The organism is Lientehia hominis, from assembly GCF_021044755.1.
Classification (GTDB): Bacteria; Bacillota; Clostridia; order Lachnospirales; family Lachnospiraceae; genus Lientehia; species Lientehia hominis.
On sequence record NZ_JAJNOR010000004.1, the window covers coordinates 288,358 to 343,396 of the forward strand.

General features: G+C 48.3%; 71 protein-coding genes and 1 riboswitch (2 of these 72 running past the window's edge). Of the genes, 60 read left to right on the top strand and 11 right to left on the bottom strand.

Going from position 1 to position 55,039, the window contains the following annotated elements; genetic code table 11:
- On the top strand, positions 1–668 hold the 3' portion of the coding sequence (dhaK, locus tag LQE92_RS08065) for a dihydroxyacetone kinase subunit DhaK (protein WP_231062467.1). Its footprint begins 331 nt before the window's first position; 668 of the gene's 999 nt are visible here — the last part of the coding sequence; the start codon falls outside the window, past its left edge; its stop codon occupies positions 666–668.
- Positions 669–698: 30 nt separating this feature from the next.
- Positions 699–1,343, top strand: coding sequence for a dihydroxyacetone kinase subunit DhaL (gene dhaL / locus LQE92_RS08070; protein WP_231062468.1), 645 nt, complete (start codon positions 699–701; stop codon positions 1,341–1,343).
- A 99-nt stretch (positions 1,344–1,442) separates the two neighbouring features.
- Here dhaL and LQE92_RS08075 read toward each other — a convergent pair whose 3' ends face one another.
- Positions 1,443–2,180 carry a hypothetical protein gene (locus tag LQE92_RS08075; RefSeq protein WP_231062469.1) on the bottom strand — a complete coding sequence of 246 codons (738 nt, stop codon included), beginning with the start codon at positions 2,178–2,180 and terminating at the stop codon, positions 1,443–1,445.
- A gap of 202 nt (positions 2,181–2,382) precedes the next feature.
- On the opposite strand from LQE92_RS08075, the gene rlmH reads away from it, so the two are divergent.
- The 3 genes from rlmH (at position 2,383) to LQE92_RS08090 (ending at position 4,277) form a co-directional block, all read left to right on the top strand.
- Positions 2,383–2,862 carry a 23S rRNA (pseudouridine(1915)-N(3))-methyltransferase RlmH gene (gene rlmH / locus LQE92_RS08080; RefSeq protein ID WP_231062470.1) on the top strand — a complete coding sequence of 160 codons (480 nt, stop codon included), beginning with the start codon at positions 2,383–2,385 and terminating at the stop codon, positions 2,860–2,862.
- A gap of 127 nt (positions 2,863–2,989) precedes the next feature.
- Complete coding sequence (locus LQE92_RS08085) at positions 2,990–3,493, top strand: RNA polymerase sigma factor (RefSeq protein WP_231062471.1); 504 nt, start codon at positions 2,990–2,992, stop codon at positions 3,491–3,493.
- Positions 3,483–4,277, top strand: a complete 795-nt coding sequence (locus LQE92_RS08090; protein ID WP_231062472.1) for a zf-HC2 domain-containing protein — start codon at positions 3,483–3,485, stop codon at positions 4,275–4,277. The genes LQE92_RS08085 and LQE92_RS08090 overlap by 11 nt, the downstream gene beginning before the upstream one ends.
- 31 nt (positions 4,278–4,308) lie before the next feature.
- Here LQE92_RS08090 and LQE92_RS08095 read toward each other — a convergent pair whose 3' ends face one another.
- The 9 genes from LQE92_RS08095 to LQE92_RS08135 form a co-directional block, all read right to left on the bottom strand.
- Positions 4,309–5,073 carry a nucleoside phosphorylase gene (locus tag LQE92_RS08095; protein WP_231062473.1) on the bottom strand — a complete coding sequence of 255 codons (765 nt, stop codon included), beginning with the start codon at positions 5,071–5,073 and terminating at the stop codon, positions 4,309–4,311.
- A gap of 34 nt (positions 5,074–5,107) precedes the next feature.
- Positions 5,108–6,115 carry a Gfo/Idh/MocA family protein gene (locus LQE92_RS08100; RefSeq protein WP_231062474.1) on the bottom strand — a complete coding sequence of 336 codons (1,008 nt, stop codon included), beginning with the start codon at positions 6,113–6,115 and terminating at the stop codon, positions 5,108–5,110.
- Between the two features lie 23 nt (positions 6,116–6,138).
- Positions 6,139–6,585 carry a hypothetical protein gene (locus tag LQE92_RS08105; RefSeq protein ID WP_231062475.1) on the bottom strand — a complete coding sequence of 149 codons (447 nt, stop codon included), beginning with the start codon at positions 6,583–6,585 and terminating at the stop codon, positions 6,139–6,141.
- Positions 6,582–7,142, bottom strand: a complete 561-nt coding sequence (locus LQE92_RS08110; protein ID WP_231062476.1) for a hypothetical protein — start codon at positions 7,140–7,142, stop codon at positions 6,582–6,584. Before LQE92_RS08110 ends, LQE92_RS08105 begins: the two co-directional genes overlap by 4 nt.
- A riboswitch (molybdenum cofactor riboswitch) is annotated at positions 7,135–7,253 on the bottom strand. Its footprint overlaps the gene before it by 8 nt.
- A gap of 6 nt (positions 7,254–7,259) precedes the next feature.
- Positions 7,260–9,212, bottom strand: coding sequence for an aldehyde ferredoxin oxidoreductase family protein (locus tag LQE92_RS08115; RefSeq protein WP_231062477.1), 1,953 nt, complete (start codon positions 9,210–9,212; stop codon positions 7,260–7,262).
- The gene (locus LQE92_RS08120) at positions 9,209–9,487 is read right to left on the bottom strand and encodes a 4Fe-4S dicluster domain-containing protein (RefSeq protein ID WP_231062478.1); all 279 of its coding nucleotides are present in this window, start codon (positions 9,485–9,487) and stop codon (positions 9,209–9,211) included. Before LQE92_RS08120 ends, LQE92_RS08115 begins: the two co-directional genes overlap by 4 nt.
- Positions 9,480–10,349 (bottom strand): sugar phosphate isomerase family, encoded by an 870-nt coding sequence (locus LQE92_RS08125; protein ID WP_231062479.1) that lies wholly within the window; start codon positions 10,347–10,349, stop codon positions 9,480–9,482. Before LQE92_RS08125 ends, LQE92_RS08120 begins: the two co-directional genes overlap by 8 nt.
- A 21-nt stretch (positions 10,350–10,370) precedes the next feature.
- Positions 10,371–11,147: an SDR family oxidoreductase gene (locus LQE92_RS08130; RefSeq protein WP_231062480.1), complete on the bottom strand. Its 777-nt coding sequence runs from the start codon at positions 11,145–11,147 to the stop codon at positions 10,371–10,373.
- A 316-nt stretch (positions 11,148–11,463) separates the two neighbouring features.
- Positions 11,464–11,814 (bottom strand): sporulation initiation factor Spo0A C-terminal domain-containing protein, encoded by a 351-nt coding sequence (locus LQE92_RS08135; protein WP_231062481.1) that lies wholly within the window; start codon positions 11,812–11,814, stop codon positions 11,464–11,466.
- A 341-nt stretch (positions 11,815–12,155) separates the two neighbouring features.
- Here LQE92_RS08135 and LQE92_RS08140 point away from each other — a divergent pair, with 341 nt between their 5' ends.
- From LQE92_RS08140 to LQE92_RS08345, 42 genes are all read left to right on the top strand, one after another.
- A complete protein-coding gene (locus LQE92_RS08140) occupies positions 12,156–12,515 on the top strand; it encodes a DUF2089 domain-containing protein (protein ID WP_231062482.1) in 360 nt (119 codons plus the stop codon).
- Between the two features lie 20 nt (positions 12,516–12,535).
- Positions 12,536–12,922 (top strand): SHOCT-like domain-containing protein, encoded by a 387-nt coding sequence (locus LQE92_RS08145; protein WP_231062483.1) that lies wholly within the window; start codon positions 12,536–12,538, stop codon positions 12,920–12,922.
- A gap of 9 nt (positions 12,923–12,931) precedes the next feature.
- Positions 12,932–13,195 carry a hypothetical protein gene (locus LQE92_RS08150; RefSeq protein WP_231062484.1) on the top strand — a complete coding sequence of 88 codons (264 nt, stop codon included), beginning with the start codon at positions 12,932–12,934 and terminating at the stop codon, positions 13,193–13,195.
- A gap of 86 nt (positions 13,196–13,281) precedes the next feature.
- The gene (gene rfbD / locus LQE92_RS08155) at positions 13,282–14,130 is read left to right on the top strand and encodes a dTDP-4-dehydrorhamnose reductase (protein WP_231062485.1); all 849 of its coding nucleotides are present in this window, start codon (positions 13,282–13,284) and stop codon (positions 14,128–14,130) included.
- Positions 14,131–14,146: 16 nt separating this feature from the next.
- Positions 14,147–14,938, top strand: a complete 792-nt coding sequence (locus LQE92_RS08160) for a nitroreductase family protein (RefSeq protein ID WP_231062486.1) — start codon at positions 14,147–14,149, stop codon at positions 14,936–14,938.
- Between the two features lie 48 nt (positions 14,939–14,986).
- Positions 14,987–16,036, top strand: a complete 1,050-nt coding sequence (rsmH, locus tag LQE92_RS08165) for a 16S rRNA (cytosine(1402)-N(4))-methyltransferase RsmH (RefSeq protein WP_231062487.1) — start codon at positions 14,987–14,989, stop codon at positions 16,034–16,036.
- A gap of 95 nt (positions 16,037–16,131) precedes the next feature.
- Positions 16,132–17,241 carry a radical SAM/SPASM domain-containing protein gene (locus LQE92_RS08170; RefSeq protein WP_231062488.1) on the top strand — a complete coding sequence of 370 codons (1,110 nt, stop codon included), beginning with the start codon at positions 16,132–16,134 and terminating at the stop codon, positions 17,239–17,241.
- Positions 17,238–17,867, top strand: coding sequence for a TetR/AcrR family transcriptional regulator (locus LQE92_RS08175; protein WP_231062489.1), 630 nt, complete (start codon positions 17,238–17,240; stop codon positions 17,865–17,867). The genes LQE92_RS08170 and LQE92_RS08175 overlap by 4 nt, the downstream gene beginning before the upstream one ends.
- 6 nt (positions 17,868–17,873) lie before the next feature.
- Entirely contained in the window at positions 17,874–18,752 is an 879-nt protein-coding gene (locus tag LQE92_RS08180) for an AAA family ATPase (protein ID WP_269141893.1), read from the top strand.
- Positions 18,749–19,399, top strand: coding sequence for a pentapeptide repeat-containing protein (locus LQE92_RS08185; protein WP_231062490.1), 651 nt, complete (start codon positions 18,749–18,751; stop codon positions 19,397–19,399). The genes LQE92_RS08180 and LQE92_RS08185 overlap by 4 nt, the downstream gene beginning before the upstream one ends.
- 111 nt (positions 19,400–19,510) lie before the next feature.
- Positions 19,511–20,554, top strand: coding sequence for a helix-turn-helix domain-containing protein (locus LQE92_RS08190; protein ID WP_231062491.1), 1,044 nt, complete (start codon positions 19,511–19,513; stop codon positions 20,552–20,554).
- Between the two features lie 184 nt (positions 20,555–20,738).
- Positions 20,739–21,122 (top strand): VOC family protein, encoded by a 384-nt coding sequence (locus LQE92_RS08195; protein ID WP_231062492.1) that lies wholly within the window; start codon positions 20,739–20,741, stop codon positions 21,120–21,122.
- A gap of 45 nt (positions 21,123–21,167) precedes the next feature.
- Positions 21,168–21,761 carry a DUF2284 domain-containing protein gene (locus tag LQE92_RS08200; RefSeq protein ID WP_231062493.1) on the top strand — a complete coding sequence of 198 codons (594 nt, stop codon included), beginning with the start codon at positions 21,168–21,170 and terminating at the stop codon, positions 21,759–21,761.
- A 185-nt stretch (positions 21,762–21,946) separates the two neighbouring features.
- Positions 21,947–22,381 (top strand): hypothetical protein, encoded by a 435-nt coding sequence (locus tag LQE92_RS08205; RefSeq protein WP_231062494.1) that lies wholly within the window; start codon positions 21,947–21,949, stop codon positions 22,379–22,381.
- Between the two features lie 151 nt (positions 22,382–22,532).
- Positions 22,533–23,528, top strand: coding sequence for a stage III sporulation protein AA (gene spoIIIAA, locus LQE92_RS08210; protein ID WP_231062495.1), 996 nt, complete (start codon positions 22,533–22,535; stop codon positions 23,526–23,528).
- 36 nt (positions 23,529–23,564) lie between these two features.
- Positions 23,565–24,086 (top strand): stage III sporulation protein AB, encoded by a 522-nt coding sequence (locus LQE92_RS08215; RefSeq protein ID WP_231062496.1) that lies wholly within the window; start codon positions 23,565–23,567, stop codon positions 24,084–24,086.
- Between the two features lie 31 nt (positions 24,087–24,117).
- The gene (spoIIIAC, locus tag LQE92_RS08220; protein ID WP_147596493.1) at positions 24,118–24,312 is read left to right on the top strand and encodes a stage III sporulation protein AC; all 195 of its coding nucleotides are present in this window, start codon (positions 24,118–24,120) and stop codon (positions 24,310–24,312) included.
- 35 nt (positions 24,313–24,347) lie between these two features.
- On the top strand, positions 24,348–24,728 hold the full coding sequence (gene spoIIIAD, locus LQE92_RS08225) for a stage III sporulation protein AD (RefSeq protein WP_231062497.1): 381 nt from the start codon (positions 24,348–24,350) through the stop codon (positions 24,726–24,728).
- The gene (locus tag LQE92_RS08230; RefSeq protein WP_231062498.1) at positions 24,725–25,867 is read left to right on the top strand and encodes a stage III sporulation protein AE; all 1,143 of its coding nucleotides are present in this window, start codon (positions 24,725–24,727) and stop codon (positions 25,865–25,867) included. The genes spoIIIAD and LQE92_RS08230 overlap by 4 nt, the downstream gene beginning before the upstream one ends.
- 26 nt (positions 25,868–25,893) lie before the next feature.
- The gene (locus LQE92_RS08235) at positions 25,894–26,574 is read left to right on the top strand and encodes a stage III sporulation protein AF (RefSeq protein WP_231062499.1); all 681 of its coding nucleotides are present in this window, start codon (positions 25,894–25,896) and stop codon (positions 26,572–26,574) included.
- Between the two features lie 48 nt (positions 26,575–26,622).
- Complete coding sequence (locus LQE92_RS08240) at positions 26,623–27,219, top strand: stage III sporulation protein AG (protein ID WP_231062500.1); 597 nt, start codon at positions 26,623–26,625, stop codon at positions 27,217–27,219.
- 14 nt (positions 27,220–27,233) lie between these two features.
- On the top strand, positions 27,234–27,989 hold the full coding sequence (locus LQE92_RS08245) for a SpoIIIAH-like family protein (protein ID WP_231062501.1): 756 nt from the start codon (positions 27,234–27,236) through the stop codon (positions 27,987–27,989).
- Between the two features lie 87 nt (positions 27,990–28,076).
- Entirely contained in the window at positions 28,077–28,463 is a 387-nt protein-coding gene (locus tag LQE92_RS08250) for an Asp23/Gls24 family envelope stress response protein (protein WP_231062502.1), read from the top strand.
- A gap of 116 nt (positions 28,464–28,579) precedes the next feature.
- Positions 28,580–28,987 (top strand): transcription antitermination factor NusB, encoded by a 408-nt coding sequence (gene nusB / locus LQE92_RS08255; protein WP_231062503.1) that lies wholly within the window; start codon positions 28,580–28,582, stop codon positions 28,985–28,987.
- A gap of 4 nt (positions 28,988–28,991) precedes the next feature.
- Positions 28,992–30,200 (top strand): exodeoxyribonuclease VII large subunit, encoded by a 1,209-nt coding sequence (gene xseA / locus LQE92_RS08260; RefSeq protein WP_231062504.1) that lies wholly within the window; start codon positions 28,992–28,994, stop codon positions 30,198–30,200.
- Entirely contained in the window at positions 30,193–30,420 is a 228-nt protein-coding gene (xseB, locus tag LQE92_RS08265; RefSeq protein ID WP_231062505.1) for an exodeoxyribonuclease VII small subunit, read from the top strand. Before xseA ends, xseB begins: the two co-directional genes overlap by 8 nt.
- The gene (locus LQE92_RS08270) at positions 30,410–31,297 is read left to right on the top strand and encodes a polyprenyl synthetase family protein (RefSeq protein WP_231062506.1); all 888 of its coding nucleotides are present in this window, start codon (positions 30,410–30,412) and stop codon (positions 31,295–31,297) included. Before xseB ends, LQE92_RS08270 begins: the two co-directional genes overlap by 11 nt.
- A 9-nt stretch (positions 31,298–31,306) precedes the next feature.
- Positions 31,307–33,178, top strand: a complete 1,872-nt coding sequence (gene dxs, locus LQE92_RS08275) for a 1-deoxy-D-xylulose-5-phosphate synthase (protein WP_231062606.1) — start codon at positions 31,307–31,309, stop codon at positions 33,176–33,178.
- Between the two features lies 1 nt (position 33,179).
- Positions 33,180–33,974 carry a TlyA family RNA methyltransferase gene (locus LQE92_RS08280; RefSeq protein ID WP_231062507.1) on the top strand — a complete coding sequence of 265 codons (795 nt, stop codon included), beginning with the start codon at positions 33,180–33,182 and terminating at the stop codon, positions 33,972–33,974.
- Complete coding sequence (locus tag LQE92_RS08285) at positions 33,971–34,795, top strand: NAD(+)/NADH kinase (protein WP_231062508.1); 825 nt, start codon at positions 33,971–33,973, stop codon at positions 34,793–34,795. Before LQE92_RS08280 ends, LQE92_RS08285 begins: the two co-directional genes overlap by 4 nt.
- Before the next feature lie 19 nt (positions 34,796–34,814).
- Positions 34,815–35,270 (top strand): arginine repressor, encoded by a 456-nt coding sequence (gene argR, locus LQE92_RS08290; RefSeq protein ID WP_147596480.1) that lies wholly within the window; start codon positions 34,815–34,817, stop codon positions 35,268–35,270.
- Between the two features lie 13 nt (positions 35,271–35,283).
- Positions 35,284–36,960 (top strand): DNA repair protein RecN, encoded by a 1,677-nt coding sequence (gene recN / locus LQE92_RS08295; RefSeq protein WP_231062509.1) that lies wholly within the window; start codon positions 35,284–35,286, stop codon positions 36,958–36,960.
- Between the two features lie 176 nt (positions 36,961–37,136).
- Complete coding sequence (gene spoIVB, locus LQE92_RS08300; protein WP_231062510.1) at positions 37,137–38,429, top strand: SpoIVB peptidase; 1,293 nt, start codon at positions 37,137–37,139, stop codon at positions 38,427–38,429.
- Between the two features lie 210 nt (positions 38,430–38,639).
- The gene (spo0A, locus tag LQE92_RS08305) at positions 38,640–39,434 is read left to right on the top strand and encodes a sporulation transcription factor Spo0A (RefSeq protein WP_231062511.1); all 795 of its coding nucleotides are present in this window, start codon (positions 38,640–38,642) and stop codon (positions 39,432–39,434) included.
- Between the two features lie 150 nt (positions 39,435–39,584).
- The gene (gene glgA, locus LQE92_RS08310) at positions 39,585–41,021 is read left to right on the top strand and encodes a glycogen synthase GlgA (protein WP_231062512.1); all 1,437 of its coding nucleotides are present in this window, start codon (positions 39,585–39,587) and stop codon (positions 41,019–41,021) included.
- A 118-nt stretch (positions 41,022–41,139) separates the two neighbouring features.
- Positions 41,140–41,580 carry an HD domain-containing protein gene (locus tag LQE92_RS08315; RefSeq protein ID WP_231062607.1) on the top strand — a complete coding sequence of 147 codons (441 nt, stop codon included), beginning with the start codon at positions 41,140–41,142 and terminating at the stop codon, positions 41,578–41,580.
- Positions 41,581–41,740: 160 nt separating this feature from the next.
- The gene (locus tag LQE92_RS08320; protein WP_231062513.1) at positions 41,741–42,259 is read left to right on the top strand and encodes a CarD family transcriptional regulator; all 519 of its coding nucleotides are present in this window, start codon (positions 41,741–41,743) and stop codon (positions 42,257–42,259) included.
- A gap of 157 nt (positions 42,260–42,416) precedes the next feature.
- Positions 42,417–42,614: a sulfur carrier protein ThiS gene (thiS, locus tag LQE92_RS08325; protein ID WP_231062514.1), complete on the top strand. Its 198-nt coding sequence runs from the start codon at positions 42,417–42,419 to the stop codon at positions 42,612–42,614.
- A 5-nt stretch (positions 42,615–42,619) separates the two neighbouring features.
- Positions 42,620–43,267: a sulfur carrier protein ThiS adenylyltransferase ThiF gene (gene thiF / locus LQE92_RS08330; protein WP_231062515.1), complete on the top strand. Its 648-nt coding sequence runs from the start codon at positions 42,620–42,622 to the stop codon at positions 43,265–43,267.
- Between the two features lie 43 nt (positions 43,268–43,310).
- The gene (locus LQE92_RS08335) at positions 43,311–44,078 is read left to right on the top strand and encodes a thiazole synthase (RefSeq protein WP_231062516.1); all 768 of its coding nucleotides are present in this window, start codon (positions 43,311–43,313) and stop codon (positions 44,076–44,078) included.
- Between the two features lie 118 nt (positions 44,079–44,196).
- Positions 44,197–45,348 carry a 2-iminoacetate synthase ThiH gene (gene thiH / locus LQE92_RS08340; RefSeq protein WP_231062608.1) on the top strand — a complete coding sequence of 384 codons (1,152 nt, stop codon included), beginning with the start codon at positions 44,197–44,199 and terminating at the stop codon, positions 45,346–45,348.
- A gap of 28 nt (positions 45,349–45,376) precedes the next feature.
- Complete coding sequence (locus tag LQE92_RS08345) at positions 45,377–45,973, top strand: thiamine phosphate synthase (protein ID WP_231062517.1); 597 nt, start codon at positions 45,377–45,379, stop codon at positions 45,971–45,973.
- Between the two features lie 121 nt (positions 45,974–46,094).
- Here the strand turns inward: LQE92_RS08345 and LQE92_RS08350 are convergent, their stop codons facing one another.
- Entirely contained in the window at positions 46,095–46,343 is a 249-nt protein-coding gene (locus tag LQE92_RS08350; RefSeq protein WP_231062518.1) for a helix-turn-helix domain-containing protein, read from the bottom strand.
- A 248-nt stretch (positions 46,344–46,591) separates the two neighbouring features.
- Here LQE92_RS08350 and LQE92_RS08355 point away from each other — a divergent pair, with 248 nt between their 5' ends.
- From LQE92_RS08355 to lepB (LQE92_RS08415), 13 genes are all read left to right on the top strand, one after another.
- Complete coding sequence (locus tag LQE92_RS08355; RefSeq protein ID WP_231062519.1) at positions 46,592–46,978, top strand: BlaI/MecI/CopY family transcriptional regulator; 387 nt, start codon at positions 46,592–46,594, stop codon at positions 46,976–46,978.
- The gene (locus LQE92_RS08360) at positions 46,956–48,323 is read left to right on the top strand and encodes a M56 family metallopeptidase (RefSeq protein WP_231062520.1); all 1,368 of its coding nucleotides are present in this window, start codon (positions 46,956–46,958) and stop codon (positions 48,321–48,323) included. The genes LQE92_RS08355 and LQE92_RS08360 overlap by 23 nt, the downstream gene beginning before the upstream one ends.
- Before the next feature lie 164 nt (positions 48,324–48,487).
- A complete protein-coding gene (locus tag LQE92_RS08365) occupies positions 48,488–48,808 on the top strand; it encodes a sporulation initiation factor Spo0A C-terminal domain-containing protein (protein WP_231062521.1) in 321 nt (106 codons plus the stop codon).
- 266 nt (positions 48,809–49,074) lie between these two features.
- Positions 49,075–49,416 (top strand): YlxM family DNA-binding protein, encoded by a 342-nt coding sequence (ylxM, locus tag LQE92_RS08370; protein ID WP_231062522.1) that lies wholly within the window; start codon positions 49,075–49,077, stop codon positions 49,414–49,416.
- A gap of 42 nt (positions 49,417–49,458) precedes the next feature.
- Positions 49,459–50,796: a signal recognition particle protein gene (ffh, locus tag LQE92_RS08375; protein ID WP_231062523.1), complete on the top strand. Its 1,338-nt coding sequence runs from the start codon at positions 49,459–49,461 to the stop codon at positions 50,794–50,796.
- A 33-nt stretch (positions 50,797–50,829) separates the two neighbouring features.
- A complete protein-coding gene (rpsP, locus tag LQE92_RS08380) occupies positions 50,830–51,075 on the top strand; it encodes a 30S ribosomal protein S16 (protein WP_147596455.1) in 246 nt (81 codons plus the stop codon).
- 20 nt (positions 51,076–51,095) lie between these two features.
- Positions 51,096–51,323, top strand: coding sequence for a KH domain-containing protein (locus LQE92_RS08385; protein WP_231062524.1), 228 nt, complete (start codon positions 51,096–51,098; stop codon positions 51,321–51,323).
- A gap of 108 nt (positions 51,324–51,431) precedes the next feature.
- Positions 51,432–51,944 carry a ribosome maturation factor RimM gene (gene rimM / locus LQE92_RS08390; protein ID WP_231062525.1) on the top strand — a complete coding sequence of 171 codons (513 nt, stop codon included), beginning with the start codon at positions 51,432–51,434 and terminating at the stop codon, positions 51,942–51,944.
- Positions 51,945–51,973: 29 nt separating this feature from the next.
- The gene (gene trmD / locus LQE92_RS08395; protein ID WP_231062526.1) at positions 51,974–52,714 is read left to right on the top strand and encodes a tRNA (guanosine(37)-N1)-methyltransferase TrmD; all 741 of its coding nucleotides are present in this window, start codon (positions 51,974–51,976) and stop codon (positions 52,712–52,714) included.
- A gap of 87 nt (positions 52,715–52,801) precedes the next feature.
- Entirely contained in the window at positions 52,802–53,149 is a 348-nt protein-coding gene (gene rplS, locus LQE92_RS08400; RefSeq protein WP_147596450.1) for a 50S ribosomal protein L19, read from the top strand.
- Positions 53,150–53,276: 127 nt separating this feature from the next.
- Positions 53,277–53,837 carry a signal peptidase I gene (gene lepB / locus LQE92_RS08405; protein ID WP_231062527.1) on the top strand — a complete coding sequence of 187 codons (561 nt, stop codon included), beginning with the start codon at positions 53,277–53,279 and terminating at the stop codon, positions 53,835–53,837.
- 52 nt (positions 53,838–53,889) lie between these two features.
- Positions 53,890–54,741, top strand: coding sequence for a ribosome biogenesis GTPase YlqF (gene ylqF, locus LQE92_RS08410; protein WP_231062528.1), 852 nt, complete (start codon positions 53,890–53,892; stop codon positions 54,739–54,741).
- Between the two features lie 13 nt (positions 54,742–54,754).
- On the top strand, positions 54,755–55,039 hold the 5' portion of the coding sequence (gene lepB, locus LQE92_RS08415; protein ID WP_147596447.1) for a signal peptidase I. The gene runs 357 nt beyond the window's last position; only the first 285 of its 642 coding nucleotides appear in the window; it begins with the start codon at positions 54,755–54,757; its stop codon lies off the right edge, out of view.

Here is a 55,039-nt window from a genome sequence, read left to right on the forward strand (position 1 = left end):
TTACGATGGCGGCGGATCTTGCAGAAATGGACGATATTGAGGTGGACTATGTCATGGTAAAGGATGATGTGGCTGTGGAAGACAGTACATATTCCACTGGGCGCAGGGGAATAGCCGGTACAGTCTTCGTCCATAAGATCGCCGGTGCGAAGGCAGAAGCGGGAGCCTCCCTTCCAGAGGTAAAAGCGGCCGCGGAAAAGGCCATCAAATATTTGAGAAGTATGGGAATGTCCATGAGTGCGTGTACGATTCCTGCAGTGGGGAAGCCGGGATTTACCTTAAATGAAAATGAAATAGAAGTGGGAATGGGGATTCATGGGGAACCGGGCATCAGCAAAGAAGAAATGAAGGAATCCGGAGAGATCGCAAAGATTCTGCTGGATAAGATTCTGGATGATTATGAAGCGTCGGGGATTGAGATGAAAGGAACAGAAGTCGCTCTTATGGTGAATGGACTGGGAGCAACACCGCTCATGGAGCTTTATATATTGAACGGAGACGTACAGGCATATCTTGAAGAAAAGGGAATCAAAGTATACAGGACATTTGTGGGAAATTATATGACAGCCCTCGAAATGGCCGGCTGTTCCCTGACACTGATGAGGCTGGATGACGAATTAAAGGAACTGTTGGATGCGCCGAGTGAAGCGCCTGCGTTTCGGATATAAAGGAAGCTGTGGAACAGGAGGGAAATGGCCATGGGTTTTCAGCTGACAAGCAAAGATTATATGGAATATATAAAGCTGGTATATAAAAAAATTCATGAAAACAGAGAATACATCACAGATTTGGATGCTGCGACAGGGGACGGTGACCATTGGGCAAATATTGACAGTGGATTTGGAAAATTGAATGAGATTTCAGAATCTCTGGAATGCCTGTCTCTTTTTGAGCAGTTTAAGCAGATCGGAAAGACGATGATGTCTGTCATAGGAGGCTCTTCGGGAGTCCTCTACGGAAGCGCTTATCTGGCGGCGGCGAAGGTATTGAAGGGAAAAGAAGCAATCGGGAATGAAGAGCTGTGCGGCGTGCTCACAGCCATGCTGGATGCGATCATGTCCAGGGGAAACGCGCAGCCGGGCTGGAAGACTATGATCGACAGCCTTCACCCGGCGGTAGAATGTTATAAAGCCTGTCTGGCAGAAAATGTGCCGGAAGAGGAAATCTTGACCAGAGTAAAACAGGCAGCCTTGGATGGGGCTGAAAATACCAGAGGAATGGAGGCTGTGAGAGGACGTGCCACTTATCAGGCGGACAAAGGTGTGGGACATCTGGACCCCGGGGCAGTGACAATGTCTTATCAAATAGAGATTTTAATGGATTATATCCGGTCAAAATCATAAAAGACACCGGAAGAAGACGAAACTGAATAAGAAAGAGTATGAAGAAGACCGCTGCCTTTTGAATCGTCAAAAGGCAGCGGTCTGAAGCTGTTGTATGGTTCAGGATTCATATATTTTCTGATAGATGGTCTCTCCCAGGCTGTCGGCATGGTTTTCTTCCAGGGAAGGATTTTCCCTCAGCAGATAATCCCGAATCAGGGCCAGTCGTTTCAGGCAGAGGATCTCTTCTTTTGGTATCGAGCCTTCTTCTGCTTCAATGGTATGGTCCAGCTGTGCGCCGGTGTAAGTATCCAGAAACCATTTGATGATGTCGGCCTCCATGGTAGTCTCTTCATTCATTTTGGCTTTGTAGACGTTTGCTTTTTTAAAGGAGACTGTCCCGATGATCAGGAAAGCGACGGAAATGCAGCAGAGCACCAGAAACATGATAGGCTGTTCACCCCAGGTAATAGGGAGAGGCAGGATATCCAGTGCTGCCAGAACGAGGGCAGCGGCCACCAACGCGCCTACGACCAGGAACGACATGGCGGAAGAGGAGTTTTCTTTATATTTTTCTTCACTGCCTACAAAGGTACGAATGGTCTGATCTGCGGTTTCTTCCTCCGGCAGTTTTTCTTCCGGTTCCTGTTCCATATAAATCCTCAGCAGAGACACGGCTTTTCTGTACTGGCTGTCAGGAACTTCCAGCTGAAAAATATCGGATTCCTCATCGAAGATACTTTTGGCATCAATTCCTGAATATGTCAAAAATTCGAGAATTCTGGAGATTCGCTCTGATTCGTCAGAGATGAGGACGCTCATCGCTTCCTCCGTATGATCTGTTTGCATAGAAGTCATGGAGTTTCGTTCCTTTTCTATTTATTGATGTGGCAGTTGACTCTTTCTTTTTATTATAGTATAAGTGCCTGGCGCTGGCAACCGATTACTTAAAAAAGAAACGGATTCCGTTAATTCCTGTTGGAAAAAGACCGTAACAGAGAAAGAATATGGTATGATGATAAACGGAATAGACAGTTTCTGATACAGAAAGGATTTCCTTATGAAGATAACAATACTTGCGGTGGGGAAGGTGAAGGAAAAGTTTTATTCACAGGCGGCCGCCGAATATATCAAACGTTTGAGCAGATACTGCAGACTGGACGTAATAGAAGTGGCAGATGAGAAAACACCGGACGGAGCCAGTGATACCGTTAATCGGAAGATCAAAGATAAAGAAGGAGAACGGCTTTTATCCCACATAAAGGACGGGATGTATGTCATTGCCCTGGCTATAGAGGGAAGACAGAGGAGCTCAGAGGAGCTGGCGGACAGGCTGGCGGAGCTGGGTCTCCGGGGTGACAGCAGCTTGGTTTTTGTCATCGGAGGCTCTCTGGGACTTTCTGAATCGGTAATGGCGAGGGCCGACGAGTCCCTCAGCTTTTCCAGGATGACTTTTCCTCATCAGCTGATGAGAGTAATACTGCTGGAACAGGTTTACAGGGGATTTCGCATCATGCATGGAGAGCCGTATCATAAATAACCGTCATTTTATAGCTGAAAATTTCCCCCGCGCCCTGCTAAGGCAGTTTGGATTTGTTTTTTTATTATTGTAACTTTTCATCATCAAATGTTACTAATGTTTAAAAGGGCAGGAAAGGCAGAAGACTGTGGATGCATTTGAAGAAATCTATATCGCATATAAAGATGATATCTATCGGTTTATCTATAAATTGACAGGCTATGATTCTGCCTTATCGGAGGAGCTTCTATCTGAGACCTTTTTTCGGGCTTTTGTATCGTTTGGTAATTTTAAGGGGCTGTGTGAAATAAAAACCTGGCTTTGTCAGATTGCCAAAAATACTTATACAGGATATGTTCGGGCGGAGATAAGAAAAAGACGTCTATTCAGCAGGCTTGAAAAGGCGAAAGAGACTGAAGATTTTTCAAAGGATATTGAAAATAAGGAACTGCTATTTTGTATACAGTCTATTTTAAACGGATGTGACAGAAGAGCGAGGGACATCGTTCAGTACCGGATGTTTGCCGGACTTAAATTTAAAGAGATCGCCAGAATACTAGATATTAAAGAAACGACAGCGAAAGTGATTTTTTACAGGACAAGGGCGGCTGTTCAAATTCAGTTAAAGGAGAAATTTGGCTATGAAATATAAATGCGATATCATCCGGGACCTGATGCCTTTGTGTGCAGATGATTCTGCATCGGAGGACAGCAAAAAAGCAGTTTCTGAGCATATGGCGGAATGTGGGGACTGTGAAAGATATTATGAGGAACTGATTCATGGCGTGGACCTTTGCGGAGATCAGGCGGATACCTTACCTTCAGGATACGCGGCTTTGGCGAAGAGAATCCGGAAACGGAATAGGATACGCAGGGGCGGAGCATGTTTGATCGTCGGCATTGCATTTTTGTTACTGGCAAACTATGCTTTGGGATATCGGTTTTCTGCAGAGACTGCGGCAGCTCAGTCCGGAAAGCTCAATCCCACGTCTGAATTGCTTGGCACATATGACTGGGGGAAAGTCCGGTTTTTCTTTTACGAAAGCGCCGCCAGTTATGATACAGTCGTATCATACAGACACTGGAACGGCTGGAGATCGGACGACAATTATTTTGTCTGGCCTAAATATCCCGGTGATAAAGGAAAGGTCCTTGTGACGAGCGGGATATATTTCTGGGATTATGAGAAAGGTATCCTCATATTTCCGGTGCTTTCCGATGACCCGGATATTGTAAAGATAACCATCACAGCCTTTGGAGAGACAAAATCGGCGGATATTTCTTCTGGCCTGCTGTCTGTTCTGGCCTTTGAAAATGATGACCCCTCTTTCTCGGACCATACGGCCGGTTATGCATATGACGAAATGGGAAGGGTGAAGTATGAGCTTAAATACGACGAGTCCATGGTCCGATGGAGCTGGGAAAGTACCGGCTGAAAATAAAAAGTCAGCCGGCTTCTGTACACTTTTAAAGTGCCAGTCCACATTCCAGTGCCAACGCCAGGTATTTTTCCGAATGATGCAGCCCATATTCCGTCAGATCCCGCGGCTGCCATTCTTCGCTGTCCAGATTGTCTGCGCCGTAAAAGAACTGGGCAAACCGGACACGACGGTATTTAGAAACTGCCAGCAGCGCGGAATACTCCATGTCGACGCCCAAACATCCCAAATTTTTGTAGGTTTGGATCGCATCCGGCGTTTCCCTGTAAATGGCATCGGTAGTCCATATTTTTCCGGTAACATAAGGGTATCCGCATTTTTTCAGGCAATCTTCCAAAATCCGGATTGTTTCTGGGTCGGATTTGATTTCATCACTTGGAGGCAGATAGTGGTAGCTGGTCCCTTCTTCTCTTATGGCGGCGGAAGGAATGATGAGGCGGTCATTGACGGCGCTGTCGTCCAAAATCCCGCAGCATCCGAAAAATACAAATTTCCGGGCGCCCAGGGCGATCACTTCTTCCAGGCCGCAGACACTGGCCGGCGCTCCCACCAAAGAAAGATAGAAGGCGATCTCTTTTCCGCCATATGTGATTTTGTAGATTGGATTTTTGCCGTTGGCGGTATACAGATGTGCGATAATCTTTACTCCATCCAGACCGGCAAATTTATCAATGATCTGTTTGGAAAATGTGGATATGCAGATTTCCGGAAAATCTTCCGCCGGTTCTGTGAGATCCGTCGGGTTTATAAAAGCTGTGGGAGACGGCTGTTCCTTGTAAAACACAGTGTTCATCTTATATCCTCCTTTTTGGGAAACATTAAACCAGTCAGGACTTTTGGAAAAGTCCGTTGGACGTATGATATCCGGCAGCTTCAAGAAGTCTGTCCATGGTCCGTGCCAGCTTCAATGTAAACTCATTGGACACATAAGGAACCTCTCCCTCTGTGATGCAGCGTCCCAGCTGCGCCACCTCCAGACTGTAGTTTTGAGGTGCGAAGACCTCTTTTGTCACTTCTTTTCCATCTGTGCAGATGGTATAGTTTAACTTCCCCTGCTGATTGAATTCGGCCTCTGAGCGGATATGGCCTTTTGTACCATGGATCTGCAGGCGGTCGATCCGCTTATCTGCTTCCGTTTCCAGCAGCATTCCACAAGTAAAAGCAGCCCTTGCGCCGTTTCCAAAGGTCATGATGCCTGAAGTACATACATCAACTCCCTGTTCGGAATAATCACTGACAGCCATGACCTTCTCAGGTTCCCCGTCCAGCATCCAGAGGATCTGGCTGGTGTTATAGCATCCAAGGTCATATAAGGCTCCGCCGTTTGTTTCTTTCCGCATGCGGATATTGCTGAGTTCATAATCAGATGTGATAAAGGCCGTTTCCATATAAAGGATCTTGCCGATGGATCCGCGGTCCACCTCTGACTTTAAAGCCTGCACAATAGGGCTGTGAAGATACGCAAACGCCTCCATCAGAAACACACCGTTCTTTTCGGCTGCTTCGATCATTTCCCTTGCTTCTGCTTCACAGGGGGCCAGAGGCTTTTCACAAAGTACGTGCTTTTTTGCTTCCAGTGCTTTTATGGTCCATTCTTTGTGCAGGGTATTGGGGAGAGGAATATAAACAGCTTCCACCTGCTCATCCGCTAAGAGCTCTTCATAGCTCCCATAAGCCTTTTCAAATCCAAACTCCTTTTTGAAATTCTCTGCTTTTTCCAGATTTCTTCCGGCGACTGCATAGAGCTCGCAATTTTCTGCCAGCCGCATTCCGGGGATGGTTTGTCCTTTTGCGATTCCTGCCGTTCCGAGTACGCCCCATTTTACTTTTCTCATATCAAGACTCCTTTCACTATGCTTTATTCCACTGTAATCTGCACCACATTGGATACGCTTCTCTTGCTGTCAGCATCTCCAAATACGATCAGCCGGAGCTCATCATCCTCGTACATCAGATATACCTTTCCGTTTTCTTCTGCTTCATCGGCGGAAACCTCCGCAGAATAGGAATCATCAGAAGAAACAATCACATTTCGGTAATGATCAATGTTAAGCTGTTCCAGAACCGTACTTAGTTCAATACCGTTGCCCTCCACTGAAATTTCATCGCCTTTTCCATTGATCCGAATTCCGGATACCGGCTCATATTGCCACTTATTATAATCCAGTACAAAATTCTCTCCTTTATGAGATACCTTTACATTACCCTGAGCAGATGTATCCCGCGTTTTTAAATGGATCGCTGACAAGATTCCGGCTAATGCCAAAAGGGAAAGAATAAAAAACATTACACGTTTATTTTTCATGATCCGTTCCCTCCCGATTTATCCGAATACCAAAGAAACGCCGTATTAAGGCGTCCTGCGATCCAGGAACCTAAAAGTCCGTAGACAGATCCGCTAGCAGCAGACACACAAAGATACAGCCAGAGAACAGCTCCCTTCAGTCTAAAAACGAGGACATTGGCTGTGACAGAAGCCATGAGCGCAGCCAGTGCATTGGCAAAAACCATCCGTTCCTGTCTGGGAAACCTTCCTTTTTTCATAAGGCCGAAGACTAGATCTGTGGTGATTCCGGGAATGAGATACCCAATGGGCATGAAGATTCCCATGCTGCCCACCCGTCCAAGGGCCAGCGCCAAAAGTCCCTGCACGCAGCCCATCAGGCTTCCGCCGCCGCGCATTCCGGCGGCCTCCAGCGCGATCACAAGAAACATAATGGAAAATCCCGTACTGATCCCGCCGGGAATGTGCAGTGCTTCTGTGATCACATTAGCCATGGGATTTATGAGCTTTTTGGTAAACAATCCCAACACACAGCATAATGCCATAAAATTAAGCATTACTAATTTTGATCTTTTCATAATAAGAACTCCTTCTCAACATGGAAAGCATATCCGTTTCCAGATATACTCCGGCCGTCCGGCATGCGCATCATGCGTTTAGCCAAAGACGGCTCGGAATTCAATTTCAATGTACTTTTAATCTTCTCCCGGAACGGGCTCTTCCTGACAATAAGCCCGTCCGGGAGCCTGTGCCGGCCTTCCGAGATCGGGTATCAGTTCGGCAAGTCCACAGTTTGCAAGGGTCTCTGCAGTGGGGAGTCCGGTCTCTTTGTCCCATCCATGGATCTCATAATAATGATCCATCATCTTTTCCCACTTTTCCCGGTCAAGAGCAAGTCCCTTTGCCGGTCCTGATCTCACCGGTTCTCTGAAAAGCCTTTCTCTCGGTCTGTCATCTTTCCTGGTATAGCCTGCGTGGCAGTAATTGAACATTTTTTCCAGATTTAAAATTGCCTGCATCCGAACCTTAAATTCCTCGGGTGTCAGTTCCACGCCTGCCGCCAGCCTCAGGAAATCGCTGAAGTCTTCCATATCCATCATCTGGATCTGCTGCCAGTCGCTGACCATCAGGCAAAGGCCGAGACATCCGCAGGCTCTGGAAATATCTTCGTAGTACATGACGATCTCCGGCTTTCCCTCATAAGCGACAGGATCATTAAAGGTATGTACTTTAAACTTCCGAAGCGCAGCTTCCTTCTCTGTCTCACTGAAAATTCCTGCCTCACAGACAGGTGAACCAAGAACATGGCTTCCTCCGCGGGTGGATGTCAGCGCTCCGAGACCGTAGCCAATCAGAGGACGCACAAGCTCAAACAGCTCATTTCCCTTCACATGTATACCGTAATAGGATGTTTTGCTGGAAAATACCGTGCTGGCTCTTGCCACGCCTTCCGCAAGGATGGATCCGACACCATCCCGGCCTGCGATCTTTTCGATCAGCTTTAGTGCAGCTTCCTGATTGCCGAAATGAAGCTCTAATCCATCAAGCTGATCTGATGTGATCAGACCCTTTTCATAACATTCCATAACCCATCCGAGGATTTCTGCAATCACATCCATATCCATGCCCAGATTGTTGCACAGCCATGTGGCCTGAATGCAGAAGCCGTAATCGGCGATATCCAGCTTTGTCCCAAAATTTAAGATGGAATTAAAGGGTGCCCCTTCCATTTCCAGACCCGCATAAGGTCCGTCCGGGATTCTGTGCCTGTTCTGGCACCCCACAAGGCAGCCGCGGCAGGAGGTCTGCCTCAACGTATATTTTCCGCAGATCATTGCAGGGTCATATGTATCCAGCATGTCCTCGGAAATATGAAGATTCTGACCATGGCGATAGCTGAACCCTCCGACCCTGTATTTGCTGGGTACACAGCAGAGGGTACCGTAGCTCATCAGATTTTTATATGCTTCATTTCCGTCAAATCGTCCGTATATCTCATCCACCTTTCGTTTAAAGCCCATGACATCGTCCACAGACACCGAGCCCTCCGAACCGTCCGCAACGACGGCCTTTAGGTTTTTGGAACCCATGACCGCGCCAAAACCGCATTTACCGATGATTCGGTACCTGTCGACAGTCACACAGGCAAAACGGACCACCTGTTCTCCTGCCGTTCCGATACACATGGTACTGATTTCTGTTCCATGCGTCTCCTCCAGCCAGTCCACAGCTTTATCCACGGTATATCCGGTGATGGCGTACGCGCTTTTGATTTCTGCATTTCCGTCTTTGATATATAAATATACCGGTTTTGCAGAGCGGCCTTCCACCACGATATATTCAAATCCGGCATAACGCAGATTGGCGCCGAACGAGCCGCCGGCATTTCCGGAAGCGATACCCATCGTTACAGGGGATTTTGTAACGGTCACGATACGGCCCGTTCCAGGACAGAAGGTTCCGCTTAAAGCTCCCGTACAAACGATAAGACGGTTGGCCGGGTCATAAGGCGTTACCCAGGGCTTCACCTCATCATACAGAATCTTTTCAGCCACGCCGAGACCGCCGATCCATTCCCGATACAGATCTGCGCTTTCTGTTGTTATGAGGCCGGTACTTAAATTTACTCTTAAGATCGTTCCCATCATACAGCTGATTCTCCCCTTCCCTGAGCGGCAATAAATATCCGGAGTGCATCCTTCGCGCGATAACAGTATTTTACACACTGAAAATTATTTTCTCCTTCACCTTCGCAAGTGTCACAGGTGAAGGGCTCCTTGAAACAGACACCTACGCCGTCTCCTGCAAATCCGATGGAGATACTGGAATATTTATAGCCGAATTTTCCTGTGTGATGCAGACTGCACGCCATTTCGCACGCTCTGCAGTTGACACACCCATCCAATTTTACCTTCTCAGGCATTTGATTCTCCTTTCCCTGCTCTCATCCATTCCGGAAGCTCGTCCTCTTTTCTTCCGCAATATCTGCAGGATTTATATCTGCAAAGTTCGCAAATCCCTCTGTTTCCTTCGATTGGCGGTTCTCCCTTTACTTCCTGTTCCAAAAATTCCACCATGACCGGAATCTGTTCTTTTGTTCCGTCGACCGCCAATACGACTGCCCCTTCATTTCCTCCGACGCCGCCGCTGGCAACTAATGCCGCCTCTGCGCCAAACAGAAGGCGTATCGCTTCAATTTCGGTGATCACTATAGTATTGGTCAGACAGAACATTCCTCCGTCCGCGCCCATGGAAATATCAATCTTACCGGCTCCTCCCAGCGCCTTCACAGCCGCCGGTACGGACGGCACCAGCTTCTCCAGCCCTACGGGAGTAATCATTGTGATTCCCTTGGAGGTCACAGGTCCTATGATTTTCGGAATCGTCCCACCGTCAAATCCGGTCATTATAATGCCGGCAAATCCATTGGAGTCCACTGCATTCGCCCCTTTGATCACGACCGTATCTTTATGATAGTCCGAAAGCGCTTCTGCAAAAGAGCGGCCGCTCTTCACTTCTCCTTTGTAAAGCACACTGGGAAACGGATGCCTTGTGGCGGGTCTCGTCACACAGAGCAGGCCGTCGGTGCAAAGGCCGACCGCGCTGTTCGAAGGTGAAATGCTCTTGTCCTGCAAAAGCTCCTGAGCAATCAATGCGTTCGTTGTTCCGTCCGAAAGCAGGATATAAGCATCTTTCCAGGCTTTTTTGACTTCCGGCATACTGACGACTGCCTTTGCGATCAGCCGTTTAGACTCGCTGGGCGTAAGGGTCACAACTGCTCTCATAGGTCTCCTCCCTTTGCCTGCCTAAAAACAGGTAAATGCTCCGTCAATGATGAAATCCGAACCTGTAGTGAAACTGCTGGTATCACCTGCCAGATATACGCAGATGGATTCCAGCTCTTCCGGCTTTCCCATCCGCCCGAGAGGAGCCATCTGATTCCATTGACCGATTAACGGGATCAGTGCAGGCGAATTCAAGGTCAGTTCTGTGCCGATATATCCAGGACTGATGGAATTTACCCGCACGCCTCTTTTTGCCCATTCAACGGCAAGAGATTTCGTCAGCTGGATCACAGCGGCTTTTGATGCATTGTAAGCGCACTGGGGCTGCGGCACGTTTACAATATGCGCCGACATGGAAGCCGTATTTATGATGGAGCCGCCGCCATGCTCCAGCATATATTTTCCTGCTGCGATATCCGTCAGGAATACGCCGTTCAAATTTACATTGATGACTTTATACCACTGTTCATATGTCATTTCCTCTGCCGGTGCATTGATACAGATGCCGGCATTGCTGTGACAGAAATGGAGGCCGCCGAGCTTTTCCACGACTTCTTCGATCATCGAGTCGACATCTTCTTTTATGGTACAATCGGTTTTTATGGCAATGACTTTTCTTCCTGTCTGCTCAGAAAGTTCCTTTGCCGTCTTTTTAGCTTCATCAAGGTCGATATCCGCGATCGCCACATCTGCGCCCGCCTCAGCAAAGGCTCTTGCTGTGCATTTTCCTATTCCTCTGGCGCCGCCTGTCACAAAACCCTTTTTTCCATCCAGTCTCATTTTTTCCAAAATCCCCATAGCTGCCTCCTTTTTTGCTCTTATTTATCAAAATTATAATCGCTCCGGACAATATTCGTCAAGCAATTATAATAAAGAATACGGTAAAAACAGGCAATAGACAAAAGGATAGAGTGACAGAGTCTGCTTTAAACTTTCCTTCTCCTAAATTTTTGGCAGACTTCCGTCTTTGTGCGCCGTTTTCCTGTGAAAATGTCGGTCAGAAGATTCTGTTATCTTCGTATTTTTTCGTTCTCCAATATCATAAAACAGGATTCAGTAAGGATGCTTTGATAAAAATAAGGAAGACGTACTTAAAAAAAGAAAGCCGGGGATTTTATTCCCTGGCTTTCTTTGTTGAACTATTTTGCAGGACGTATTCGGCAAACGCTTCTATGATCTCTCTGGGGTAAGGAGCCTTGAGACTGTACGGTTCACCCGGAGCGAGCTTTTTAAGAAATGGCTTATTGTCCCGTACGATGACATCACGGATGGTACGGATATCCCGTTCTACGTTTTGTATATTCTCCTTATACCGTATGGCGATGGGAAGATATACTTCTTTCCGGATATTGGACAATTTCGTTTCATCTTCTGACACCATTTTGACTGCGGCTACAAAATACTGGTATCCCCGATAGGAGCGGGATATCCCGGCAGACCGCATTAACTTGTAAATCTCTTTCATAGTCCAGCCTCCAACTTAACGTTGTAATATACAAAAATATTATACTGCCCATTCAACGCAGAGTCTACTGATATGACAAAGGTCGACATGTTAAGGTACACCTTTTTGGATAGTGATAAATATCATTGGATGAGTATAAGATATCTATTGAAAAATACATGGATGTTTTGTATATGCGTCTGCCTGCTTTGATATGACTTGGAACTCTTATTAAATTGGTTTAACTAAATTGAGATTAAATATTTGAATTATATAATTAATAATATTAATATATATATTGACATTTATAAGGCTATATATTATATTGATTATATCAAAACCAAAAAGGAAGGAAGGATGGTATGAAGAAAGTCATCAGCCGCTGTCCGGTATGCAGCAGCGAACTTACGGTGGTAAGGCTTAAGTGCGATTCCTGCGACACGGTGATCGAAAACAGTTTTCGGCTCAGTAAATTTGATTATTTTTCCGACGAGGAATTGTATTTTACTGAGACCTTTATCCGGTGCCGGGGAAATATCAAAGAGGTAGAGAAAGAGCTGGGGATATCTTATCCGACGGTCCGGTCAAAACTGGACGCTGTGATCAAGAAGCTTGGCTATGAGACAGGAGGAGAGGCGCAGGCGGCCAAGAAAGAGGAAATCCTGAAAGCCTTGGAAAACGGAGAGATAACGGCGGAGCAGGCCATCGCGCAGCTGAAATAATAGGAAAAAGGAGAATGATTATGGATGAGACATTGAGGATTTTGAAAATGATTGAAGAAGGAACGATAACAGCGGAACAGGGAGCAGAGCTTTTGTCTGCTATGAACGCAGATATGCCGCTGCAGCAGACTCAGATCATAAAGAGCGGCTATGACAAAAAAATGTTCCGGGTGATTGTAGACAGTACTTCTGGGGACAAAGTGAGGGTGCAGTTTCCGGTAGGCGCCGTCAAAAAGATCCTGAAAGTGACGGGGAAGCTCCCCATACCGGAAAAAGATCTGCAGGGTGTCGACCTGTCCAGTATGATGGACGCAATTTCGGAGTGTCTGGACGATGAGATCGAAGGTGATTTTGTCAACGTGGAAGCGGCAGACGGAACAACGGTGAGGGTATTTGTCGATAAGTAGGGGAAAATTATGAGAGTGAAGATCAGGACGAAGGATATGCGTTTTTTTCTGCCGGTGCCTGTTTCCATGATCGGGCTTGTCATAAGGATGATTCCCTCCAAAGTGTTTGAGGAAATGAGGATGAATACACCAGAGCCTTATGACAGCCTGCTCACAAAAGAGAATATCGTCATGATATCGCGGGAATGCCTGGACATCATGAAGGAGAACAAAAGGCTGGAGATCATCCATGTGGAGGCAGCAGACGGTACGTTTGTATCCATAAAATTATAGCTTTCTGGCTCTGTTGCGTTATAATAGGGATAAAGGGACGAAATGTGTTCCGGAAGTCTTATGATTATAGCGCAAGGAGACATCATATGAAAATTCTGGTTACTGGGGCTACCGGCCAATTGGGCCATGATATCATGAAGGAACTGAAAAGACAGAAGATTGAGGCAAAGGGAATAGGATCGGCGGACTGTGACATAACAGTTCTGGAAGAAGTTGAAGAGACGGTTCGGGCTGAGAAGCCGGACGCCATTATACATTGTGCCGGCTACACGGCAGTTGATAAAGCGGAAACGGAGACGGACAGGTGCAACACCATAAATGTGGATGGAACGAGGAATATTGTATCAGTCTGTAAAAAAGAGAATCTTAAGCTGTTATATGTAAGCACCGATTACGTTTTTAACGGAGGCGGTACTTCTCCCTGGAAAACAGATGATGAACGGTGCCCGGTCAGTGTCTATGGAAGAAGCAAATATCTGGGTGAGCTGGAAGTGGAGAAGGCTCTTTCCAGGTATTTTATCGTGAGGATATCCTGGATATACGGTATAAACGGGAGGAATTTCATCAAAGCAATATTAAAGCTGGCGGAAACAAATTCTGAGATCAGGGTTGTCTCGGATCAGATAGGAACGCCCACATATACAGTGGATATAGCCAAGAGCATGGCTGAAATCATACAGACGGAAAAGTATGGAACGTATCATGTGGCGAATGAAGGATATTGCTCCTGGTATGAATTTGCGTGTGAAGTGTTTAAACAGCTGGAAAAGAAAATAAAGGTCATCCCTGTCACCAGTGAAGAATATGGAGCAAAGGCAAAAAGACCTTTAAACAGCAGGCTGGATAAAAGCAAACTGTCAGAAAACGGTTTTGAGAGGCTGCCCAGCTGGGAAGATGCACTTAAGAGATTCTTGAAGGAATACGAAGAGGCTTGATAAAGGGAGAACGCATATGGTTGAGATAAAGAAGGAAATTTGTATCGGCTGCGGGGCATGTGTCAGGGATTGTCCGGGAAGCGCGCTGAGGCTGACGGACGAAAGAGCGGAGGTCATCCGGCCCTGTATCCAGTGCGGTCATTGCGTGGCCATTTGTCCGGTGAATGCGGTGGCGATACCTGAGTACGATATGGCAGAAGTAGAAGCGTATGAAAGAGGTACTTTTGCCGTAGATCCTGTGCAGTACCTTCACGCAGTGAAATTCCGGAGGAGCATCCGGAATTATAAAGACATTCCGCTGGAAAAGGACAAGGTTCAGAGAATCCTGGATGCCGGACGCTATACGGCTACGGCGAAGAACCAGCAGGCCTGCCGTTTTGTGTTCGTTCAGGACCGTCTGCCGGAGTTTAAAGAGCTTGTGTGGAAGGAAATGCCGGATGTCATTGGGAAACTCAAAGAAACTGCTCCCGATTATGCCCGGGCGTTTGAGCTGTTCTGCAGGAAGTACCAAAGGAATCCAGCTGAGGATACCTTCTTTTTTAATGCAACCTCTTTTCTTGCCATTGCTTCCCCCAATCCTCTGGACGGCGGATTGGCTGCCGCGAATATTGAAAACATGGCTGCTGCGGAAGGGGCAGGGGCGCTGTACAGTGGCTATATGATGCGCGTGCTGGAAGAGGGAGAAGCTTTAAAGGCCTGGCTCGGCATTGAAGGAATGACAGTGGCCTGCTGTATGCTGCTTGGATATCCCGATGTCCGGTACAGGAGGACCGCTCCGAGAAGAAAAGCAGATATTCTCTGGAAATAGATGTAATGGCGTATACTAAAGACATGCTAAAATGAAAGGTAAAAAAGTATGGAAGAGCAGGCGGGAAAACACATAAGGCGCCCTAGGTATCGAGGGACCCATCCCAGAACCTATAAAGAGAAATATAAAGAGCTTCAGCCGGAAAAATACGCAGATACAGTAGCGAAGGTGATTCAAAAAGGAAGTACGCCGGCCGGCATGCACATTTCCATATGCGTTAAGGAGATATTGGAATTCCTGCAGATCAGGCCGGGACAGACCGGACTGGACGCTACGCTGGGGTACGGAGGACATGCACAGGAGATGTTAAAATGCCTGGAGAAGGAAGGTCATCTGTTTGCTCTGGATATAGATAAGGGCGAATCGGAAAAGACCAGGAAACGTCTGGAACGCCTGGGCTACGGACCAGATATCCTGACCATTCGGAATATGAATTTTGCCAGGCTGGATGAAATTGCCGCTGAGTCGGGGCCTTTTGATTTTATATTGGCCGATCTGGGAGTTTCTTCCATGCAGATAGACAACCCGGACAGAGGGTTTTCTTATAAATATGAAGGCCCGCTGGATTTGAGATTGAATCCGGAAAAGGGCGTTACTGCCGCGGAGAGACTGAGGAAGATTTCCCAAGAGGAACTGGAAGGCATGCTGATTGAAAATGCGGACGAGCCCTACGCGGAGGAAATAGCGAAAGCGGTTTGGGGAAAGAGAAGGAATGGATTGGAAATTTCCACGACCACGGAGCTTCGCCAGATCATTGAAGAGACGCTGGCATTCATACCAGCGGATAAAAGAAAGGAAGCCGTAAAAAAATCCTGCCAGAGGACCTTTCAGGCCCTTCGGATCGACGTGAACCATGAATATGAAGTGCTGTATGAATTTCTGGAAAAGCTGCCGGATGCGCTGGCGCCAGGCGGACGAGCCGCTATATTGACCTTTCATTCAGGAGAGGACCGTCTTGTGAAAAAATCCTTTAAAGCTTTTCAGAAGAAGGGGATTTACTGTGAAGTCTCCGATGAAGTCATCCGGCCGTCGGCGGAGGAATGCCTTAGAAACAGCAGGGCTCATTCAACGAAAATGAGATGGGCGGTTAAGGCATGAACAAAAACTGCTTGACAGGCTAACGAATACTAGCTATACTTCAATCAAAGCGGCTAGTGAATACTAGCTAAACGGCTTTGACGGAGGAGACTGACATGCAGGAATTCAGATTAGAACGATATTTGACCAGTGGAGTGGAGCGCCTGGTAAAAGAGATCACAGAAGCGTCTGACCGTTTTTCCCCGGAGCGGATTTTTATGGTGAAATATGCCTTAGCCGTGAAAAAAGCGGGAAAACGCAGGGAAAAGGCGGAGAAGATGGGAGAGCATATCCCTCCTTTTTTGATCGCCAGTATTACAGAAAGGTGTAATCTTCACTGCAGGGGGTGCTATGCAAGGGCCAATCACGCCTGCGGCGGGCAGGAAGACGGCGGAGAAATGCTGCGGGAGCTGACAAAAAAACAGTGGGGAAACATTTTCAGCCAGGCAGTGGACCTGGGTGTCAGCTTTATCCTTCTGGCAGGCGGAGAGCCTTTGGTGAGAAGGGATGTGCTGGAGGAAGCGGCCCGCCATGAGTCCATCATGTTTCCTGTGTTTACCAATGGGACGCTGCTGGATACGGAATGCGGGGAGGCCTTTGCGTCGGGAAAGAATCTGATTCCAATCCTCAGCATGGAGGGAGGACAGGAGACCACCGATCTCAGAAGAGGCACAGGGATTTATTCTCATTTGGTGCAGCTGATGGAGGGGCTAAAGGAGCAGAAAAAGATATTTGGGGTTTCTGTGACCGTTACCTGTCGTAATCTGGAAGAAGTGATGTCGAATGCTTTTATTCAAGACATAAAAGAAAGGGGATGCAGAGCGGTCATATTTGTGGAATACGTGCCTGTGGAAAAAGGGACGTCTGAGCTGGCGCCGGGAGAAGAGGAACGCTGCAGGATGGATGAGACGGTGCAGCGTCTTAGGAAGAAATATGAAGATATGATCTTTATATCTTTTCCCGGAGATGAGAAGGCATCAGGGGGCTGTCTGGCAGCCGGCCGAGGATTTTTTCATATCAATGCCAGAGGCGGTGCGGAACCATGCCCATTTGCTCCATATTCGGATACGGATCTGCTACATACCAGCCTGCGGGACGCACTTGGGTCGCCGCTGTTTCAGAGGCTGCGGACAGAAGGCATTCTGGAAAAAGACCACAAAGGCGGCTGCGTCCTGTTCGGACAGGAACAGAGCGTGAAAAATATATGGGAGAATAAGAGGAGATGACGACAAAGGAGCGTATAATAGAAGAAGCGCTGACCCTGTTTTCAGTCAAAGGCTATCATGGGACCAGTGTGAAAAACATAGCAGATGCTGTGGGGATAAAAGACAGCTCCCTGTATAAGCATTTTAAGAGCAAGAAGGAGATCTTTGACACCATTGTCCTCGAGATGTCGGACAGAATGGAGCTGATGTCAAAGGAATACGGATTGCCGGATGATGCAGAGCTTGAGCAGGGGGCGGCCATATACGCAGCTCTTACGATGGAATCCCTGCTTTCTCTGAGCCGCAAGATATTCCTGTTCTACCTGACGGACAGCTTTGCATCCAGATTCAGGAGGATGCTGACAGCAGAGCAGTACCGGGACCGGGAAATTTATCAAGTATACCGCCATACCTTTATGGATTCCGCGGTCGTGTATCAGACCGCGCTGTTTGGAGAAATGATACGTCAGGGGATCTTCCATGGGGAGGACCCGGAAGCGATGGCCGTGAACTTTTATGCGCCCATATTTTTTCTGCTGAATAAATATGACCAGGAGCCGGACAAAATAGAGGAATCTCTGATGGCGCTGGAACGGCAGGTGAAGGAGTTTGACAGGATATACCGAAAAGATCAGAGAAGAGGATGATATGATATGAGCATCACCTATTTAAAATCTTTCCAATTTCCCAATGAAAGCATGGAATGGGGGTTTTTCATGGGCATTAGGAGAACCTGTCACGATTCCTTTTATCCGTTTCAGGTTTTGTCACAGCGCGGCTTGGAAAAAATAGAATTTGAACCGGTCACGATCCTGTATGGAGGAAACGGTTCCGGAAAATCTACGGCTCTTAATATTATCGCGGACAAAGTGGGGGCAGTACGGGAAGCAGCTTATAATAAATCAAATTTTTATCCGGATTACATAAAATTATGTGAAATGGAACGGATCTCAGAACCGCCGGAAAACAGCAGGATAATTACCAGCGACGACGTGTTTGATTATATGCTGAATATCAGGAATCTGAATGAAGGGATTCACCAAAAGCGGGAGGACTTATTTAAAGAGTATCTGGAATCAAAATATGCGGATTTTCAGTTCCATTCACTGGAGGATTATGAAAAGCTGAGAAAAGTGAATCTGTCAAGGAGCAGATCTCAGTCGGTATTTGTCCGAAGACAGCTGATGGACAATGTCCGGGAATATTCCAATGGGGAAAGTGCCTTTCTGTATTTCACGGAGAAGATAGAGAAAGACGGACTTTATATTCTGGATGAGCCGGAAAACAGCCTTTCCCCAGAGAGGCAGATGGAGCTGATGGCATTTTTGGAGGACTCTGCGCGTTTTTTTCAGTGCCAGTTCATCTTGTCCACTCATTCTCCGTTTTTATTGTCCATGCGCGGGGCAAAAATATATGATCTGGATGAAAAACCAGTAAAAGTAAAGCGGTGGACAGAACTTAAGAATGTAATGGCTTATTATGAGTTTTTTGAAGCACACCGGAACGAGTTCAGGAAGGAAAGAAATATATGAAGCAGATAGAACCGGTCATGCCAGAGGAACTTGACGTCGTACTGGACGGCGCAGAATTTCTTTCAAAAGCGGGGACAGAGGAAGAACGGATTCAGGATAAAATGATCAGGGATGCGTCAGCAGACGGTGGAATGTTTCTTCATCTTCGGGTTTCTGCGGTGAAATTTGAGAACTGCCGTTTCTGGGAGAGCTCCTTTGAAAGGGGAGGATTCACGGACGTCATATTTCAGTCCTGCGATTTTTCTGGATGCGACTGGAGCGGAGGATATTTTGAACGTGTTCATTTCATTGCCTGCAAAGGAGTCGGTGCGAAATTTTCCAGTGTTACGATGAAAAATGTTACGGTAAAAGAGTGCAATATGGACTATGTGAATTTTGACGCGGCGCGGCTGGAAAAAATCGTGATCGAGGATACCAGGCTTAACAGCAGCAATTTGACGCAGTGTAAATGCAGACAAGTGACATGGAAACGGGCGGAGCTGGTCAACGCTAGTTTTTTCAAGACATCGTTGAGGGGAATGGATTTTACGGACAGTATCATAAACGGCCTCGTGCTGTCAGAAGATAATTCAGAGCTGCACGGAGCCATAGTGGATGTTTTCCAGGCTGCCGAGCTGGCAAAGCGAATGGGACTGATTATCAAATAAGTCTGTAAATACGGGCTGGCTTGACAGTCGAGCGGGGATTTCCTCCGGATTTGTTGACAATCCGACAAGGAATGAGTATAACTGCTTTAACACTTTGAGGAGGAACCGTTCATGGAAGAAAAAATAACATTTGGAAAATTTGTGATGAGGAAGCGGAAGGAAAAAAACCTGACGCAGAAGGAGCTGGCAGAAAGGCTGTTCGTGACAGAATCGGCTGTATCGAAATGGGAAAGGGGAATTTCCTATCCGGACATTTCCTTGGTATCTTCCTTATGCGAAGTTCTGGAGATCACGGAGCATGAACTGATCACATCCAGTGAAGATACCGGACGAAAGGAAATGGAACGCCAGGCAAAAAATTTCAGGAGACTGATAAAGACTTATTCTATTGTGTTTTATGTACTGTACGGGGCGGGCCTGATAAGCTGCTTTATTGTGAACCTTGCAGTGAACCACGCTCTGACCTGGTTTTTCATTGTACTGGCGGCAGAGCTTCTGGCATTTTCACTGACTGTTCTGCCGGTCCTTTTAAAAAAGCAGAACCGGGGTGTTCTGACTTTTGCGGCCTTTTTCCTGTCTCTGAACCTGCTGCTTTTAGTGTGCTGTATTTATACGGGAGGAAATTGGTTTGGAATCACCTTTATTTCTCTGCTTTTTGGCGCTGTGGTGGTATTCCTTCCGTTTTTCATCCGGGATCTCCCGCTTCCGGAAAAGGCCTATGGACATAAGGTGCTAATCTGCTTTGCTTTGGATACGCTCCTGCTGATCTTACTGGTCGCGTCGGCTCTTGCTTATACGGGAAGCCGCAGCCTGTTTTTCCAGGAAGGCCTGCCGGCTATATTCTTCGGCGTGGCTCCGTTTTGGATCATGATGCTTGTGATACGGTATACAAAGATTAACGGTTTGTTCAAAACATCGATCTGCTTGATTCTCATGGGGGTGTATGAATTCTTTCTCAACAGCGTCATGGAAGTGGTGCTTGATCATAAGGCGTTTTCCCTGCCGCCGATCAAGCTTTCCGATTGGAGCTTTGAGTATCAGAGCGGAAACATAAATCTTGTCATTATCCTGGCATTCTCCGGCATGGCAGTGGTGTTCGCCGTCGGAGGCATCGTTTTGAGTATACGAAAGCAGGAGAGAAAAGAGATTGGTTGAGAGTGCGTTACGCGGCGCTGAGATGATGAAAAAAGAGATAGGGCCTTTTGGCTCTATTTCTTTTTAATTCTATAATGCCACAAAACCGCCCTTATTGGAGATATGCCGCTTGAATGGAGATAAAAGGTGTAGTAAACTGAACAAAGGACAGATCTAGGAGCATAAAAAGGAGGGAGCCCAAGAGATGAGAATCGATCATATGGCGGTATACGTGAAAGACTTGGAAAAAATGAAGGAATTTTATCAGAAATATTTCGGCGGAGTGTCTGGTGAGCGGTACCATAATGAAAAAACTGGTCTGATGACCTATTTTTTATCCTGGGACGGGGAATCCAGACTGGAACTGATGACACGGCCTGGGCTGAAAGGAAAAGACACAGAACCATTGATATGCGGATATGCCCATCTGGCCTTTTGTGTGGAGAGCAGAAAACAGGTGGATGTACGGACTGCGGAGCTTGCAGAGGCAGGATATCATATTGTCAGCGGGCCAAGAGTGACCGGAGACGGATATTATGAAAGCTGTGTGCTGGATCCGGAGGGAAATCAGATAGAAATCGTGGGGTAAGACGGTTTTGTTTGAACAAGAAGCAGGACCTTTAGGAGCGGAGAGATGAAAGGAATAGAGGAAAAAAAAACGGACAGAGAGAAGAGCGCGCCTGAACAGGAAGCTGCCATGCGGGACAGGATAGAGACTCGCCTGGCAAAGCTTCCAGTCATGCAGTACGCGTTTATAGATATTCAGGATTTGGAATTTGAGGACAGAGTACGCTATATATGCGAAACAGAATGCCCTCAGTATGGAAGGTCCTGGGCCTGCCCGCCGGCGGTCGGGACAGTGGAGGAATGTAAAAGAAGATGCTTTCAATACCGTGAGGGATTTGTATTTACGACGCTGTCTGAAGTGCCGGATATCCAGGACATCGAACAGACACTGGCGGCGAGGGGAAGCCATGAGCAGATAACCAGGATGATCTGCGGATTTTTTAAGGACGAGGGAGAAGACGTCTTGGCTCTTTCCACGGAATCTTGTGCCATCTGCGAAACCTGTACGTATCCGAACGGCCCCTGCCGGCATCCGGAAAAGATGTTCCCCTGTGTGGAGAGCTATGGAATCCTGGTGACAGCGCTCGCAGAAAAATACGGGATAGAGTTTATGAACGGAGTAAATATAGTGACTTGGTTCAGCTTGATTCTTTTGAGATGAAAAAAATGTTACAAAAGTTAGAAACTTTGCTGTATTTATTACGAAGATAGTAAGATTGTAATAGGATTCTGTAAATTGTATTGCCTGATTGCATGGGATGTGCTAAATTGAAATCAATAGTGAAGGAGAACGGATATTATCTGATATCGCTGGATGGGGGTCCTGCGATTTAATGGAGAGGTGTTGTGGGGCAGATGAAATATGAGATTTGGATTCTGATCATTTCTTTTGCGCTTCTGGTACCGACCGTGCTGCTGATCTTTCAAAGGCGCATGTCTCCGGCTGTGGGAAAGGGCACGGGAACGGCAAATGAGGATGGAAACCGGATCTTCTGGCCGGATTTCATAAAGTACAATGGTTCCTATTACCTGTATGAAGAAAAAGAGTGCCGGAAGATGGACGTGGCGGAGGAACTGGGAGAGATACGGGAGAAATCCCCGCAGGGCAGGCGGGAAGCATGCAATTTTGAAGCGTCGAGGCTGGAGACAGGGACGGAGCTTTATCGGATCCGGGGAGTAATGGATGACAGCCAGCTGGCTGCTAAAAGAGAAGAGACCTATAAAGTATATGAAATGGTCTCTGATGAGGAGTTTTATAAGAATTTGTCTGAAAGTGAATAGCAGATACGCAGAGAAGACCTGCGGCCGATTGAGAGATCAGGGCCGTGGGTCTTTTCGTTTCATAGAAAAATACGTCCAAGGTACCTGTCCGAAGTTTGGAATATTCGATGGACAGGTTTCATAGATTAGGGTAAGAAGGCAGGTGACAGATATGGAAGGCGGAGAAGAAATACTTAAAGTAATGGCCGGAGGACTCAGACGGCTGCTGGAACAGGCGGCCCTGAAATTTGAGTATCTGCAGGAGCTGAGGCTGCGGGCAGGACTCCCGTTCTTCTGCCAGTACGACGGGAAAGAATATGGGTTCCTGGAAAGCGGGCGTATGGTTCCGGCGTCATCACTTCAGGCTGGACATGCAGGAGGTGGGTCCCCCCATATCGTGAGCAGGAAGGAAGTCAAAGAGACCCTTGAGTATTTAAGCAGTTATTCTCTTTATGCCTATGAAGAAGAGTTGCGGCAGGGATTTTTGACCATTCGCGGCGGCCACCGAATAGGACTGGCCGGGAAAGCGGTCCTGGAGAACGGAAATATCCGTACTGTCCGTCACATATCCTTTTTAAATATCCGGCTTGCCCATCAGATACCTGGCTGTGCCAGACGTCTGCTTCCTTATCTCTACGAAGAGGACAATGTCTGTAATACGCTTTTGATCTCTCCTCCTGGCTGCGGAAAGACCACTCTTTTACGGGATATGGTCCGTCTGATCTCCAACGGAGAAAACGGACATGCCGGAATGAGCATAGGGGTGGCTGATGAACGGTCGGAGCTTGCGGCCTGTTATCAGGGAGTTCCTCAGAACGATCTGGGAATCCGCACTGATGTGCTGGACAACTGTCCGAAAGCCCAGGGACTTATGATGCTGATACGTACCATGTCTCCGAGGGTTGTGGCGGCTGATGAGATTGGCGGATATGAGGATCTGGACGCGGTCCGGTATGCCGGAAACTGCGGCTGCAGCGTGCTCGCCACAGCTCATGGCGCAACTTTGGAGGAAATACGCGGAAAGCCTGCCTTTGCCAGGATTATGGAGGAAGGATTTTTTGACCGGTACATACTCCTGGGGAAGAAAAAGAAGAATACCGGATGGGAAGTAGGACATGTCCGGGCCGTATATGACAGGAACGGACAGCCTATGGAATATCCTGCGTGAAACTGAAAGGCAAGAATATGGAAGTGGGGAATTGAAATGACACTGAAAATCATTGGAGCCGTCTGTATCATTATCTCCTGTACGGCGATCGGGTTCAGCTTAAGCTACCGGGTGCACGGACGGTACCGGGAACTGACGGAACTGAAAAAGATCCTGTATCTTCTGAGCGGTGAGATCAAGTTCGGAAGCAGCACATTGGAAGAGGCGTTTCAGACTGTGGCAGAGAGAAGCGGGCCGCCCTATGAAGGTTTCTTTTCTTATCTGTCGGAAGAGATGCAGAAACGCAGCAGTGTGACTCTGGCGGAGATCTGGAAATCCGGTCTGGAGACGAAGCTGAAAGCGGCGCGCCTTACTAAGGGAGACAGAGAGATCCTTCTGCATGTGGGAAATGATATGGGCTGCCTGGATAAAGAGACACAGCTTAAAACATTGGCATTGGCAGGAGAACAGCTGGAGGACGTGCGGAAGAGCCTGTACATAGAACTGCCGAAAAAGATGAAGCTTTACAATTATCTCGGGATACTGGCGGGGGTATTCCTCACGATTCTGCTGATCTGACAGCCGGTATCGGGAATATAGGGAGGAAGACATGACAGTTAGTTTGATTTTTAAAATTGCCGCTGTGGGAGTCCTGGTTTCCGTCATCTGCCAGGTGCTGAAGCACAGCGGGAGAGAGGAACATGCCTTTCTCACCAGTCTGGCGGGGCTTCTTTTGGTATTATACTGGCTGGTCCCTTATATATATGATCTGTTTGAGTCCATCAAAGAGTTGTTTTCCTTATGAGCCTTTAGCGGCAGAAAAAGAAAGAGGGAATTGGATTGATAAAAATAGCAGTAGTAGGGGTAGCTGCCATCCTGATGGCCATGCAGCTTCGGGAGGTGAAGCCGCAGTTCGGTATGTATGTGGTATTCGGCGCCGGCATTCTCATCTTTTTTTATGCGTTTACCAAGCTGGAAGGAATCGTGGAGGCAATGGGGCAGCTGGGGAAATATGTGACCATTGAAGAAAAGTATCTGCAGATCCTGCTTAAAATGCTGGGAATCAGCTATGTTTCTGAGTTTGCAGCCTCTCTGTGCAAGGACAGCGGATATAATTCTGTGGCTGGTCAGATTGAACTGTTTGGAAAACTATCCATCCTGCTGATCAGCATGCCGGTGGTACTGTCCCTTCTTAAGACCCTGGGACAGCTGCTCACATGAGGCGGCGTAAAATGCTCAGCCGCATGGGCATCGTGTTTTTTCTGCTTTTTTGGCTCCTCTTTCCCATGAGTGTCCGGGCAGAGTCCCTGGAGGAGCAGGCTGACGACTACGATTACAGCGGCGCCCAGGAGGTGATGGATGATGCTCTGGAGGAATCGGCTCCGACTTTTTCCAGCATGGTGAACGCTCTTGTATCAGGAAAGATTGGAGAAACGGTCAAAAAGGTGCCGGTATATCTGAAGAACAGTCTGTTGTCGGAGATTTCTATAAACAGGAAAAGTCTGGGACATGTCCTTCTCATAGCAGCTTTTGGGACAATTTTTTCCGGTCTTGCTTCCTCTTTCCAGGACAAACAAGCGGGAGAGACTGGATTTTATGTGACATATCTGCTGCTCCTTTCTCTGCTCCTGACTGCATTTTTTGAAGCAGCCGAGGTGGCCAAGGATACAGTGACCCATGTGATGGAATTCATGGGAGCGCTGCTTCCGGCATTCACTTTGGCAGTAGCTGCTACCGGGAAGACCATGACTTCTGTCTTTTCCTATGAGTTTATCATGGGAGCAGTAAGCATCGTGGAATGGCTGTTTCAGGTACTGTTTCTTCCGGGAATCCAAATTTATGTGGTGCTGAGCCTGGTGAATCATATATCAAAAGAAGAGATCTTGACGAAGATGACAGAGCTTTTGGAGCTGGTTCTGAGCTGGGGGCTTAAGACTGTCATAGGGCTGGTGGTTGGATACGGGGCAATCCAGAGCATGGTTCTTCCGCTGGCCGATTCCATGAAGACAGGTGTGGTGACAAAGGCGCTCAGTGCGATTCCCGGCATTGGGGGAGGGGCCGGAGCGGCTGCAAGCCTCATCACCGGCACGGCCAGTCTGATAAAGAACGGGATAGGAGCGGCAGCTTTGATCGCTCTGCTGCTCATATGCTCGGTCCCGGTCCTTAAGCTGGCCGTCATCACAATACTCTACCACGGAGCGGCGGCGATGGTGCAGCCCGTGGCGGATGAACGGGTCACAGAATGTCTGTCGGGAGTGGCCTCCGGCACCCGTCTGCTTTTAAAGGTAACGACTGCCTCTGCCGGAATGTTTCTTCTGACGATAGGGATTTTATGCGCATTTACATCGGTGCAGATTTAAAATGAAAACAGGGAGGAGGGCGGCAGATGCTGGCGGGATTTTATCAGTGGGTGAAGAATATAGCGGCATATCTCATTTTTATGTCGCTGGTCTTAAAGCTCCTTCCGGAGGGAAAAAACGTCAAGTATATCAAATACTTCATGGGAATGGTACTGGTTCTCATCGTACTGGCTCCGGTGGGAAAGCTCTTCCGCCTGGAGGATGTATTCTCTCAGTTTGAGACAGAGCTTGAAAGCCAGGGAAGAGAGGAGGAATTCCGGGAGGAGCTGGAACTCAAAGGAGAAGAGTATTCTTCTTCGGTGATTTCCCAGTATGAGGAAGAGCTGGCTTACCAGGTATCGGAGTCTCTTGCGGCTGCCGGATGCGGAAATGCTGCTGTCAGGGTGAATCTGGATACCGTGAATGAGAGCGAAACGTTTGGTCAGGTGATTTCAATAGAAGTGGATTTTACCATGAGTGAACGTGCGTCAAAAGACTCAGGAGAGACCGGAAGTATCGATCCGGTCGTCATTGAGAAGAGGAAGGTAAAGATTCTGGATGAGGATGGCGGAGAAGAGGGGGATGAAGCCGGAGAAGGAGAAGAAATGGAGAAGGAACCGGGAGAAAATACCAGAAATTATAGGGAAGAAGCGGAAGATGAAACGATACGGAAACTGCTGTCGGAGAAATTTTCCGCGGCAGGGGACAGTATCCATATCCGGAGATGAGGATCAGGCCGCGGCGCGGGGATGCCAGAGGAAGGGAGTAGAGCTTTAATGAAAAAATGGAATTTTAATTTCCGGAAATTAAAACAGATCAAGACGGAAACCTGGATTCTGCTTCTTCTCGCAGGCGTTCTCCTGCTCGTGATCGCTCTCCCGACAAAAAAGAATAGGGAGAATACAGAAAAAAGCAGCGGACAACAGGAAGTCAGCAGTGAAAACGGAAGTGGGAGCGGAACGTCGGATGTCAGTGATTATGCAAAGAAAATGGAAAAAAGGGTGGCGGAGATTCTGTCCACCATAGACGGAGTGGGAAAGGCGGAGGTCATGGTGACCCTGGAATCGGGGGGCGAGACTGTTCTCCAGACAGACGCTTCCCTTGAACAGAGCAGTACAAAAGAGACGGACAGCGAGGGCGGTTCCCGATCTGTGGAGGAGAAGAACCAGTCCAGCCAGACGGTTCTGACTGGAAGTGAAGACAGTCCCTACGTGACAAAAGAGCTTTGTCCAAAGGTGACAGGAATCGTCATTACGGCGGAGGGCGGAGGCGAAGCTACCGTAAAAGCTGAAATCTCTGAGGCAATGGAAGCATTATTTGACCTTCCCGCACATAAAATTAAAGTATTAAAGAGAGTCAAAGAAGAATCTTAAAAAGGAGCGGTACTGTGAAACGAATTGTGAAAAAAAACCAGATTGTCCTGACCCTGCTGGCAGTGATGATTGCCGTGGCAGGCTACTTAAGCTATGCGGGGAAATTTAATTTCCTTGGCGGAGAGAAAAAGGCTCAGGCCGATGGAAATGCTGCAGAAGAGACTGTTGCCGCAGGACTTTTGGACATTTCCGATGAAGATGTCCTGGCAGAGAATCAGGCACTTTCCAAAGCGAACGGAGAAAGTCTGACGGATGTTTACACACCGGCAGAGGACGGTGACGAAACACAGGCAGCAGCAGCGACTGACGCTCAGAACGGAGAGTCTGTGGCGGCCGCAGAAGAGTCCTCGGCAGCCGGAGAGGCAGGGGCCGCTGTACCCGGAGAAGCCGTTCTTACGAACGGGGTCACGGTCAGCAATTATGTGTCACAGATGCAGCTGAACCGGGAGCAGGTACGCAGCAAGAATAAAGAGACCCTCATGGAGGTCATCAACAATGCGGCAATCGCAGATGACCAGAAGCAGGCGGCGGTGGATCAGATGATCGCCCTCACTGCGGTCGCGGAGAAAGAAAATGCGGCAGAGACTCTTCTAGGGGCCAAGGGTTTTACGGATTCTGTAGTCTGCATCAATGACGGGACCGTGGACGTGGTAGTCGGAAAAACTGAACTTACCGATGCGGAAAGAGCACAGATCGAGGATATTGTCAAGAGGAAGACCGAGGTAGACGCAGCGAACGTAGTCATCACCCTTATGGACCTGGACCAGTAAAGACTTTACATATTTGGTTGATAAATATTCATCTTTTTGGTATAATGAAAGACAAAGTATGAATTTTAGGTACAGGAGGTAGCGGCGGTGGAACATGAAAATAGAAATACTTATCCCCTGCGTCACGACAAAGAGACCGTTGGTGAAGTTCAGATCGCGGATGAGGTGGTGGCGATCATTGCCGGGCTGGCGGCTACGGAGATCGAGGGAGTCGCATCCATGGCGGGAAACATTACCAATGAGCTGGTCGGGAAGCTGGGGATGAAAAATCTCTCCAAGGGCGTGAAGGTAGATGTGCTGGATACTTCCGTGTCGGTGGATTTATCTCTCAATATGGAATACGGCTACAGTATCCCCGATGTATGCGCACAGGTTCAGGAGCGTGTGAAGTCGGCCATTGAGAATATGACAGGACTTTCGGTGATTGATGTGAATGTGAAGATCGCCGGTGTGAATATTGACAAGACCAGATAGGAAGAACTGAAAAGGGTGCCCATAAAAGCACCCTTTTTCCTTATGTCCGAAAGGACCATACGGTTTTTTTCACGGGCACGGCCTTTGGAAAGACCGAAATACTTTGGAGGATGCACATGAGCAGAAGAGAACTGAGGGAGCATGTGTTCCGCATGCTGTTCCGCAAAGAATTCTTTGAATCTGAGGCGGAATTTGGCGAGCAGGTGAAAAGATACCTGGAAGAGCTGGAGCCCCTGGAAGAAAAAGATGAAAGCTATATGTTCGGAAAAGTAGAGGATATCTACGGACACGTCAAAGAACTGGACGATCGGATAAATGAAGTGGCGAAGGGCTGGAAGACCAGACGTATGGGAAAGGTGGACCTGACGGTCCTGCGCCTGGCGCTTTACGAGATGCTGTATGAGGAAGCGGTGCCGGAGAAGGTAGCCATCAATGAAGCGGTGGAGATAGCCAGAAAATACGGCGGAGATGATTCTCCGTCTTTTGTCAATGGGATTTTAGCCAAGCTTGTTACGGAGAACTGAAAAGATGGGACGGAGCGTCTATACGGTGGGACAGGTAAACGCCTATATTAAAAATATGTTTACCCAGGATTATCTGCTGGGGGCCATATCCGTAAAAGGTGAGGTGTCCAATTGTAAATATCATTCTTCAGGCCATATTTACTTCACCCTGAAGGACAAGGGGGCGGTACTGCAGGCCGTGATGTTCGCCGGAAACCGGGGAGGACTTCCCTTTACCATGAAAGAGGGCCAGCGGGTCATCGTGTCGGGAGCCGTAAATGTTTTTGAAAGAGACGGGAAATATCAGCTTTACGCCAGGGAGATCACTCTGGACGGGATAGGGAGTCTCTATGAGCAGTTTGAAGCGCTGAAGCGGGAACTGGAAGAGAGAGGACTTTTTGCATCAGAATATAAGCAGACGATTCCCCGCTATATTAAGACTCTCGGGATCGTCACAGCCAGCACTGGTGCGGCAGTCCGTGATATCATAAATATTGCAGGAAGGAGAAATCCCCACGTCCGCCTGATACTGTATCCGGCAAAGGTACAGGGAGAAGGAGCCGCCGATACCATAGCGGCGGGAATCGAGGCCCTGGAACGGTTCGGTGTCGACTGTATGATCGTAGGCAGAGGCGGCGGTTCCATTGAAGACCTATGGGCTTTCAATGAAGAAAAGACAGCGCAGGCGATATTTGACTGTTCTGTGCCGGTGATATCCGCAGTCGGTCATGAGACGGATTTTACGATTGCTGATTTCGTGTCAGATCTGCGTGCGCCGACTCCTTCAGCCGCGGCTGAGCTGGCCGTTTATGACTATCGTCTTTTTTTGTCTCAGCTTGATGAAGCGAGACGGAGGATGTCAGAAGCTGTGATACGCCGGATGGATAGGCTGAAGCAGATGCTGAAAGCGAAAGAGCTCCGACTGGGCAGATTCCGTCCGGATCATCAGGTGGCGGAAAAAAGACAGCTGCTCGACCAGTATCAGGACAAACTCTCCTCAGTCATGAGGGACAAGCTCAAATCAGCAGATCATAAGCTGGCTGTTTATGCGGAGCGGCTGAAAGGCTGTTCTCCCCTTGACCGGATCACGAGAGGATATGCCTTTGTGACCAAAAAGGACGGAAGCCGTCTGCTGTCGGCATCTCAGGCGCTGCCAGGGGACAGGCTGTCCTTACAACTGTCCGATGGTGTCGTAGAGACTGAGGTCATCGGAGCGGACCCGGCAGATGAATAGAAAGGAACAGGACATGGCGGAAACTTTGAGTATAGAACAGACCTTTGAAAGACTGGATGATATAATCGGACGCCTGGAGGGAGAAGAACTTTCCATGGAGGAGTCCTTCGCGGCTTATGCGGAAGGCCTCGCCTTGGTAAAGAAATGCCGCGGAAGTATAGATGAAGTGGAGAAAAAAGTGCTGGTATTGGAAGAAAGTGGGGAACAGCATGAACTTTAAAGAGGAAATGAATAAAAAAGTGGAAGATATTGAACGGATGATCCGGGCGTACCTTCCGAAGGAAAAGGGGTTTCAGAAGACAATCCTGGAAGCGATGAATTACAGCGTGCTGGCGGGCGGCAAAAGACTTCGCCCGCTTCTTATGCAGGAGAGCTTCCGTCTGTTCGGCAGAAAGGGAGATGAGATCGCTCCATTCATGGCGGCCATTGAAATGATCCATACCTCTTCTCTCGTCCATGATGATCTTCCGGCCATGGATGCCGACGAATACCGCAGAGGCAGAAAGACCACCTGGGTCGTATACGGAGAAGATATGGCAATCCTGGCGGGGGACGCTCTGATGATCTATGCTTTTGAAACCGCATCAAAAGCCTTTGGGCAGACGGACCGGCCGGATCTGGCGGGAAGGTGTATCGGTATTCTGGCAGAAAAGACAGGGATATACGGCATGATCGGCGGCCAGACGGTGGATGTGGAGATGACAGGTGAGCCGGTTCCGGCAGACAAGCTGGATTTCATATACCGGCTGAAGACAGGGGCGCTTTTAGAAGCATCCATGATGATAGGGGCCGTTCTGGGCGGGGCCTCTTTAGAAGAAGTAAAACAGATAGAACAGGTGGCCTCTGATGTGGGTCTTGCGTTTCAGATTCAGGACGATATCCTGGATGTTATCAGTTCAAAGGAAGTCCTCGGTAAACCGGTGCTGAGTGATGAAAAGAACCATAAGACTACTTATGTGACCCTGGAAGGGCTTGATAAAGCCAGGGAACAGGTGGAATTTTATTCCAGGCGGGCGGTGGATACCTTAAATGGCCTGTCCAGAAAAAATGAATTTTTGAATCAGCTGATCCTTACGCTGATCACGAGAGAAAAATAAGAGGATGAGATCATGTTAGAGGAAATCAGAAGTCCTGAGGATCTGAAGGCCCTGGACCCTGCACAGTTTCCAGCGCTGGCAGAGGAGATCCGCCAGTTTTTAATAGAGAAAGTGAGCGAACACGGCGGCCATCTGGCTTCCAACCTGGGAGTGGTCGAGCTGACCATGGCCCTTCACCTGGCTCTCAATCTGCCGGAGGATAAGATCGTTTGGGATGTGGGGCATCAGTCCTATACCCACAAGCTTCTTTCCGGCAGGAGAGAAGATTTTGAGAGCCTGAGGGAATATGGGGGAATGAGCGGCTTTCCCAAGCGGAGAGAGTCTGAATTTGACAGCTTTGATACGGGACACAGCTCCACGTCAATCTCGGCTGGTCTGGGCCTGGTGGAAGCACGCGACCGTCTGCACGAGGACTATACAGTGGTGTCTGTCATCGGCGACGGCGCTCTGTCGGGAGGAATGGCCTATGAAGCCCTGAACAATGCGTCCCGGCTGAAGAGCAATTTCATCATCATTCTTAATGACAATCATATGTCAATCTCGGAGAGTACCGGAGGGTTTTCGAAGTACTTGTCCAAAATACGGGTGGGCAGCGGGTATAACAATCTAAAACGGGATGTGAGCCGGGGGCTGTCCAAGGTGCCGGGAGTGGGCGAGCCTTTGGTGGAGAACATTGTACGCGCCAAAATGGCGCTGAAGCAGTTCATGGTTCCGGGTATGTTTTTTGAAAATTTGGACATCACCTATGTGGGCCCCATGGACGGTCATAACATTCCTGAAATGGTTCGTATTCTGGAGGAAGCAAAGAAATTTGAACGGCCGATTCTCATCCATGTGAAGACAAAGAAAGGGAAAGGATATATCCCCGCCGAACGGTATCCCGTCAAATTTCACGGAATAGGCCCTTTCTGCATTGAGACAGGCAAATCTGTGGAGGAGAAAAAAGGTATCAGCTATACGGAAGCCTTTTCTCATACGATCTGCCGGCTGGCAGAAAAGGATGATAAGATCGTAGCGGTCACGGCAGCGATGCCGGAGGGCACCGGGCTTAAAAAATTCGCCGCCCTCTATCCGGACCGGCTGTTTGACGTGGGGATTGCCGAGGAACATGCGGTCACATTTGCGGCCGGCATGGCTGCGGGAGGACTGAAGCCTGTGGTGGCGGTCTATTCCTCGTTCCTGCAGAGGGCATATGATCAAATGCTTCATGATGTCTGTCTTCAGAAGCTTCCGGTGGTATTTGCCATTGACCGTGCCGGTCTCGTAGGCTGCGACGGAGAGACTCATCAGGGGATCTTTGATCTGTCTTATTTGAGAAGCATGCCGGGAATGGCGGTTTTTGCACCCATGAATAAGTATGAACTCAGGAACGGTCTGGAATTCGGAATACAGGCGGGAGTACCGTTTGCTGTCCGGTATCCAAGAGGCACCGCGTATTCCGGACTTAAGGAGTATCAGGATCCTATAGAGTTAGGAAAGAGTGAAGTGATATACAGAGGCGGAGAAATCGCACTTCTTTCTGTCGGCAGCATGATGAAGACGGCAGTACGGGTCCATGAGAAGCTGAAGGAATCGGGCATATCGGCTACGCTGGTAAACGTGCGGTTTGTCAAGCCCATGGATAAAGAACTGCTGGACGATCTGGCAAAGACTCACGGATGTCTTGTGACCATGGAAGAGAATGTGATCTGCGGAGGATACGGAGAGGCGGTCTCCTCTTATATACATGAAAGGGACTATGGGACGAAGGTGCTGAAAGCTGCGGTTCCGGATACTTTTGTGGAGCATGGACCAGTAGATATCCTTAAGAAGGATTTGGGGCTGGATGCGGACTCCATTTTCCAGAGGATCAAGAACGAATATATACGGAAGGAAAACTAAAATGAAGGAACGTCTCGATGTGCTGCTGGTTTCCAGGGGATTCGCTGAATCCAGGGAAAAGGCAAAAACCATGATCATGGAGGGAATCGTTTTTGTAAACGGGCAGCGGGAAGATAAGGCAGGGGCATCGTTTCAGCCGGAGGCGCCCATCGAGGTCCGCGGGCAGACCCTTAGATATGTGAGCCGGGGAGGGCTTAAGCTGGAAAAAGCCATGAGCCAGTTCGGGATTTCTTTGGATGGGAAGATCTGCATGGACGTGGGAGCTTCCACAGGAGGATTTACTGACTGTATGCTGCAAAACGGCGCGGTACGGGTATATTCTGTCGATGTGGGACGCGGGCAGCTGGCCTGGAAGCTTCGGCAGGATAAACGGGTCGTTTGTATGGAAAAGACGAATATCCGTTATGTGACGCCGGAGGACATCGGTGAACCGGCGGACTTTTCTTCCATTGACGTTTCTTTTATATCCCTTACAAAAGTACTCCTTCCGGTGCGGGAGATTCTGAAGGACGGAGGAGGCGTGGTATGCCTGATCAAACCCCAGTTTGAAGCCGGACGGGAAAAGGTCGGAAAAAAAGGAGTGGTCAGAGAGCCGGAGATTCATCTGGAGGTTATCCGTAAGGTAATGGATTATGCGGGAAGCATCGGATTTGGCAGAAGGGCCCTGGAGTTTTCTCCGATCAAAGGCCCGGAGGGAAATATTGAATATCTGCTCTTTCTGATAAAGGGAGGAGAAGACGCGGAAACCATCAACCCGGAAGACATCGTTGCGAAAGCCCATGAGGAATTGAGATGAACCGATTTTATATCATTACGAACAGAGAGAAAGACCCGGAGCTTACAGTGACCGGAAAGATCAAGAGATTTCTGGAAAGCCAGGGAAAAGTCTGTGTGCTGAACGCAGACGCGCCGATACCTGAGGATACAGACTGCGTTCTGGTCCTTGGAGGTGACGGGACTCTCCTTCAGGCGGCCAGGAACCTGGTGTGGAAGGATGTCCCGCTCCTGGGCGTGAACCTGGGAACCTTGGGGTATCTGGCGGAGCTGGATATCCATTCGGCCCTCGGCGGCCTGAAAGAGCTGCTGGAAAGCGGACCCTCCGTGGTGGAAGAGCGGATGATGTTAAAAGGTTCCGTATATCATGACGGAAAGATGGTCTGTGAAGACATCGCCCTCAACGATATCCTGATCGGAAGGAAATCCGGTTTTAAGGTGATTCGGTTCAAGGTATACGTGGATGGAGAATTTCTGAATGCCTATGCAGCGGACGGTATGATCGTGGCTACGCCCACGGGCTCCACGGCGTACAATCTGTCGGCAGGCGGCCCGATCGTGGAGCCGACGGCTTCTTTGATCGTTCTGACTCCCATAGCGCCCCATACGATGATAAACAGGAGTATCGTGCTTTCTGCAAAAAGCCAGATAAAGCTGGAGCTGGTAGTTCCTCCGGGACGCGCGGAGGTGGAAGCTACGGTAGGCTTTGACAGTGACAACCAATGTCCGTTCCAGGCAGGGGACTATATAGAGATACAGAAAGCCATGAGGACGACGAAGATCCTGAAGCTGAACCGGATTGGATTTTTGGAAACGCTCCGCCATAAAATGTCGGCGGAATGACATAGAGGAGGAAATGGACATGAAAATTGAGCGCCACAGCAAAATTGTGGAATTGATTGGAAAGTATGACATTGAGACACAGGAAGAGCTGGCGGAGAAACTGAATGAAGCCGGATTCCGGGTGACTCAGGCTACCGTGTCCAGAGATATCAGAGAACTGAAGCTGACAAAGGTGGCCGTGGACGGAGGAGGACAGAAATATGTGGTGCTCCACAAAGCCGACAGCAATCTGAATGATAAGTATATCAGAATCCTTCGGGACGGTTTTGTCTCCATGGATATGGCCCAGAATATCCTGGTGGTGAAGACCGTGCCCGGCATGGCTATGGCAGTGGCGGCGGCGCTTGACGCACTTCGGTTCCATGAGATCGTGGGCTGTATTGCAGGAGACGACGCCATCATGTGTGCGGTCAGGAGCGTGGATGATACTATCATTGTTATGGAAAAGCTTCGCCGGGTGATGTCATCCCAGTGAGAGGAGATGTGCCATGTTACTGAATCTGCATGTGAAAAATGTTGCCCTCATTGAAGAAGCGGATGTGAGCCTTGGAGACGGCCTCAATATTTTGACAGGTGAGACCGGTGCCGGGAAATCCATCCTGATCGACGCGGTGAATCTGGCCTTGGGGGCAAAGACCGCAAGAGGTCTGTGTCGGAATGAGGATATACCTGCCAGTGTGGAGCTCCTGTTCAGTGTTTCCGGACGAGAGAAGAAGGAGGCGCTGGAAAAGCTTGGAGTCGTTCCGGAGGAGGACGGCTCTGTTTTGATTGCCAGAAAGCTGTCCCAGGGGAAGAGTATATGCAAGATTAACGATGAGACGGTGACCGTATCCAGGCTGCGGGCAGTGACTGGCCTTTTGATCGATATCCATGGCCAGCATGAGCACCAGTCGCTTTTACATAAGTCCAAGCATCTGGAGATTCTGGACGCGTATGCGAAACATCAGGAAGAAACGGTAAAGGAACGTCTGGCAGAGAATTATTCCGTCTATGCGGCATCCAAAAAGGAACTTGCGACCTATGAGATAGGGGAGGAAGAGAGAATCCGGGAGATGGATTTTCTTTCTTATGAGATACGGGAGCTGGAGAACGCCGGTCTGCAGGAGGGCGAGACGGAGGAGCTGGAGCTCCGCTATAAACGCATGATGAACGGGCAGCGGATCACAGAGAGTCTTTCGAAAGCCCAGGAGCTGACGGGAGATGAGGACGGAGCCGGAGAGTTTCTCGGCCGGGCTATCCGCGCCCTCTTTGAAGTGGTAAATTATGATGAAGCGCTGGCAGGGCTTCTTTCGCAGGCGGAAGAGGCGGAAGATATCGTAGGCAGCCTGAACCGTGCGCTGACTGAATACGGAAAGGAACTGGAGTTTGATGAAAGGGAGATGAACCAGATGGAAAAGCGTCTGGATTTTCTCCACAGTCTTCAGGTTAAATATGGAGATTCCTATGAGGATATGATGGAATCTCTGGATACCAGGAGAAGCCGGTTTGAAAAGCTGGCGGCATTTGATGAAAGAAAACAGGCTGCGAAGGCTGCTTTTGAACAAGCAGAAAGGAGTGTGCTTCTGCTTGCCGGTGAGCTGTCAAAGATTCGGAAGGCAGAGGCGTTTTATCTGACGGAGTCCATCCGTTCCGCGCTGGCAGATCTGAACTTTTTGGATGTTCAGTTTTCCATGGGATTTACGAAAAAAGGGCAGACGGGGCCGGACGGATTCGATGAGGTGGAGTTCCTTATTTCCACCAATCCCGGTGAGGAGCTCAGGCCCTTGTCTCAGGTGGCGTCCGGAGGCGAGCTCTCCAGGATCATGCTGGCAATCAAGGCTGTGCTGGCGGACACGGATGATATCGAAACCTTGATTTTTGATGAGATCGACGCGGGGATCAGCGGCAGGACGGCCCAGAAGGTATCGGAAAAGCTGAATGATATCGGCAGGAGTCATCAGGTAATCTGCATCACCCATCTGCCGCAGATAGCGGCCATGGCCGACTGCCATTATAAGATTGAAAAAAATGTAAAAAATGGAAGGACAGTGACAGAGGTCACAAAGCTCTCTGATGAAGAAGAAATAGAAGAGCTCTGCCGTCTTTTGAGCGGTGCAGCCATTACCGATGCGGTAGCAGAGAATGCGAGGGAGATGAAAGAGCTGGCAATGACTTACAAACGGTAAAATTACATCCGTAATATGAAGAAAGCCTGAAAATGCAAGTAACTAAGGGCCTTGTTCGATCGAGGGAAAAATTACCTCAGATTGAATGAGGCTCTTTTGCATGGCGTTTTATTTTTTGCTCCATAATAAAGGGGAGCGATTGAAAAAGAAAATTCTTTAAAATACGGAGGCGCGCCATGACACGGAAACAAAAATACAGACAGTTTCTCATACGGCTGATCTGGATCATGATTATTTTTACCTGTTTGTTCTCATATTATTATATTCGGCATATGATTCCCGAAAAAATCCGTGTCGTGGTGGGGGAAGAAGGCACTTTTCAGTTTTCTCTTCCCTGGGGAAGCACCCTGGAAACGGAAAATGAAGAAGTGCTTTTAGGAAGTATTTCGAACATACCGGAGGGCGCTGTCCGAATCAATACAGACCGGGCATTTACAGTGGAGGGGACTTCCCTTGGCAGCTATGACATGGACATCAAGCTGTTTGGCTGGCTGCCGCTTCGCAACATTCAGGTTGACGTGGTGGAATCCCGATCAGTGATTCCAGGAGGCGAATCCATAGGCCTCTATCTGGAAATGGACGGCGTTATGGTAGTCGGTACGAGCGAATTGACGGATAAAGAAGGAAGCATTGTGGAACCGGCTTACGGCATCGTGAAATCCGGAGATTATATCCTGGAGGCAAATGGACAGCCGGTAGCAGATAAGGAAGCGCTGATTGCCGCGATATCTTCCAATGGTGAGGCGCCTTGTGTTTTTAAAATACGCAGGGACGGTGAGATGATAGAAGCTAAGGTGAATACGGTTTTGACCAGTGACGGGAGCTGTAAGGCCGGGATATGGGTAAGAGATGATGCCCAGGGCATCGGCACCCTCACTTATGTGGATGAAAATGGTTATTTCGGTGCTCTGGGACACGCGATGAGTGACACGGATACAGGGCAGCAGCTGGAGGCTTCCGAAGGTGATCTTCAAAAAGCTCAGATTCAGGACGTGATAAAGGGCCAATCTGGTACACCGGGCTCTCTTCTCGGAACGATTGTCTACAGCGACAGCCATTGGGGAGATGTTTTTGGCAATACGCAGGCCGGCGTGTTCGGCCATACAGAGCTGGCCAACTGGGATATGAAAGCGGCAGACGCGCTTCCTGTAGGCTTTAAGCAGGATGTGAAGCTAGGGCCTGCGTCCATTCGATGTTCTGCAGACGGAGAAGTCAAGGAATATGACATTGAGATCATAAAGGCAGATATCACTACAGACAGCAACAAAGGAATGGTTGTTCAGGTGACGGATCCGGAGCTTTTGGAGCTGACCGGAGGAATCGTTCAGGGCATGAGCGGCAGCCCTATCATACAAGACGGAAAAGTTGTGGGGGCGGTGACACATGTGTTTGTTCAGGATTCTACAAAAGGATACGGGATTTTTTTGGAAACCATGCTGGAAAAGCAGGAAGAGACTGTAAAGAAATAAAGAAGTTTTAATATGATCTGCAAGGATTCTCTTTTTCGACAAAATACGACAGAAAAATGTCGATTAAAGCGTCTCTTTTCCGTTGCTATTCTACCTTCTTCTCTTTTATAATGGGAAAGTACCCCTGTAAAGGAAAAAAATAACAGGATTACGACGGAAAGCAGGACTTGCTGTCAGGCTGCGGGGGCAGACGGAAAAGGAGGATGAAAAATGGCAAAACTACAGGTAGCAATTGCTGACGACAACGAAAGAATCTTACAACTTTTAGATAACATCATCAGTCGTGATGATGAATTTGAAGTGATAGGAAAAGCGAACAATGGAGAAGAAGCTTATGAACTGATCAAAGAGAAAGAACCGGATATTATGCTGCTCGACATTATCATGCCGAAGCTTGACGGTTTATCCGTAATGGAAAAGGTCGGTAAAGACCCGTCTCTGAAGAAAAGGCCGGAATTCATCGTGATCACTGCCATTGGGCAGGAGAGAATTACGGAAGATGCCTTTCAGCTGGGGGCATCTTATTATATTATGAAACCCTTTGATTCGGACATGGTATTGAACCGGATGAAGCATATCGGGATGGGACGCCGCAGAGGTGCGGAGACCAGGAAGATCGTACCATATGAAAGTCAGGAACAGTACATTGAAAGAAATCTGGAAACCGATGTGACAAATCTGATACACGAGATCGGGGTTCCGGCACATATCAAAGGATATGGTTATTTAAGAGATGCCATCATTCTGTCAGTTTCCGACATGGAAATGCTGAATTCCATTACTAAGATGCTTTATCCTACGGTCGCGAAGATGCATCAGACGACGCCCAGCAGAGTGGAACGCGCCATCCGGCATGCCATCGAAGTAGCATGGAACAGAGGTAAGATGGATACCATTGATTCTCTTTTTGGCTACACCATCAATACGGGAAAGGGAAAGCCGACAAATTCCGAATTTGTGGCTCTGATCGCCGATAAGATCCGTCTGGAATATAAGAACAAATGAGTAAAGGCCCTCTTTCAGGAGGGTCTTTGCATTTCCGGCAGACTTATGTCGGCGTAATTCAGAAATACTGCTTCCAAAATTCCGTGGAATCTAGTATAATGAAATACAGGATTTTATTGTTGGGGAAAGTGATATTCTGGAGGTAGCAGAGTGAAGAAAATATTATTCGTTGCATCGGAAGGTGTGCCTTTTATTAAAACAGGCGGTTTGGCGGACGTTGTAGGCTCTCTGCCCAAATATTTTGACAAAGAGAAATATGATGTCCGGGTGATGCTCCCCTATTACGAGTGCATTCCTGCACGGTACAAGGAGCAGGCAGAATATCTGACTAATTTTTACATGGACTATATGTGGCAGGACAGATACGTAGGGCTTTTTAAGATAGAGCATGAGGGAATCCCCTTTTATTTCGTGGACAATGAATGGTACTTCAGCGGTGCCAAGCCTTACACGGATCAGTATTTTGATCTGGAGAAATTCGCTTTTTACAGCAAGGCTGTGTTGTCGGCACTGCCCGTGCTGGATTTTAAGCCGGATGTGGTCCATTGCCACGACTGGCAGACTGGTCTGATACCGGTACATCTGAAGGATAAATTCCGCGCCAATCCATTCTACAGAGATATTAAGTCTGTGATGACCATTCATAACCTGAAATTCCAGGGAGTGTGGAGTGTGGATGTGATACAGCGGATCTCAGAGCTCTCTGACTATTATTTCACGCCGGATAAGCTGGAATCCTACAGCAACGGCAACATGCTGAAGGGCGGAATTGTCTATGCCGACAAGGTCACGACGGTCAGCAACACCTATGCGCAGGAAGTGAAGATGCCTTTCTATGGTGAAGGCCTGGATGGACTGATGCGGGCGCGTTCCCATGATCTGTGGGGCATCCTGAACGGAATTGATTACGAAGAATACGATCCGGCAGCAGATCCTTTCATCTACCAAAATTATGACGCGAGGACATTCCGCAAGGAAAAAGGAAAGAATAAGACAGGTCTCCAGCGAGAGCTGGGCATGGAAGTGAATCCGAAAAAGTTTATGATCGGCATTGTTTCCAGACTTACGGATCAGAAAGGTCTGGATCTGGTCCAGGCCGTGATGGATCAGATCTGCACGGAGGATCTGCAGTTTGTCATCCTTGGGACCGGCGATGAGAAATATGAAAATATGTTCCGCCATTATGACTGGAAATATCATGACAGCGTATCCGCGAATATCTATTATTCGGAGACAATGTCCCATAAGGTATATGCGGCATGTGACGCTTTCTTGATGCCCAGCTTATTTGAACCCTGCGGCCTGAGCCAGATCATCAGCCTGCGCTACGGAACAGTGCCCATCGTCAGGGAGACCGGCGGGCTTAAGGATACGGTGGAGCCCTACAATGAATACGACAGTACCGGCACCGGCTTTTCCTTTGCGAATTATAATGCCCACGAGATGTTGGGCAGTATCATGTACGCGAAAAACACTTATTATAATAAAAAGAGAGAATGGAATAAAATCATTGACAGAGGGATGGCGAAAGATTTTTCCTGGACCAGTTCCGCCCAAAAATATGAGGAGTTATACAGTGTCTTATAAGAAATCAGAAAATCCCCAGTCTTTTGTGCTCCGGGGAGAAGACAAGGAGCTTGCCAGAGAGTGGGTACAAGATACTTCATGGCTGGAAAAGGAAGCGTACGAATGGGATGATAAATACATGGAATGCGTGTCGGATATCATGGCAGCTCCGGTATTTCAGTCCATGGACCGGTATATTCAACATGGGAATACCACGACAAAGGCACACTGTATTCAGGTTTCCTATCTGAGCTATCGTATCTGTAGGAGATATTCCTGGGACTATGTGTCGGCAGCCAGAGCAGGCCTTCTTCACGACCTGTTTCTCTATGACTGGCATACGGAAAAGAACCATATTCATGGCTTTACCCATCCCAGGGTGGCGATGGAAAACGCGAAAAAGTATTTTGATATCACTCCCCATGAGCAGAACATCATATTGCGGCATATGTGGCCTCTGACCCCGGTGCCTCCCAAAAGCCGGGAGGGTCTGGTGATCGTCTACGCGGATAAATTCTGCGGGGTCAGTGAAATGTACGGCAGAGTGAAGCAGGCGGTGCTGCGGGCCGTACACGCATAGCATTACAGACTGTCGGAAATCTGCACAACGGGCAGACACGGTAATGTCTGCATTTTTCACAAAAATCCCGGTATTTCTTTGATTTCCCTTACGAAGAATGTCATCTGGTGGTATAATGATATTAAATCAGTTGGAAATTCATGGAAAGGGAGGCTGTCGAATGTTTCAAGTGGGAGAATATATTGTCTGTGACCATAATGGAGTGTGCAAAGTATTGGGCATTGCCGAGATGCCGGAGCTGAAAAAAGATATTCTGTATTATCAGCTGGAGCCGGTCTATTCCAAAGGCAGCCGGATCTTTGTCCCGGTAGACAGTGACAAACTGGTGCTGAGAAGGGTCTCATCTGAGGAAGAGGTGGAAGCACTGCTTGACGAAATCCCTTCCATAGAGACGATGTGGATCTCCAATGAAAAGAAGCGGGAAGAAGAATACAGAGAGGTTGCCAGGAGATATGAATGTAGAGAATGGGTAAAGATCATCAAGACTATTTATCTGCGAAAAAAGAGCAGACGGCTGGAAGGAAAAAAGATTACTTATATAGATGAAAAGTATATGAAGCTGGCGGAGGATAATCTGTATGGAGAGATCAGTATCCCTCTGCATCTCACGCCGGACAAAGTGGAAAAGTTTATCCGGGAGAGAATCAATAAGGCAGCAGTATCGGTGATAGAAGAATAAGAAAAGCCGGCGCTGGATGAGAGACTTGACAGATATAGAAAAATCAGTATAATCATTCATAGAGTGTGAACGCAGGACGGGCGCACGAAGGGGTACACCACCACGGGTGTAGCCTTTCGTGTGTCTTTTTTGTTCTATCAGAAAGGAGGAATATGGTGTGATTATCATTAACGGCGAGTTTGCGGACCAGGCAGAAGGAAAGTCTCTTTCGTCTTACCTTTCTGAATCCGGATACAAGCAGGAAAAAGTGGCAGTGGAACGGAATGGGAAGATCGTACCCAAATCAGAATATGACGATACAGTCCTAAGGGATAACGATGAGGTGGAGATAGTCAGTTTTGTGGGCGGGGGCTGAAAACGATGAGGGCGGCGGAAAAGCTGACAAGAGAAGAAATTGCGGCGGCTGTGGACAGCCGGTTTCCTGAAAATGTGAGGGACAGACTTAGGGACGCCACAGTTGGCATCGCCGGTCTGGGCGGACTCGGTTCCCATATTGCCGTCATGCTTGCAAGGAGCTGCGTGGGACATCTTCGCTTAGTGGATTTCGACCGTGTGGATGTGAGCAATTTGAACCGGCAGGCATATGGGATATCACACTTGGGCATGGAAAAAACGAAGGCTCTTTCTCAGATCATAAAGGGCATCAATCCTTATTTGGATGTAAAGATTCATACGGTGCGTGTGGACAGAAAAAATGCCGGAACGTTATTTGAGGAATGCCCGATCGTCTGTGAGGCCTTTGACCGTCCAGAAGAAAAGGCTATGCTTGTGAATACACTTTTAGAGAAATGTCCGGACACGGTGGTGATATCTGGCTCCGGCATGGCTGGTTATGGAAGCGGAAATGAAATCCAGGCAAAAAAGGTGATGAGACGTCTGTATCTGTGCGGAGATGGGGAGACGGATATTGCGGACGGAATCGGGCTTATGGCTCCCAGGGTGAACATCTGCGCGGGTCAGCAGGCGAATATGGCAGTCCGCTTGATTCTTGGAGAACAGATGCCGTGAGTAAAAAAGACAATATATTGTACAGCAGGAAAAGGAGATAAACATGAAAGAGGACAAATTAGTAATCGGCGGACATGAGTTTTCATCCAGGTTTATCCTGGGTTCTGGAAAATATAATCTGGACCTGGTTAAGGCAGCCGTGGAGTGTGCCGGTGCAGAAATCATCACATTGGCTGTCCGCCGGGCGAACAGCGAGACCGCCAGTATACTGGATTATATTCCGAAAGGGGTGACTCTTCTGCCTAATACTTCCGGAGCGAGGAACGCGGAGGAGGCTGTCCGGATCGCCCGCCTGGCCAGAGAATTGGGGTGCGGAGACTTTATAAAGATCGAGGTGATCCATGATTCCAAATATCTGCTTCCCGATAATCAAGAGACGATCAAAGCGACGGAGATTCTGTCAGAGGAAGGCTTTGTTGTGATGCCTTATATGTATCCGGATCTGTATGCAGCAAGGGCGCTTGTGAATGCCGGAGCTGCTTCCATCATGCCTTTGGCGGCGCCAATCGGTTCCAATAAGGGGCTCTGTACGAAGGATTTTATCCAAATACTTGTGGACGAGATAGAGCTTCCCATTATCGTGGACGCGGGAATCGGACGCCCTTCCCAGGCATGTGAGGCAATGGAAATGGGAGTATCTGCAATCATGGCGAATACGGCAGTGGCGACGGCGGGAGACATAAAGGTCATGGCAGGAGCTTTTAAGAAGGCCATTGAGGCAGGCAGAGAGGCGTACTTAGCGGGACCGGGCAGAATCCTTGGAAGGGGCGGAGACGCCTCCTCGCCTCTGACCGGATTTTTGAGAGACTAAGACGGGAGGCTAAAGAAACATGGAGAAAAAAGCAGAGAATGCGGCCGGTATGGCTCAGAATAACGCGGAGGAAAGCAACCAGTTCATTCCGGAGATTGAATTGGAACGCTATCTGAATATGGAACGGACGAATCATATGGAATATATGGAAGGCATGGAACAGATTTCTCCGGAGGTGATGGATGAGGTCATAAGCAGGATGAACGCTTATGATTATGATTCCTGTACAGAGCAGGACGTGAAGCGGGTGCTGGAGAAGGAGAATCTGAGCCCAGAGGATTTTGGGGCGCTTCTTTCTCCGGCAGCCGGTCCATTCCTGGAACAGATGGCGGCCAGGGCGCAGAAAGAGACCAGAAAGCATTTTGGAAGCTCCGTGTATCTGTTCACCCCTCTTTATATAGCCAATTACTGCGAAAATTTTTGTATATACTGCGGTTTCAATTGTCACAATAAAATCCGAAGGGCGAAGCTGGACGAAGCCGGCATAGAAAAGGAGCTTAAAGCGATCGCGGAAACAGGATTGGAGGAAATCCTCATTCTGACAGGGGAGAGCCGTCACATGTCCGATGTCCATTATATCGGGGAGGCATGCCGGCTGGCTAAAAAGTATTTTAAAATGGTCGGGATCGAGGTATATCCGATGAACTCCGACGAATACGCTTATCTTCACAAATGCGGCGTGGATTATGTGACCGTGTTCCAGGAAACTTATAATTCTGACAAATATGAGACGCTGCATATTTCTGGACATAAACGAGTATTTCCGTATCGGATCAATGCTCAGGAACGGGCGCTGAGGGGAGGGATGCGGGGAGTTGCTTTTGCGGCGCTTCTCGGTCTGGATGATTTCCGGAAGGATGCATTCGCTACAGGAATGCATGCATGGCTGCTGCAGAGAAAGTATCCCCACGCGGAGATTTCTTTCTCCTGTCCCAGACTGCGGCCTATCATCAACAACGATAAGATCAATCCGAAGGATGTCCATGAGCCGCAGCTTCTGCAGGTGATGTGTGCGTACCGCTTGTTCATGCCTTATGCAGGCATGACGATTTCCACCAGAGAACGGGCGGGCTTCCGCGACCATGTGATAGGATTGGCTGCGACAAAGATTTCCGCAGGTGTCAGCACCGGCGTAGGCAGCCATGGGGAGGAAGAGGAACAGGGTGACGACCAGTTCGAGATCGCAGATATCAGAAATGTGGACGAGGTATGTGCCGCAATCCGGGAACAGGGGCTGGAGCCGGTGATGAATGACTATGTATATCTCTGACCTGCCATACAAAAAAGGAGGAGCTGATATGAAATTCATCGCGGTCACGGACCGGAGTCTGTGCAGAGGATCTCTTATGGCTCAGCTGGAACGGATCTTAAATCTGCCGGATGAGGCAGCTCTTCCGAAACCGGATATGGTGATCCTCCGGGAAAAGGATCTTTCAGAAGCAGAGTATGAGGCTCTGGCCAGGCAGGTTATTCTTTTGTGCCGTGAGTATCAGACCGAGTGCATCCTTCATACTTATCCCCATGCGGCGGAGCGACTGGGGCACTGGAAGATTCATCTTTCCCTTCCATCACTTGAAAAGATGCAGGATTCGGGGGAGTGGTATGAGATTAAAAGTTTGTTTGATATGACGGGTGTTTCTGTCCACAGCGTTTCGGAAGCGGAACGAGCGGTGCGTCTGGGGGCAGATTATCTGACGGCCGGCCATGTGTTTTCGACGGACTGTAAAAAAGGAGTGCCGCCCAGAGGTCTTTTCTTCTTGGCAGACGTGGTGAAGGCGGCAAACAGGAGATGCCCCGTTTATGGGATTGGCGGGATGGACAGAACAAAGCTTTCTGCCGTCACGGAGACGGGAGCGGAAGGTATCTGTATTATGTCAGGGTATATGAAGGCATGAGCGATAGACTATTTTACGAATGCAGAGAAGATGGTAGAAGCCAAGTGACGCGCAACAGGGTAAGGTCCGTATGTGACCTTACCCTGTTTATGTAATAATCTTATTTTCTATAATGGTTCTTCTATAATTCTCTGAATAGCTGGAAGGGTTCTACCCCCAGCGCGTTTGCCAGATCAAAAAGAACCTCAAGGGTGGGCGGATAGTTGAAAGATGAGGATTCGATCTGAGACAGATATTTGACGGAGATTTCTGCTTTTGCGGCGGTTTGCTCCTGTGTAAGCTCCAGACGGTTCCGATAATATTTCAAATTCAGGGATAGAGTACGGTAATAGCTGAAATTGCAGATTTTAGGAGACTTTGGCTGAGACAATGCACTAAATCCTTTCTTGGTAACAATTGGAAACCCTTTATTTATAGTTTATTTAAGAATAAGAAATTCTTGAACACACTATTAATAATTTTTTTCTTATTATTAATAGGATTATACTGTATAATAGTAGCTGTAAAATAAAAGACTTTTTTCAACTTTCCAGTTGAAATATCTTGCATTTAATTACTAAATATAGTAATATATGGTATATGAACAACTAAGAAAATAGACGATGAGATGAGGGGAACATGAATTTTAACGAGTTATCAGATGCGGAACTGATTATTATGAAAATAATCTGGGACGCTGGCCGGCCTGTCCAGGCGCCGGAGGTCACAAAGGCCGCGGCAGAGAGATATGGGCGGGAATGGGCCAGGACGACGGTATCTACTTATTTGAAGATACTGGTTCAGAAAGGGTATCTGGAGATGACACGGACCGGTGGAAAGACGTATATCTATACGCCGCTGGTAGAGGAGGGGGTGTATCAGAAGCAGGTGATGAACAAGTTTTCTAACTTCTGGGGAAAGGGTTTTCTGAAAAACTTTGTTACATCATTGCACGATGAGGCTTTGACAGATGAAGATATTCAGGAACTAAAGGATTTTTTGAATGGCGTGGACGATTCTGAGTAGTTGGTTTTTCGGCGTGTTTCTGACTTCCCTGACTGGAACGGTTTCCTATTTTTTCTGGAAGCTGCTGGAGCTTGTCATGGAGAGAAAGAAACAGTTTCGCTGGATTGTATTTTCCGGAAAGCTGGTGATAATCTTTTACCTGGTTCCGGTCATATATCTGTATATTTATTTTTCAGAAATGCAGGTTGCGGATAACACATATACGTATACAAAGGTTATAACTCCAATTCTGCTTTATAGTATTGGCGCCGCGTTTCTGATTTGGCTGATGGGATTTTGTGTTGGGATTGCCCGGTATGTCATGCAGAAACATAATCTGAGATTATTTGTGAGTTGTTCTGTTCCCGCGGATTTGAAGATAAACCGGATAAAAGATGAGATTGAGAAGAGACTGGCGCTGAAACAAAGCGTAGCGGTCCGGCTTAATTCTCAGTGCAGTGTTCCTGTGGTTATGGGAGTACGGAAGCCGGTGATTCTTCTGCCGGAACAGAAGTACGACGAAAAGAAGCTGAGGATAATCCTGGAGCATGAGCTGATGCATGTAAAGCACCGGGATTTATTCTGGAAACAGTTTTTGTTCTGGATATCCAAGGTCCACTGGTTTAATTATTCGTTTAAACTCCTAATGGATGATATCAACGGCTGGAATGAGACATACTGTGACCGGGATGCCTGTTATGGAGAGATGGCCATTTGTACTTATGAAGAGTATTTTGATACGATCCTGGAGAACGCCAGGGTGAAGTCCAATGAATCGTTGTTGTTTACCATGCATTTATATGAAAACAAAAAGGGGATCAAAAGGAGGATGGTGAGAATGAGACATTATCACGCATCAAAGGAACTGAGAAAGGTGGTGGTGGCGTTACTGACCGTTTGCTTTGTCGGTGCCAGCTCTGTGACGGCGCTAGCCGCGGGCGAAGGTGTGCTGGAAGGGTATGATGCTCTGACGGATACGACTTTGAATAAGCTTGCCGAAACAGATGCTACGGATGACGTAGAGACGGTAATACCTCCGGGAACGGATATCGGTATAGTCGAGATTGAAGTGCCTGCATATACGAGAACTTACATGGACTGGACCATTCCCGGAGACACCGGCTATAGGACGGGACCGTTCTGGGTGACAAAAGGAAAGAAGATTGTAGCATCTACAATCATATCACCTACAAATAAATTTATAAACCTAGGAATTATTGAGCCGGATGGTACGAGAAGGCAGGTTTCTGGTATGGGTGCTGTAGCACATACCTTTGATATTAACTATACCGGCGGATACTGTGTGTTTGTGGAAAACCGGGCGAGCTCTGAAATTACAGTAAAGCTTTTGTATGCGGCAGAGTAACAGGTATGTGAAAAGGCGGTTGGCCGCTTTTTCTTTCAGGAAACATGACTAAATACTAAAACAATACTACCTTTTGTTTTCATATGAAATAGATTTAAGGATTTATGGAATTGGCAGCCTACATAAGATAAGGAAATGTTTGATCTACGAGGGAGATGGACAAAATGACTTTGGAAGAGGTATTGATGGAAGTCCATTATTTGAAAAGCTATAAGGGTTATCCGTGTCTCGTTTCCTGTGTCAAACGAGTAGTGGAGGATGAAACGAGATTATGTGAGATCAGGAAGAGAGTGTATCTTCCGGTAGCAGAAGAACAAGGGATAAAGCTCCAGAACCTGGAGAAAAATCTGAGAACGGTTCGAGACGTTTTTCAAATGCGCGGAGGGATCAAGATGCTGGAAAAGCATTTGGGAGGGAAACATGAGTTTTTCATATATCCCCGTGAGCTGATCGAAGCTTTGGCGGATTGCATCACAAATGAATGAACGGCGCCTTTAATGCCGCAGTGCAAAGAGAAACGCAGGGGAATGAAGCAGGCAGGGAGATGATATCATATATAATCTCCCTGCCTGCTTTTGTCAAGATATATATAGAAATTCTGGTTAAAGATGTCTTACTTGAACTGATTTTTTTGCTGTCAAGAAAAAACACTTGACAGAACGGAACGCTTCTTGTATGATAGACAAGGTGACAGATTCTGGATGGGTTATGTGCATCCGCGTGAATATTTGGCCGCCGGACGAGGGAGATCATGGAAAAGATTGTAGAGCAGACGCTTTTATATGATTTTTACGGAGAGCTCCTGACAGAGCACCAGAAACGGGTCTATGAAGATGTCGTCTTCAATGATCTGTCGTTCAGTGAAGCGGCAGAGGAGCGGGGGATATCCAGACAGGGCGTTCATGATCTGATCAAACGATGCAGCCGCATTTTACAAGAATATGAAGAGAAGCTGGGACTGGTGGAGAAATTCCTGAAAACCCGGGAAAAGGTAAAAGAGATTCACAGTCTGGCCCAGGAATACCGGAAGACAGAGGACAGAGCACTGATTTTTAAGATTGAAGAGATATCAGAAGAAATCAGCCGGCTGTGAAGTCAGAACATAGATGGGATTAGACAGCAGCGGAGGGAACAAATGGCTTTTGAAAGCTTATCCGACAAATTGCAGAATGTATTCAAGAAGCTGCGCGGCAAGGGGCGTTTGAGCGAGGCCGATGTCAAGGCGGCTCTTAAAGAGGTCAAGATGGCTCTTTTGGAGGCCGATGTCAGCTTTAAGGTGGTAAAACAGTTCATTAGATCCGTAGAAGCCAGGGCGGTCGGACAGGATGTGCTTAACAGCCTGACGCCGGGCCAGATGGTGATCAAGATCGTAAATGAGGAAATGGTATCCCTTATGGGCTCTGAAACTACGGAGCTCAAATTGAATGCCGGAAGCGCCATGACGGTCATCATGATGGTGGGGCTTCAGGGCGCGGGCAAGACCACGACCTCGGCGAAGATTGCCGGAAAGATGAAAGAAAAAGGCAAGAGACCTCTCTTAGTGGCGTGTGATGTTTACCGCCCGGCCGCGGTGAAGCAGCTCCAGGTGAATGGGGAAAAACAGGGCGTGCCGGTGTTTTCCATGGGCGACAGGCATAATCCTGTCAATATCGCAAGGGCTGCCATTGAGCACGCAGAGAAGAACAATAACAATATAGTGATTTTGGATACAGCCGGACGTCTCCATATAGATGAAGACATGATGGCAGAGCTTCAGGAGATAAAGGAAAACGTCCAGGTGGACCAGACGGTCCTGGTGGTGGACGCCATGACCGGACAGGACGCGGTGAATGCGGCCAGCATGTTCCAGGATAAGGTCGGCATTGACGGCGTTATCGTTACAAAGCTGGATGGTGATACCAGAGGCGGGGCTGCCCTTTCCATCCGGGCAGTGACCGGCAAGCCGATCTTGTATGTGGGCATGGGAGAGAAGCTTTCGGATCTGGAGCAGTTTTATCCGGACCGGATGGCTTCCAGGATTCTGGGCATGGGAGATGTGCTGACCCTGATCGAAAAGGCAGAAGCCCAGTTTGATGAAAGTCAGGCGAAGAAGCTGGAACAGAAGATGAAGAAGGCGGAGTTTGACTTCAACGACTATCTGGAGCAGCTGGATCAGATCAAGAAGATGGGCGGCATCGGCGATATGCTGAACATGCTTCCCGGCATGGGGAGCAAGATGAAGAATGTGGATATCGACGAATCGGCTATGGACAGGACGAAATCCATTATCTATTCCATGACGCCGGCGGAGCGGTCCAACCCGGACATCATAAATCCTTCCAGAAAAAAGAGAATCGCGGCCGGAGCCGGCGTGGATATCGCGGAAGTCAACCGGCTCATGAAGCAGCATGAACAGAGCAGGAAGATGATGAAGCAGATGTCAGGCATGATGGGAAAAGCAGGAAAAAAAGGCAGGTTTAAACTTCCTTTTTAATAAATCAATACGATTCCAAGGAGGTGAATTCACATGGCAGTAAAGATGAGATTAAAGAGAATGGGTCAGAAAAAGGCACCTTTTTATAGAGTGATCGTTGCAGATTCCAGATCTCCCAGAGATGGCAGATTTATTGAGGAAATCGGATACTATGACCCTACTAAGGACCCCAGCGTAATCAAAATCGACGAGGAGTTAGCAAAGAAGTGGTTATCCACGGGCGCACAGCCTACGGATACAGTTGCAAAGCTTCTGAAGATCGCCGGTATTGAGAAATAATCCGTACTGGAGGTATGGCGATGAAAGAATTAGTAGAAGTGATTGCGAAAGCTCTGGTGGATAATCCGGACTCCGTTTCCGTTGTGGAAAAGGAAGACGACAAGGAAACCGTACTTGAGCTGACCGTTGACCCGTCCGATATGGGCAAGGTGATCGGCAAGCAGGGCAGAATCGCGAAAGCGATCCGCTGTGTGGTGAAAGCGGCGGCCTCCAGAGAAGACAAAAAAGCAGTTCTGGAAATTCAGTAAAGAAGCAGACAGAAGCGGCTGCCGCAGATTATTCTGAGGCGGCCGTTGGTATTTTCAGGATAAAGGCATCCTGTGCTGTGTCTGCTGCCCAATATTCAGGAGGGAATTATGGTATCAAGGTTTCGGGTAGGAGTGATTTCATCCACCCATGGAATCCGCGGTGAGGTGAAGGTGTTTCCCACGACGGATGACGCGTCACGCTTTCTGACGTTAAGGCAGGTGATTCTGGAGGCGGAGCGGGAAACCAGGGAGCTGGAGATTGAACACGTTAAATTTTTCAAGCAGTTCGTGATTCTAAAGTTCAAGGGGATTGACGACATCAATGATGTGGAAAAATATAAAGGCGCGGAGCTTTGGGTGACGAGGGAGAACGCGGTTCCTTTGCAGGAAGGGGAATACTTTATCGCTGATCTCATCGGCCTGCCCGTGGTGACCGACGAAGGTGGTACACTGGGAGTTCTTAAGGATGTGCTGCAGACGGGAGCCAATGACGTCTATGAGGTGACGATGGAGAACGGAAAGGAACTGCTGCTTCCCGTGATCGATGAGTGTGTCCTCAATGTGGATCTGGAAAAGGGCGAGATCACGGTTCATGTGATGGATGGACTTCTGGATTTATAAGCCATAATTAGAAATGTAGGAGAAATACCATGAATTATCACGTATTGACACTGTTTCCCCAGATGGTCTTGGACGGCCTGCACACCAGCATTATCGGGAGGGCCGAAGAAAAGGGACTTCTGCATATTGAGGCCATTGATATCCGGGATTATGCGGAAAACAAGCATATGCGGGTGGATGATTATCCATATGGAGGCGGAGCCGGCATGGTGATGCAGCCGGGTCCGGTATATGGCGCCTATCAGGCCCTTTCGGACAGGCTTGGGAAGCGGCCGAGGGTAATCTATCTTACGCCCCAGGGACAGGTATTCAGCCAGTCTCTGGCGGAGGAATATGCGATGGAAGAGGATCTGGTATTTTTATGCGGCCATTATGAAGGCATAGACGAACGGGTGCTGGAGCTTATTGTTACCGATTACGTTTCCATCGGAGATTATGTGCTGACGGGAGGAGAGCTGCCTGCTATGGTCATGATCGACTGCATTTCCAGGCTGGTGCCCGGAGTCCTGAGCAACGATGTATCGGCGGAGTTTGAGACGTTCCACGACAGTCTTCTGGAATACCCCCAATATACCAGGCCGGAAGTGTTCATGGAAAAGAGAGTGCCGGAAGTGCTGCTTTCCGGCCACCATGGAAACGTAGATAAATGGCGCAGAGAGCAGTCCGTGATCCGCACGGCGAAATTCCGGCCGGATCTGCTGCCTTTCGCAGATTTGAGCGAAAAAGAAAAAGAGCTTCTGAAAACGCTTGATTTTCAGGCGAAAATATGATAAAATGCAACAGTTGTGAAAGATAAGAGATGGTCCTCTGTTACCGACGCGTATTAAGAACATCCAACAATCATAAGGAGGTCGCAAATGAACGACATTATCAGATCCATTGAGGCAGGCCAGATGAAAGAGTCTGTAGATGCTTTTCGCGTAGGCGATACCGTAAAGGTATACAATAAGATCAAAGAGGGCGCCCGCGAGAGAATCCAGGTTTTTGAGGGAACCGTTATCAAGAGGCAGAACGGCGGTTCAAAAGAAACCTTTACCGTGAGAAAGAATTCCAACGGTATCGGCGTAGAGAAAACATGGCCGGTACATTCTCCTTTCGTAGAGAAAATTGAAGTTATCAGAAGAGGTAAAGTAAGAAGGGCTAAACTGTTCTACTTAAGAGACAGAGTAGGTAAGGCAGCCAAGGTTAAAGAGCTGGTTCGCTGATCGGAAATAATATCATCATGGGACTTTGAGGGGACAAATACTTTCGTATCTTGTCCCTTTTCCTGGTTTTCCGGAATGATTATTTCTCATGGGAGTTTTGCAGAAAAACGCACGGAGGGATTTTGTATTGCGTTCGTACTATCAGGATAATGGAGCGGGGCAGGGCAGGCTGAAAACGCTTTTGAGCTGGGGCGTGGACATCGTGGCAGTGATCACACTGGCTTTATTTGTCGTGATGATGTTTGGGACGAAGATTACCATGTCGGGACGCTCCATGGAGCCGACCCTGCAGACCGGAGATGTTGTTTTACTGGATAAACTGTGGTATAATTTCACAAAGCCGAAGCGGATGGACGTGGTGGCTTTTCAGAACATGGGGGATGACACGAAGACATATATCAAGCGTATCGTGGGGCTCCCGGGAGAGACCGTACAGATTCAGGGCGGAAAGCTGTATGTCAATGGAGAAGAGGCAGAGCTGGGAGAAAAGGTGGGAGCCATCGCGCTGCCGGGATTGGCTGAGACTGCCGTAGAGCTTAAGAAGGACGAGTATTTTGTCCTGGGAGACAATCCGGAAACCAGCGAGGACAGCCGTTTTGCAAATGTGGGGAATGTCCACATCAGTCAGATCAGAGGAAAACTCTGGCTCAGGATGTCTCCGTTCAGCCGGTTTGGATTCATAAAATGAAGACTTTAAAGGAAGGCTTCCGGAAATAAACAGATAGGACAGAGGAAATAATATGCAGGTTCAGTGGTATCCAGGACATATGACAAAAGCCAGGCGCGCCATGAAGGAAGATATAAAGCTTGTGGACTTGGTGATTGAGCTTTTGGATGCGAGGGCCCCCTTATCCAGCCGGAATCCGGATATCGATGAGCTGGGGCGTCAGAAAGCCCGTCTGATCATCCTGAATAAGGCAGATTTGGCGGATACCCGCGCCAACAAGGTGTGGGAGACATATTTTGAGGATAAAGGATGCACTGTGGTTCAGGTGGATGCCAGGAGACGGGCTGATATGAAACCCATTCAGGCAGCCATTCTTTCCGCGTGCAGGGAAAAGATAGAGAGAGACCGGCGCAGAGGCATTAAGAATCGTCCGGTCAGAGCCATGGTGGTGGGAATCCCCAATGTGGGCAAGTCTACGTTCATCAATTCGTACGCCGGGCGGGCCTGTGCCAAGACCGGAAATAGACCGGGAGTCACAAGAGGGAATCAGTGGATACGCCTCAGCAAGGATGTGGAGCTCTTGGATACGCCGGGTATCCTGTGGCCGAAGTTTGAGGACCAGGAGGTTGGGATCAAGCTGGCGATGCTGGGATCCATTAAAGACGATATCCTGAATACCGATGAGCTCTCCATGAGGCTTCTGGATTATTTGAGCGTGCGATATCCGGAGGCGCTCAGGGAACGCTACCAGCTTCCGGAGGAAGTATACGGAAAAGGGCCGGCGGAGATCATGGCAGAAGTGGCAAGGCTGCGGAACTGCCTTCTTAAAGGCAGTGAGCTGGACTACGGGAAAGCGGCTAGGATGGTAATCGAAGATTTCAGAAGCGGAAGACTGGGCAGGATTACCCTCGAGCTTCCAGATTAGGCAGGTATCCATTATGGAAGAGAACAGACAGGACTGGGAAGACGAGAAGCTTGAAGAGACCCTGAAAGCCCTTGACCAGGAAAAAGAAAGAGAAGAAAAGCGGAAGGCAAAGAAGGAAGAAAAGAATGTGCTGCGGGATATTATAAATCTGCTGATTTACGCGGCGATCGTTTTTGGCATCACATTTTTGATCATTACTTTTGTCGGGCAGCGGACGAGGGTATCAGGCAATTCTATGTATGATACGCTTAGTGACGGCGACAATCTTATCCTTGAGAAGCTCAGCTACCGGTTTCAT

Bases quoted from the DNA above. Each gene is read 5' to 3' on its own strand.
- dhaL (WP_231062468.1), top strand. From the start codon at position 699: ATGGGTTTTCAGCTGACAAGCAAAGATTATATGGAATATATAAAGCTG.
- LQE92_RS08075 (WP_231062469.1), bottom strand. From the start codon at position 2,180: ATGACTTCTATGCAAACAGATCATACGGAGGAAGCGATGAGCGTCCTC.
- rlmH (WP_231062470.1), top strand. From the start codon at position 2,383: ATGAAGATAACAATACTTGCGGTGGGGAAGGTGAAGGAAAAGTTTTAT.
- LQE92_RS08090 (WP_231062472.1), top strand. From the start codon at position 3,483: ATGAAATATAAATGCGATATCATCCGGGACCTGATGCCTTTGTGTGCA.
- LQE92_RS08095 (WP_231062473.1), bottom strand. From the start codon at position 5,073: ATGAACACTGTGTTTTACAAGGAACAGCCGTCTCCCACAGCTTTTATA.
- LQE92_RS08100 (WP_231062474.1), bottom strand. From the start codon at position 6,115: ATGAGAAAAGTAAAATGGGGCGTACTCGGAACGGCAGGAATCGCAAAA.
- LQE92_RS08105 (WP_231062475.1), bottom strand. From the start codon at position 6,585: ATGAAAAATAAACGTGTAATGTTTTTTATTCTTTCCCTTTTGGCATTA.
- LQE92_RS08110 (WP_231062476.1), bottom strand. From the start codon at position 7,142: ATGAAAAGATCAAAATTAGTAATGCTTAATTTTATGGCATTATGCTGT.
- LQE92_RS08115 (WP_231062477.1), bottom strand. From the start codon at position 9,212: ATGATGGGAACGATCTTAAGAGTAAATTTAAGTACCGGCCTCATAACA.
- LQE92_RS08120 (WP_231062478.1), bottom strand. From the start codon at position 9,487: ATGCCTGAGAAGGTAAAATTGGATGGGTGTGTCAACTGCAGAGCGTGC.
- LQE92_RS08125 (WP_231062479.1), bottom strand. From the start codon at position 10,349: ATGAGAGCAGTTGTGACCCTTACGCCCAGCGAGTCTAAACGGCTGATC.
- LQE92_RS08130 (WP_231062480.1), bottom strand. From the start codon at position 11,147: ATGGGGATTTTGGAAAAAATGAGACTGGATGGAAAAAAGGGTTTTGTG.
- LQE92_RS08135 (WP_231062481.1), bottom strand. From the start codon at position 11,814: ATGAAAGAGATTTACAAGTTAATGCGGTCTGCCGGGATATCCCGCTCC.
- LQE92_RS08140 (WP_231062482.1), top strand. From the start codon at position 12,156: ATGAAGAAAGTCATCAGCCGCTGTCCGGTATGCAGCAGCGAACTTACG.
- LQE92_RS08145 (WP_231062483.1), top strand. From the start codon at position 12,536: ATGGATGAGACATTGAGGATTTTGAAAATGATTGAAGAAGGAACGATA.
- LQE92_RS08150 (WP_231062484.1), top strand. From the start codon at position 12,932: ATGAGAGTGAAGATCAGGACGAAGGATATGCGTTTTTTTCTGCCGGTG.
- rfbD (WP_231062485.1), top strand. From the start codon at position 13,282: ATGAAAATTCTGGTTACTGGGGCTACCGGCCAATTGGGCCATGATATC.
- LQE92_RS08160 (WP_231062486.1), top strand. From the start codon at position 14,147: ATGGTTGAGATAAAGAAGGAAATTTGTATCGGCTGCGGGGCATGTGTC.
- rsmH (WP_231062487.1), top strand. From the start codon at position 14,987: ATGGAAGAGCAGGCGGGAAAACACATAAGGCGCCCTAGGTATCGAGGG.
- LQE92_RS08170 (WP_231062488.1), top strand. From the start codon at position 16,132: ATGCAGGAATTCAGATTAGAACGATATTTGACCAGTGGAGTGGAGCGC.
- LQE92_RS08175 (WP_231062489.1), top strand. From the start codon at position 17,238: ATGACGACAAAGGAGCGTATAATAGAAGAAGCGCTGACCCTGTTTTCA.
- LQE92_RS08180 (WP_269141893.1), top strand. From the start codon at position 17,874: ATGAGCATCACCTATTTAAAATCTTTCCAATTTCCCAATGAAAGCATG.
- LQE92_RS08185 (WP_231062490.1), top strand. From the start codon at position 18,749: ATGAAGCAGATAGAACCGGTCATGCCAGAGGAACTTGACGTCGTACTG.
- LQE92_RS08190 (WP_231062491.1), top strand. From the start codon at position 19,511: ATGGAAGAAAAAATAACATTTGGAAAATTTGTGATGAGGAAGCGGAAG.
- LQE92_RS08195 (WP_231062492.1), top strand. From the start codon at position 20,739: ATGAGAATCGATCATATGGCGGTATACGTGAAAGACTTGGAAAAAATG.
- LQE92_RS08200 (WP_231062493.1), top strand. From the start codon at position 21,168: ATGAAAGGAATAGAGGAAAAAAAAACGGACAGAGAGAAGAGCGCGCCT.
- spoIIIAA (WP_231062495.1), top strand. From the start codon at position 22,533: ATGGAAGGCGGAGAAGAAATACTTAAAGTAATGGCCGGAGGACTCAGA.
- LQE92_RS08215 (WP_231062496.1), top strand. From the start codon at position 23,565: ATGACACTGAAAATCATTGGAGCCGTCTGTATCATTATCTCCTGTACG.
- spoIIIAC (WP_147596493.1), top strand. From the start codon at position 24,118: ATGACAGTTAGTTTGATTTTTAAAATTGCCGCTGTGGGAGTCCTGGTT.
- LQE92_RS08230 (WP_231062498.1), top strand. From the start codon at position 24,725: ATGAGGCGGCGTAAAATGCTCAGCCGCATGGGCATCGTGTTTTTTCTG.
- LQE92_RS08235 (WP_231062499.1), top strand. From the start codon at position 25,894: ATGCTGGCGGGATTTTATCAGTGGGTGAAGAATATAGCGGCATATCTC.
- LQE92_RS08240 (WP_231062500.1), top strand. From the start codon at position 26,623: ATGAAAAAATGGAATTTTAATTTCCGGAAATTAAAACAGATCAAGACG.
- nusB (WP_231062503.1), top strand. From the start codon at position 28,580: ATGAGCAGAAGAGAACTGAGGGAGCATGTGTTCCGCATGCTGTTCCGC.
- xseA (WP_231062504.1), top strand. From the start codon at position 28,992: ATGGGACGGAGCGTCTATACGGTGGGACAGGTAAACGCCTATATTAAA.
- xseB (WP_231062505.1), top strand. From the start codon at position 30,193: ATGAATAGAAAGGAACAGGACATGGCGGAAACTTTGAGTATAGAACAG.
- LQE92_RS08270 (WP_231062506.1), top strand. From the start codon at position 30,410: ATGAACTTTAAAGAGGAAATGAATAAAAAAGTGGAAGATATTGAACGG.
- LQE92_RS08280 (WP_231062507.1), top strand. From the start codon at position 33,180: ATGAAGGAACGTCTCGATGTGCTGCTGGTTTCCAGGGGATTCGCTGAA.
- LQE92_RS08285 (WP_231062508.1), top strand. From the start codon at position 33,971: ATGAACCGATTTTATATCATTACGAACAGAGAGAAAGACCCGGAGCTT.
- argR (WP_147596480.1), top strand. From the start codon at position 34,815: ATGAAAATTGAGCGCCACAGCAAAATTGTGGAATTGATTGGAAAGTAT.
- recN (WP_231062509.1), top strand. From the start codon at position 35,284: ATGTTACTGAATCTGCATGTGAAAAATGTTGCCCTCATTGAAGAAGCG.
- spoIVB (WP_231062510.1), top strand. From the start codon at position 37,137: ATGACACGGAAACAAAAATACAGACAGTTTCTCATACGGCTGATCTGG.
- spo0A (WP_231062511.1), top strand. From the start codon at position 38,640: ATGGCAAAACTACAGGTAGCAATTGCTGACGACAACGAAAGAATCTTA.
- LQE92_RS08315 (WP_231062607.1), top strand. From the start codon at position 41,140: ATGGAATGCGTGTCGGATATCATGGCAGCTCCGGTATTTCAGTCCATG.
- LQE92_RS08320 (WP_231062513.1), top strand. From the start codon at position 41,741: ATGTTTCAAGTGGGAGAATATATTGTCTGTGACCATAATGGAGTGTGC.
- thiF (WP_231062515.1), top strand. From the start codon at position 42,620: ATGAGGGCGGCGGAAAAGCTGACAAGAGAAGAAATTGCGGCGGCTGTG.
- LQE92_RS08335 (WP_231062516.1), top strand. From the start codon at position 43,311: ATGAAAGAGGACAAATTAGTAATCGGCGGACATGAGTTTTCATCCAGG.
- thiH (WP_231062608.1), top strand. From the start codon at position 44,197: ATGGAACGGACGAATCATATGGAATATATGGAAGGCATGGAACAGATT.
- LQE92_RS08345 (WP_231062517.1), top strand. From the start codon at position 45,377: ATGAAATTCATCGCGGTCACGGACCGGAGTCTGTGCAGAGGATCTCTT.
- LQE92_RS08355 (WP_231062519.1), top strand. From the start codon at position 46,592: ATGAATTTTAACGAGTTATCAGATGCGGAACTGATTATTATGAAAATA.
- LQE92_RS08360 (WP_231062520.1), top strand. From the start codon at position 46,956: ATGGCGTGGACGATTCTGAGTAGTTGGTTTTTCGGCGTGTTTCTGACT.
- LQE92_RS08365 (WP_231062521.1), top strand. From the start codon at position 48,488: ATGACTTTGGAAGAGGTATTGATGGAAGTCCATTATTTGAAAAGCTAT.
- ylxM (WP_231062522.1), top strand. From the start codon at position 49,075: ATGGAAAAGATTGTAGAGCAGACGCTTTTATATGATTTTTACGGAGAG.
- ffh (WP_231062523.1), top strand. From the start codon at position 49,459: ATGGCTTTTGAAAGCTTATCCGACAAATTGCAGAATGTATTCAAGAAG.
- rpsP (WP_147596455.1), top strand. From the start codon at position 50,830: ATGGCAGTAAAGATGAGATTAAAGAGAATGGGTCAGAAAAAGGCACCT.
- LQE92_RS08385 (WP_231062524.1), top strand. From the start codon at position 51,096: ATGAAAGAATTAGTAGAAGTGATTGCGAAAGCTCTGGTGGATAATCCG.
- rimM (WP_231062525.1), top strand. From the start codon at position 51,432: ATGGTATCAAGGTTTCGGGTAGGAGTGATTTCATCCACCCATGGAATC.
- trmD (WP_231062526.1), top strand. From the start codon at position 51,974: ATGAATTATCACGTATTGACACTGTTTCCCCAGATGGTCTTGGACGGC.
- rplS (WP_147596450.1), top strand. From the start codon at position 52,802: ATGAACGACATTATCAGATCCATTGAGGCAGGCCAGATGAAAGAGTCT.
- ylqF (WP_231062528.1), top strand. From the start codon at position 53,890: ATGCAGGTTCAGTGGTATCCAGGACATATGACAAAAGCCAGGCGCGCC.